Here is a 56,265-nt window from a genome sequence, read left to right on the forward strand (position 1 = left end):
GCCATCCCCCTGTACGAAACCACCCTCACCCAATGCGAACAGATCCTCGGCACCACCCACCCCCACACCCTCACCAGCCGCAACAACCTCGCCTACGCCTACCAAGCGGCGGGAGACCTGAAACGCGCCATCCCCCTGTACGAAACCACCCTCACCCAGCGCGAACAGATCCTCGGCACCACCCACCCCGACACCCTGGCCAGCCGCAACAACCTCGCCGGCGCCTACGAGTCAGCGGGAGACCTGAAACGCGCCATCCCCCTGTACGAAACCACCCTCACCCAGCGCGAACAGATCCTCGGCACCACCCACCCCGACACCCTCACCAGCCGCAACAACCTCGCTCGTGCTCGCCGAGCCGACCAAGTCAGATAGCAGAGAACTACAGCAAGCCCACCGCCCGCAGTTGCCTCGCAGCAGCTGCCTCGCAGCAGCCGTCCTCGACCGATTGCCCATCCCAGGCCCAGCAATGGCTGCCCAGCCGAGTTCGGGAGGAAAAGGTCGTGGACGCGAGTTCCACCACCCCCGGCGCAGACCGGAAGTCTCCTGCGCCTTCGAGCAGGAGCCTTCCGTCGTCTGTGCGGCAGCCGCCGGAGCCTCGGCCGTGTCCATCTTGGGGCGTGACCGGCCCGCATGCCGTCAGCGCAGCGTGCACGCTTGCCCTCCATTGGCCGGATCGCCCTCTTGTGCACGCTTCGTAGCGATGTCACACAGGTATAGGCGGTGTCCGGGCAGAGGGGAGAAGCTGCGTGCCTGCGCCGACAAGGGAGGGAGCCGCGCCCTCCAGCTGGGCGGTCCAGCGTTTCGGACGGCTGGCGGGCCAGCTCACGGCGGCGGTGCCCGTGCAGCTCGTCCGTGCCCACGTGCGGGCGCGCGCCGTGCATATGGAGGCGCGGCTGAAGAAGCGCAGTCCTTACGGCTCCACGCTGGCGGAGGCGGTGCGTGAGAACCTGGCGGAGACCGCACGCGAACTCGGCGAGACCGTACGGGACGTGCGTGGTTATGAGTACGCGGTCATCAACGATCACGCGCTCTTTCCCTTCAAGTACGCCAGCAGGCCGCGACCGCTCAGCGCCGCCCGGCTGCCCTCCAACGCCTCCCCCACCCGCCGCCGGCTGCTGTGGGGGCACGGCCCCAGCCCGCAGGAAGGGCTGTTCGAGCTCGACGACGACCTGACGACCGAGGAGTACGTGCGGTTACACGACAGCTTCGAGGAGCTGGGGGCGTCCACCCGGCTCGTCTGCGTGTTCTTCACGGCGGCTCCGGAGGACGGCATCCACGCCATCTACTGGGGAGACGCCCGTCTGGAGCCGGACCGCACCTTCACCTGGCCCTACAGCGAGCCGCTTCCGGTTCCGCCCGAGACGGTGTGAGCGCCCGCGCAACGGCTGCGGGGCCTCGCGGCGTCATGGCCGCAGCGCGCCAGGGGTAAGGCAGTTACCGGGAGTGCAGTCGCCGGATGGGGGACGCATGGCGCGGGAGTCGGCGGTGGGGCGGGTGGTCGGAGGACGCTACCGGCTGGTGGAGCGGCTGGCGTCCGGCGGGTTCGGGTACGTCTGGAAGGCGCACGACCTGGCGCTGGACGTCGGCGTGGCGGTGAAGGAGATGCGGCTGCCGCCGGGGCTGCCGGGTGCCGAGCACTCGGAGCGCGTCGCCAGGGCCGTGCGCGAGGCGCGGCACGCCGCGACGCTGCGGGACCGGCCGAACATCGTCGCCGTGCACGACGTGGTGACCGAGCGGGGCGTGCCGTTCATGGTGATGCGGCTGGTGACCGGCGAGTCGCTGGCGCAGCGCCTGGCGGCAGGACGGCCGCTGCCGCCGGCGGAGGCGGAGACGGTGGCGCGCGGCCTGCTCACGGCGCTGGAGGCGGCGCACGAGGCGGGTATCGCGCACCGGGACGTGAAGCCGTCCAACGTGCTGATCGACGCCAGCGGCGAGGTGCTGCTGACCGACTTCGGCATCGCGGTGCACGAGACGGACGAGACGCTGACCGCCGAGGGCCTGCTCGTCGGCACGCCGGGTTTCGTCCCGCCGGAGCGGGTGCGCGGCGCGGGCGGTGATCCGAGCGCCGGTGACCTGTTCGCGCTCGGGGCGACGCTGTATCAGGCGACGGAGGGCGTTCCGCCGTTCGGGGCGACGCCGCGCTCCGTCCTGGACGACGAGCCGCCGGCGCCCCGGCGGGCCGGTCATCTCGAACCGCTGATCACGCTGCTGCTGCAGAAGGACCCGGGCAGGCGGCCGACCGCGGCCCAGAGCCTGGCGATGCTGGAGACGCTGACGGTGACGCGGCCGGTGCCCCGGAACGCCGCCGGGACGCAGGCGGTCACGGCGCTGCTGGCGCGGACCCGCACGGGCGCCGGCCGGGCCGGGCGGCTGGCCGCCCGGTGAGGCGTCAGGGCTCTGTCCGCGCTCGGCGCCGGGCTGCGGCGGGTGCGCGGGAGGCATCTGCGGCGGCTGCTGATGCTCGCGGTCCTGGCCTGGTGTCTGCGGGTGTTCGGGCCGGGCCTGTGCGACGCCGCGTACGGGCACGTCAGCGTGTACGACGCGGAGACCGGCGACTGCGTGTGGCAGGACCAGGACGACCCCTACGTCTGGGGTGTCGCTCCCTGTGCCTTCCCGAAGCTGGACGCGCACAACTACAAGGTGCTGCTGCGCGTCGACGGGTCCACGGACCCGGAACGGTGCGCGCGGGCGGGGCTTTCGGCCGAGAACGCGCGGGCCTTTCCGGCGGCGGAGATGGTGCTGTGCCTGGGCGGGAAGTGAGTACCGGACGCCTGCCGGACGCGGCGCCGGGGTCCGCCCGGCGGAAGCGCGGCGATACTGCTACCCGCCTGGTTACTGGGCGGTCGGCCGTGAAGTAGCGTTTCCGGTATGCCACATTCCGCTGAACAGCGCCTCGGCCACCTGATCAAGAAGGTGGAGCACGAACTGACCTCCGCGAAGCACATGGCGCTGCGTCCTCTCCAGGTGAATGTCCCGCAGTACAACGTGCTGCGGGCGCTGTCCCAGGAATCGGGCCTGTCCGGCGCGGCCCTGGCGCGGCGGTGCATGGTCACCCCGCAGACGATGTCCTCGGTGCTCTCCACGCTGGAGGGCCGCGGGCTGGTGGAACGGAAGCCGCACCCGGTGCACGGCCATGTCGTGGAGGTGCATCTGACGCCAGAGGGGCGGTCGCTGCTGACCCGCGCTGACGAGGTGGTGGAGGCCATCGAGGCGCGGCTGGCCGCCGCCTTCTCGCCCGAGGAGACCGAGACCTTGCTGTCCTATCTCGGCCGGGGTCTTGAGGCGTTGGCCAAGCCGGAAGAAGCGGCTGCACGGAATTAACCATTCCGTCAAGAGTGCAGGCCGATTTCCGGCCACTCTCGCTTTGGCGCGAAGACAACCAGGGGACGCCGGGGCCGCCCCCTGGAGCGCCCTCCAGGCCGTGAAGGAAGTTTTACATTCTCTTGGGGTTCGGCGAGCCGCCGCGTGACGCCGCTGTCACCAGCGGCGTTTCAGTTTTCGCTGCTCACCAGTGCGGCTGCGGTGAAGGGAAACACCGGGGAAACACAAGTCCGTCTAGCAATGATCTTCTTCGCACGAACTTCATCGTTTCACCATCGCGTTGTGCGCTTCTTGCATGTATGTTCTTCGCATCGGGCGTGCGGGACCGGTCCTGACCTGACCGGTTCTTGACTCTCTCCTTCTTGGAGGTCGCACAGAAGATGGCGTTCACCACGCAGCCGAAGGAACGCGGAGCGATGGAGAGCTCAGGGGGAACCATCTCGCCCACGGTTTTACGACGCCTCCTCAGCGGTGCCGGTTGCATCCCCGCCCTGCGGCGGAAGTACGCGGGCTGGCTCGAGCCGGACGCCCTCCCGGCCCTGGGGAGCCTGCCCGTGCTGACGCGGTCCGAGTACGCGGCCGCCACCAGCGAGCTGCTCCGCGCGCGCGCCCAGGACACGGGCTCCGTCGTCTACGCCGGCGGGGGCACGACGTCCCAGCCGAGCCTGACCGTGCTGCCCGGCAATCTCTTCGTCGACGAGATCTGCGGCAGCTGGCGGCCCCTCGACGCCACCGATGTCGTCGCCAATCTCTTCCCGGCCGCCGCTCTCTGGCCGACGCACTGCTTCTACAACCGGCTGACCATCCGCTGCGGCGCCACGGCCCTGCCGCTGGGTGACCTGTCCGACGACAAGCTGGACCGCCTGCTGGCGTCCCTGGACGAGTTCGGCGTCACCGCGCTTGTCGCCCCGCCGTCGCGGGTGCGGCGGCTGCTGCGCCGGTTCGCCGCGGGCCGGCCGCCGCTGCGGTCGCTGCGGAAGCTGATCACCGGCGGGCCGTTTCACGACCCCACGCCACGGCACGAGATCCTCAGGCACCTGCCGGACGTCGAGGTCTGGCAGCTGTACGGCTCGTCCGAGGCGTGGATCGTCGGGCACCAGGGGCCCCGCTGCGACGAGGGGGTCTACCACCTGCTGCCGCACCAGCACGCCGAGATCGCCGAGGGGCGCGTGCTGGTCACCACCACGGGGGTGCGGCGCACGCCGCCGCTGATCCGCTACGCCATTGGCGAACGGGGGGAGTTCACCGTGTGCGGGTGCGGCCAGGCCGCACCCGCTCTGCGACTGGAGGCCGAGGCGCCGGACAGCGCCACCGTCAACGGCCGTCCTGTGCTGGAGAACGAACTCGTCCGCCTCGCCCGGGAGACAGGGGACGTGGCCGACGCCGACGTCGTCACGGAACCGGCCTTCATGGGAGGCGAGCGGATGAAGCTCCGCGTCCGGCTCGCGGACGGTGTGCCCAACGACGAGCACACCCTGGAATGGATCAAGTACCACGTACTGAGCAGCCATCTGGCCCTGGACCCGGCCTCGGCTGACCACTCCGACCTGCTCCAGGTGGTCACCGTCGACCACTGCTGACCCGTCCCGTCTCGGATAGTTCCCGGATAACGGCGTCCGGGAAAGCGGAGCGCCCCGCCGATCGTGTGCCGCACGGCCCTGGCGGGGCGCCGTCGTCGTTTCAGGCCGCCACCGCCTCGCTGGCCTCCCCCGCCGCGCGCGCAGCCCGGCGCTGGCGCTGCGCCGGTTCGCCCAGCGCGGCGACGAGTTCGGCCCGCAGCCGGCCGCCGTCACCGGCGTGCCCGTGCGCCGCCGTGTGGCCGTCGGGCCGCACCAGGTAGTAGCCCTGCTCGGCGCAGCCGGTCGCGCGGCGCACCTCGGCGGCGGAGACCGCCGCGAACGACACCTGCGGCCAGGCCGCCGCCACTTCGCGCAGGTCCTCCCGCAGCCGCGCCGAGGCGCCGGTGACGGCGACCAGCGTCCACGCCCTGGGGTCGGCGTCCGGTCCGGCGAAGCCGTGCCGGAGCGCGATCTCCCGGGGGAAGACGGCGCCCGTCCTGGCCCGTCCCGGCAGCCTGCCGAGCACGCGGCACGCGGCGCGGCCGCCGGGCCGCTGGGTGTCGCGCCGCACCGGGTAGGCGATCCGGCGCCCGGCCATGACGGGGGCGTAGAACCGCGAGGCGACGCCGGTGCGCGCGGCGGCGCGGAAGGCGGCGTTGCGCACCAGCACGCCCTTGCGGCTCTTGACCATCCAGGCCCGGGTCTGGATGTCGGTGTCCCGCACGACGCGCTCGGCGACCGCCTTGCGCTCCGGCCCGTAGCTGGCGAGCAGCTCGGCCGGGGCGTCGCCGTGGATGACGGCCGCGAGCTTCCAGGCGAGGTTGTGGGCGTCCTGCATGCCGGTGTTGAGGCCCTGGCCGCCGGCCGGGCTGTGGACGTGCGCGGCGTCTCCGGCGAGGAAGACCCGCCCGAGCTGGAAGTCCTGGGCGTGGCGGGCGTGCACGCGGAAGACGCTCTCCCAGACGGTCTCGGTGAAGCGGATGCCCTTCGGTCCGCGCTGCTCGACGATCCGCTGCATCCGCTCGGCGCTGACCTCCTCGCCCGGGGCGAGGCTGCAGAAGAAGCGGTAGACGCCGTCAGGCAGGGCGACGATCACCAGCGCGCCCGCGGGCGACTGGTAGTAGAGGGCCTGGTCGGGCGGGAGGTCACCCTCGATGCGGGTGTCGACCAGCGCGAACGCGGACTCGTAGGTGAGCCCGCTGAAGCCCGTGCCCATCAGGCGCCGCACCGTGCTGCCCGCGCCGTCCGCGCCGATGACGAAGGGCGCGCGGGTCCGCTCGATGCTGCCGTCGGGGTGCTCCAGCACGGCGGTGACCCCGTCCGTGGCGTCGATCCGGCCGGAGAAGTCGAGGTCGTCCAGGGTCAGCAGCCGGACGCCGCGCTCCACGGTGCCGCCGAGCTTGTCCAGCGCGCCGCGCAGGACGCGTTCCGTCTCGCACTGCGGCGCGCAGAGCGGGACGAGGGGGCGGGGGAAGGGGAACGTGGCCAGATGCTCGCGGTCGGAGAAGTAGCTGAAGGCGTTGATGCCGAGGCTGGCGGCGCGCAGCTCGTCCAGGACGCCGAGGTCCTCGAAGAGGTCGAGGCTGCGCGGCCACACCAGCAGGGCCTTGGGGAAGGGGGAGGGCTCCGGCGCCCGGTCGATGATCCGTACGTTCACGCCGCGCCGCAGCAGTTCGCAGCCGGCCATCATGCCGACGGGGCCTGCCCCGACGATGAGGACGTCGTACGTGCGGTCCGCCTCAGTGCGCATGCCCGCGACTCCCATCTGTGGAGGGTGCTTGACCTTGTTTGACGCTGAAGCATCAGATCTCTTATATTTAGCAGAGATGATAGCAGTGTTCGACGGCTGACAATAAGCACGCAAGGAGCCACGCCTCATGCCACCGATACCGGCGCCCGCGGCTTTAACTCGTGAGGTCCCGAAGCTGGACTACAGCCGCACCGTGGACCGCTGCCTCGTCCACCGCGACGCCCTCGGCGAGGTCTTCCTCACCGACCTGCGGCCGCTCGACGACGACACCTACGCGGCGGCCGCGCAGCTCCCCCGCTCCCACGCCTACTACGGGGAGCACCTGCTCCGCCCCAGCCGCTACGACCCGCTGCTGCTGCTGGAGGCGTGCCGCCAGGCCGCCATCGCCGGCGCACACCGCTTCTGGGGTGTCGCAGAGGAGGAGAAGTTCATCCTCACCCACCTGCGGCTGCGCCTCGCCGACCCGGTCGCCGTCCTGGTGGGCTCCTCCCCGCTCCCCCTCGCCATGCGCGTCACCGCGCTGCGGCGCAAGGTGCGCGACGGCAGGACCACCGGTGTCGACTACGACATCGACCTGTCCGCCCACGGCAGGCCCGTCGGCCGCGCCGAGACCGGCCTGCGCTTCAAGACCCCCACCGACTACCTGGCACTGCGCCTCTCCCACCGCGACGGCCGCGCGCTGCCGTCCTCCGCGGAGCTGCCGCGCACCACGCCCGGCACGCCCGCCGCCCCGCACCTGGTCGGCCGGACCTCACCCGACAACGTCGTCCTGGTCAACGCCCTGGCCGCCGGCGGCCGGGGCAGGGCGCTGCTGCGCACGCCCGTTGACCACCCCAGCATGTTCGACCACCCGCAGGACCACCTGCCCGGCATGGTGATCACCGAGGGCGCCCGGCAGCTGGCGCTCTTCACCGCCCACGAGGCGCGGGGCCTGTCCCCCGCCAAGGCCCTGCCCACCACCCTCGACGTCCGCTTCGAGCGCTTCGGCGAGCTGGAGGAGGACACCCTGCTGACCGCCACGGCCGAGCCGGCGGCCAGCGCGGCCCCGGCGGAGACCGCCGTCTCCTACACCCAGGCGGGGCCGCTGGACCTCGACGAGCCGGCGGCGGACGGCTCACCCGAACGCGTCGCCCTCCGGGTCGAGGCCAGGCAGCGCGATGAGCGCCTGTGCACGTTCGCCTTCACCCTCACCCGCGTATCCGACCAGTAGGCACGCAGGAAAGGCAGCTGACCATGAGCCAGACGAGAACGACGGGCAGCCCGCTGGTCTTCTCCGACGTCGACGAGACGCTCATCAAGGTCAAGAGCATGTTCCGGTTCCTGTCCTTCTACCTCGAGCGCCGGGGGGAACCGCCGGCCACGTACGAGCGGCTCACCGGCGAGCTGCGCCAGGCCGCCCGCAGCGGCGCCCCCCGCGCCGAGATCAACCGCCGGTACTACCGGCTGTACGCGGGTGAGGAGGCGGCGGCGCTCGCCGCCGCGGGCCGCGACTGGTTCGCGGCCGAGAACGAGTCGCCCGGCGGCCTGTTCCACGACGGCGTGCGGCAGGCGCTCGCCGCGCACGCCGCCCGCGGCGAGACCGTGCTCCTCATCTCCGGTTCCTTCTTCGCCTGCCTCGACCCCATCGCGGAAGCCACCGGCGCCGACCGCGCGTTCGGCAGCCGGCCCGTCATCCGCGACGGCCGCCTCACCGGCGAGGTGCTGTTCTCCCTCATCGGCCCCGCCAAGGGCCGCCTCGCCCGCGCCGCCGCCGCCCTGCGCGGCGCGGACCTGGCCGACTGCACCGCATACGGCGACCACATCAGCGATCTCGACCTGCTCAGCGCCGTGGGACACCCGGTCGTCGTCGGCGACGACCCGGAGCTGACCGAGCACGCCCGGCGCGCCGCCTGGCGGCGCATGGAGCTGCCCGGCCCGGCGCGGCACATACAGGAGGCTGCGGCATGAGACCCATCGGCATCCTCGGCACCGGCTCGTACCTCCCGCACCGCGTCGTCAGCAACGACGAGATCGCGGCGGGCGCCGGCGTGACGGACGAGTGGATCGTGCGGAAGACCGGCATCCGCGAACGGCGCCGGGCCGGGGACCACGAGGCCACCTCCGACCTGGCCGCCGTCGCGGCGCGGCGCGCGCTCGACCAGGCGGGCGTGGCACCCGACCAGCTCGCCTACGTCGTCGTCGCCACCTCCACGCCCGACCAGCCGCAGCCGGCCACCGCCAGCTTCGTGCAGCACGCGATCGGCGCCGTCAACGCGGCGGCGTTCGACGTCAACGCCGTGTGCAGCGGCTTCGTCTACGCGCTGTCGGTCACCGAGAGCATGCTGCGGGCCCAGGCCGGCACCGAACGCTACGAACGCTACGGCCTCGTCATCGGCGCCGACATCTACTCCCGCATCCTCGACTACTCCGACCGCCGCACGGCCATCCTGTTCGGCGACGGCGCGGGGGCCGTCGTCCTCGGCGCGACCCGCGCCAGCCAGGGCCTGCTGGCGACCCGCCTGCTCACCCGCGGCGACCAGCACCAGCTCATCGGCGTCGCCGCCGGCGGCAGCCGGATGCCCGCCACCGCCGGAACCATCGAGAACGGCGCCCACTTCTTCCGCATGGACGGCAGGGGCGTGCGCGGCTTCGTGGCGGAGAACCTCCCGGCGCTGGTGCGGGAGCTGCTCGACGACGCCGGCGTGCGGCCTGAGGAGGTCCGCCACTTCGTGCCCCACCAGGCCAACGCCGTGATGCTGGACGAGGTCTGGCCCGAGCTGGGCCTGGTCAACGCCACCCAGCACCTGACCGTGGACCGCTACGGCAACACCGGCTCCGCGTCCGTGGCCGTCACCCTCGACGCGATCCACACCGCCGGCGAGCTGGCCGAGGGCGACATGGTGCTCATGGCCGCCTTCGGCGGCGGCATGGCCATCGGCGCCTCCCTCACCCGGTGGTCCAGGACCCGCCACGCCCGGCCCCCGGGAGCCCTGGCCGGGACGGCGCACGAGGAAGCGCGTCAGGCCGTTCCCGCCTGACGCGCGCCGTGGGGGCGGGGCCGGGCGGCGGGTGCGCGCCGCCCGGCCCCGCCGTGCTCCGCGGTCCGTAAGCTGCGGCCATGCGCTACCGCTTCGTCCTGGCCGACGTGTTCACCGACCAGCCCTTCGGGGGCAACCAGCTCGCCGTCTTCCCGGACGCGCGCGGCCTGCCCGAGTCCGCGATGGCGGCGCTGGCCCGGGAGTTCAACTTCTCCGAGATCACCTTCGTCCTCCCGCCCCAGGACGAGGCCCACACCTGCCGGGTCCGCATCTTCACCCCGGCCGGAGAGCTGCCGTTCGCCGGGCACCCGACGGTCGGGACCGCCGCCGTCCTCGCCGCCGAGGGCACGCCGGGACCCCGGCTGCTGCTGGAGGAGGGCGTCGGGGTCGTGCCGGTGGACGTCAGCGGCGGCTTCGCGCGGCTGACGGTGTCCGCGCCGTTCCAGACCACCGGTGAGCGGCCGCCCGCCGAGGCGCTCGCCGCCGCGCTGTCCGTGGCGCCCGGGGACATCGCCGACACGTGGTACGGCGGCGTGGGGCTGCGGTTCTGCTACGTCCGGCTGACCAGCCGCGCCGCCGTGGACCGCGTCGAGTGGGCGGGGCCGCCGCCCGCCGGGTGGGCCAGCGACGTGTACGTCTTCGCGGGCGACTTCCGCAGCGGCGGCGAGCTGTACGCCCGCTCGTTCGTCCCCGGCGCGGGCATCACCGAGGACCCGGCCACCGGCTCCGCCTGCGCCGGCCTCGTCGCCAGCCTCGCCCACCGCTCGGGGCTCGCCGACGGCGCGTACACGCTCCGCGTCGAGCAGGGCGTGCGGATGGGGCGGCCGAGCCGGATCGCCGCCACCGCCCAGGCCCGCGGCGGCCGCTACACCGGCGCCTCGGTCGGCGGCGACACCGTCATCGTCGGCGAGGGCACCCTCAGCGTCTGACTGTCCCGCAGCGGCCCGGGGCACGCGTAGCATCCGGGCATGGATGGCATCCGGGAAACGAAAGACGACGCGGCGCTGCCCGGCCGCCCGATGGACGAGGTGCGGCAGGGGCGGGTCACGGACCGGGCCGCGTGCGTGCTGGCCCCCAACCCCTCGCCGATGACGCTGGACGGCACCAACACCTGGATCCTGGCCGAGCCCGGCGCCTCGCAGGCCATCGTGGTCGACCCCGGGCCCGAGGACGAGGAGCACCTGCGGCGCGTGCGCGAGGCCGCCGAGCGCGAGGGGCGCCGCGTCGCCGCGATCCTGCTGACCCACGGCCACCCGGACCACTGCGCGGGCGCCGCCCGGCTCGCCGGGCTGACGGGCAGCCCGGTCCGCGCGCTCGACCCCCGGCTGCGGCTGGGCGAGGAGGGCCTGTCGGGCGGCGACGTGGTCGAGGCGGGCGGGCTGCGCATCGACGTCATCCCGACGCCGGGGCACACGGCCGACTCCCTGTCGTTCCTCATCCCCGCCGACGGCGCCGTGCTGACCGGCGACACGGTGCTCGGGCGCGGCACGACGGTCGTCGCCCACCCCGACGGGCGGCTCGGCGACTACCTGGACTCGCTGCGCCGGCTGCGGGCGCTCACCGACGGCGGCGGCGCGCACACCGTGCTGCCGGGGCACGGGCCGGTGCTGCGGGACGCCCAGGGGGCGATCGACTACTACCTGGTGCACCGCGCCAAGCGGCTCGCGCAGGTCGAGACGGCCGTGGAGGCGGGGCACCGGACGGCGGCCGAGGTCGTGGCGCACGTGTACGCGGACGTGGACCGCTCGCTGTGGCCGGCGGCTGAGCTGTCCGTCATGGCGCAGCTGGAGTACCTGCGGGAGCACGGGCTGACGTGACGCCGGTGCTCGCGGCCCTGGCCCGTCCCTCAGCGGGGGACGCGGTGCCCGCGGCGCCTGGCGGCAGCCCGCCCAGGCGGTGTCAGCGGCCGGAGAACCGGCGCGTCACCGCGAGCGGCGGGCGAGCCGCTCGATGTCCAGCAGGATGACGGCGCGGGCCTCCAGGCGCAGCCAGCCACGGGCGGCGAAGTCGGCCAGCGCCTTGTTGACCGTCTCGCGGGAGGCGCCCACGAGCTGGGCAAGCTCCTCCTGGGTGAGGTCGTGCACCACGTGGATGCCCTCTTCCGACTGCACGCCGAAGCGGCGGGAGAGGTCCAGCAGCGCCTTGGCGACGCGGCCGGGCACGTCCGAGAAGACCAGCTCGGACATGCGGTCGTTGGTGGTGCGCAGGCGGCGGGCGACGGCCCGCAGCAGCGCGGCGGCCACCTGGGGGCGGGCGCTCAGCCAGGGCTGGAGGTCGCTGTGGCCCAGGCCCAGCAGGCGGACCTCGGTGACGGCCACGGCCGTGGCGGTGCGCGGACCGGGGTCGAAGAGGGACAGCTCACCGATCAGCTCGCCCGCGCCGAGGACGGCCAGCATGTTCTCGCGGCCGTCGGGGGACGTGCGCTGGAGCTTGACCTTGCCGTCGGTGACGACGTAGAGGCGGTCGCCGGGGTCGCCCTCGTGGAAGAGGGTGTCGCCCCTGGCGAGGGTGACCTCGGACATGGAAGCGCGCAGCTCGGCGGCCTGTTCGTCGTCGAGTGCCGCGAAGAGCGGAGCGCGCCGCAGAACGTCGTCCACGAGTTGTCTCTCCTTGTCGCCCGGTTGTCGGCCGGCCCTCGTCGGGCGTGCGCGTGGCTACGCCCACATGATGCCGGACGCCACAGCGGTGCTATCAGTCACAAGTTTGACGTACCGGGACGAGCGGGCCCAAGGCAGGGGGCCGTTCGTGCCGGTGCCGGGGGAGCTCCGCCGCCGGCGGCGGACGGATGCCGGCGGGGGCGTTTACGCTGGCCCGGTGGCCAACAGGCCCATGCGCACGCGGGGTCGGTGCGAGAACCAGCAGGAAGTGAGGGCCGGACGGGTGAGTGCATCCCAGGATTCCGCCGAGAGCGAACGGGGCGGGAGGCGCGGCGGGAAACGGGACAAGCCGGAATCGCGCCTGTCGGTGGTCAGGCGTGCCCGCAAGATCAACAGGGTGCTCGCCGAGGTGTACTACTACGCGCACCCGGAGCTGGACTTCGAGGACTCCTTCCAGCTCCTCGTCGCGACGGTGCTCTCGGCCCAGACCACGGACCTGAGGGTCAACCAGACGACGCCCCGGCTCTTCGCCGCCTACCCGACGCCGGAGGACATGGCCGCCGCTGACCCGGCGGAGCTGGAGGAGCTGATCCGGCCCACCGGCTTCTTCCGCAGCAAGGCGAAGTCGCTGATCGGGCTGTCGGCGGCGCTGCGGGACCGGTTCGGCGGCCAGGTGCCCGGCCGGCTGGAGGACCTGGTGACGCTGCCAGGCGTGGGCCGCAAGACGGCACACGTCGTCCTGGGCAACGCCTTCGGCAAGCCGGGCATCACGGTGGACACGCACTTCCAGCGGCTGGCGCGCCGCTGGAAGTGGACCGCGTCCAAGGACCCGGACAAGATCGAGGCCGAGGTCGGCGGGCTCTTCCCGAAGTCCGAGTGGACGATGCTGTCGCACCGCGTGATATTCCACGGGCGCCGCATCTGCCACAGCCGTAAACCGGCGTGCGGGGCGTGCCCCGTCGCTCATCTGTGCCCGTCCTTCGGCGAGGGGGAGACCGATCCCGAGAAGGCGAAGAAGCTGCTGAAGTACGAGATGGCCGGACAGCCGGGCCAGCGCCTGAAGCCTCCGCCGGACTATCCGGGCAAGCCCGCGCCCCCGCTGCCGGGGGCCGGCCGGGAAGGCGGCGCGTGACCAGCAGCGCGTCACCGGGCGCCGAGCCGCTGCGGGTGGACCCCAAGGACCTGCCCGAGTGGCTGCTGCCGGTGGCGCGTGCGGCGGCCACCCTGGCGCCCGGGCAGCTCAGCCGCTTCCTGCCGCCGCCCTCCGGCGGGCGGCCCTCGGCCGTCCTGGTGCTGTTCGGGGAGGGCGAGCGGGGCCCCGAGCTGCTGCTGCAGCAGCGCGCCAGCTCGCTGCGGGCCCACGCCGGGCAGCCGTCGTTCCCCGGCGGCGCGGTCGACCCGGAGGACGGCGACCCGGAGGGCGAGGGCCCGCTGCGGACGGCGCTGCGCGAGGCGCGCGAGGAGACGGGCCTCGACCCGGCCGGGGTGCGCATCTTCGCCACGCTGCCGCGGCTGTACATCCCGGTCAGCGGCTTCGTGGTGACGCCGGTGCTGGCCTGGTGGCGCGACCGCTCGCCGGTCGGCCCGGTGGATCCCGCCGAGACGGAGCGGGTGTTCACCGCGCCGGTCGCCGACCTCGCCGACCCGGCGCGGCGCGGCACCGCCGTGCACCCCAGCGGCCACCGGGGCCCGTGCTTCCTCGTCGGCGGGACCCTCGTGTGGGGGTTCACCGCGGGGGTGATCGACCGGATCCTGCACTACGCGGGCTGGGAACGGCCCTGGGACGTTGACAGGGAGATCCCGCTCGACCACCAGGCGTGACAGTCTGGCGGGGATGAATACGCTTGACGTCCTTCTGCTGCTCGCGGCGGTGTGGTTCGCGGTGGTGGGGTACCGGCAGGGGTTCGTGGTCGGCCTGCTGTCCGTCGCGGGTTTCCTCACCGGCGGGCTGTTCGCCGCGTGGGCGGTCCCGGCGGCCTGGGGCGAGCTGAGCGGGGGCGCCCGGCCGGGCACGCTGGGGCTGGTCGCGGCCGCCGTGCTCGTCATCGGCTGCGCCTCCGTCGGGCAGGCGCTGACCACCCTGGCCGGGAACCGGCTGCGGCAGCGCATCACGTGGTCGCCCGCCCGGGCGCTGGACGCCACGGGCGGCGCGCTGGTCAACGTCCTGGCGATGCTGCTGGTCGCCTGGCTGGTCGGCGCGGCACTGGCCACCACGACGCTGCCGACGATCGGCCGCGAGGTGCGCGGCTCGCGGGTGCTGCTGGGCGTGTCGCGGGTGGTGCCGGAGGACGCCGGCACCTGGTTCAGCGGCTTCGGCTCCGTGCTGGCGCAGCACGGCTTCCCGCAGGTGTTCTCGCCGTTCGGGAGCGAGCCGATCACGCCCGTGGAGCCTCCCGATCCCGGGCTGGCGGACTCCCCGGCGGCCGAGCGCGCCCGGGAGTCCGTCGTCCGCGTCGCCGGCACCGCCCCCGACTGCGGCAAGGTGCTCGAGGGCTCCGGCTTCGTCTTCGCCGAGGAACGCGTGATGACCAACGCGCACGTGGTCGGCGGCGTGGCCGAGCCGACGGTGCAGGTCGGCGGTGCCGGCCGGACGTACGACGCGCGGGTCGTGCTCTACGACTGGGAACGCGACGTCGCCGTCCTTCACGTGCCCGGGCTCGACGCGCCCGCCCTGAAGTTCAGCGGCGAGGACGCCGGCACGGGCGACGACGCGATCGTCGTGGGCTTCCCCCGCAGCGGCCCGTACGCCGCCGGGCCGGCGCGCGTGCGCGAGCGGTTCGAGGCCAACGGGCCCGACATCTACCGGCGCGGCACGGTCAGCCGCGACGTGTACTCCCTGCACGCCACCGTCCGCCCGGGCAACTCCGGCGGCCCGCTGCTCACGCCGGACGGCGAGGTCTACGGCGTCGTCTTCGCCAAGTCCCTCGACGACCCCAGCACGGGGTACGCGCTGACCTATGACGAGGTCCGCGGCCTGGCGGCCCGCGGCCGGACCGCCGACGAGCCCGTGGACAGCCAGAACTGCGCGATGTGAGCCGCGGTGTGAGCCGCTTTCGGAAGCGCGGTCTGAACCGCAAGGTGAGCCGCGGTATGGGCCGCGGTATGGGCCGGGTGCGGCGCGCCGCTAGCCGCGCGGGTGCCGCAGCCGGACGCTCACCCAGCGCGCCCGGCGCCCCAGCAGCCTGGGGAAGCCGATGTGAGGATCGCGCGGGTACGGGGGGTACGCATCCTCTCCGGGAGCGACGCCCTGGAGGCGCCGGACGGCGCGCTGCGCCTGCCGGGAGGAAGCGGCCCCATTGCCGCTCCGATCACGTGCCACGTCACGGAAATCGTGCGTCCAGCCCATAACGTCTCCCTGCCCGGGGCACAAGGTCAGTAACCGCCCGGGCCCGAAGTCGCGGGGCCTATGCCGCGGGCATGACCGCACGGGCCGTCACGGCCGCGTTACCGCCGGTCAGGCTCGGGGTCGCGGAGCCATTCGATCAGCTCGGAGCTGAACGCGAGGGGGTCCTCCTCGTGCGGGAAGTGCCCCAGCCCGTCGAAGAGCCGCCAGCGGTAGGGCGCCTCGACGTACTCACCGGATCCGGCGGAGCTGCGCGTGCGGATGACCGGGTCGAGGGAGCCGTGCAGGTGCAGCGTGGGCACCAGCACGGGCCGCTTCATGCGGCGGTTGAACTGCACGCCGTCGGGGCGGGCCAGCGAGCGCACCAGCCAGCGGAACGGCTCTATCGCGCAGTGCGCCGTGGAGGGGATGCACATGGCTTCGCGGTAAACGTCCACGGCCTCCTGCTCCGGCTGCCGCGGCCCCGACCAGGCCCGCAGCATCTCGCCGACGGCCGCGGCCCCGTCGGCGACGAGCCGGCGCTCCGGGAGCCAGGGGCTCTGGAAGCGCCAGACCGCGCCGCTGGCGACCGTCTGCCGGGGGTCGGTCAGCAGGGCCGAGCGCCACACGCGGGGGTGCGGCATCGACGCGACGGCGAGGCGGCGGACCAGCTTGGGCCGCATCACGGCGGCGGTCCACGCCAGGTAGCCGCCGAGGTCGTGGCCGACCAGCGCCGCGTCGGGCTCGCCGAGGGAGCGGATGACGCCGGTGATGTCCAGCGCCAGGTTGGGCGGGTCATAGCCGCGCGGGGTGCGGTCGGAACCGCCGACGCCGCGCAGGTCCATGGCCACGGCCCGGAACCCGGCGTCGGCCAGCGCCGTCAGCTGGTGGCGCCAGGCCCACCAGAACTGCGGGAAGCCGTGGAGCAGAAGCACGAGCGGCCCGTCGCCCACCTCCGCGATGTGGAACCGCGCGCCGTTGGCTGCCACATCCCGGTGGGTCCAGGGCCCGTCCCTGAGGATGACGGAGGCAGTCATAGTGCTGAGTCTGCCTTCTCGTCCGCGGGGGCGTCCGCGAGGGCTCCGGCGGGCACGGTCCGGGGGTGCGGCCGCACGCGCGAGAGCACCGCCGCCGATTCCCGGGCCGAGCCGAGGGAGCGGCGGGGCGGCTCGACGCGCGAGAACCTGCCCTTCGCCAGCAGGATCAGCACCAGCGCCAGCACCAGATACAGCGCGCCGACGAGCGCACAGGCCAGCGCCAGCGGGATGTCCCACCAGTTCCGCAGCCAGAACGCCAGGGCGAAGCTGAAGAGCGGGACGGCGAACACGCCCAGCAGACCCGCGACGATCGCGGCGAAGCTGCCGAACAGGACGCGTTTGACGTCCTGGCGGATCTCGGCCTTGGCGAGGGCGATTTCCTCGTGCACGAGGGCGGACAGTTCGGTCGTGGCCGACGCGACCAGTTCGCCGAGGCTGCGGCCCTCGTCGGCTGCGGTCATCGGAGGACTCCTTACTTCGCGGTTTGTCACGGTGGGCCGCCGGTGTGAGGGACCGGGCAGTGCACGTGACACTAGTGGGACGCTGGCGGGCCGTCAGACGTTGACTCGGCACCATCGCCCTGGGGAGTGATTTCCGCCGATGCTATGCGGGCCCGGCCCCTGGCGCGCGCCGGGGGCCGGGCCCGTGGTTCCTGCCGGGGCCGGTGGCCGCCGCGTCAGTCCTCCGCGGGGGCCGGCGGAAGCTTGCGCTGGATCAGCTCCATGACCCGCGGGTCCGTCAGCGTGGTGACGTCGCCGAGCTGGCGGTTCTCCGCGACGTCGCGCAGCAGGCGGCGCATGATCTTGCCCGACCGTGTCTTCGGCAGCTCGTCGACGGCCAGGATGCGCTTGGGCTTGGCGATCGGGCCCAGCTCCTTCGACACGTGGGCGCGGAGCTCCTCGGCGAGGCTCTCCTCGTCCAGCTCGGCGGACTCACCGCCGCGCAGGATGACGAACGCGCAGATGGCCTGCGTTGTCTGCGGGTCCTTGGCGCCGACGACCGCGGCCTCGGCCACCCTGGGGTGGGAGACGAGCGCGGACTCCACCTCGGTCGTCGAGATGTTGTGGCCGGAGACCAGCATGACGTCGTCGACGCGGCCGAGCAGCCAGATGTCGCCGTCCTCGTCCTTCTTGGCGCCGTCGCCGGCGAAGTACCGGCCGGGGAAGCGCGACCAGTACGTGTCGATGTAGCGCTGGTCGTCGCCCCAGATGGTGCGGAGCATCGACGGCCAGGGCTCGGTGAGCACCAGGTAGCCGCCGGAGCCGTTGGGCACCTCCTCGCCCTGGTCGTTGACGACGGTGGCGCTGATGCCGGGCAGCGGGACCTGGGCGGAGCCGGGCTTCGCCTCGGTGACGCCGGGCAGCGGGCTGATCATGATGCTGCCGGTCTCGGTCTGCCACCAGGTGTCCACCACGGGCGTGCGGTCGCCGCCGATGTGCTTGCGGTACCACACCCAGGCCTCGGGGTTGATGGGCTCGCCCACGGAGCCGATGATGCGCAGGCTCGACAGGTCGAACTTGGCCGGGACGTCGTCGCCCCACTTCATGCAGGTCCGGATCGCGGTGGGCGCGGTGTAGACGATCGTGACCTTGTACTTCTGCACGATCTCCCACCACCGGCCGGTGTGCGGGGTGTTGGGCGTGCCCTCGTAGAGCACCTCGGTGGCGCCGTTGGAGAGCGGGCCGTAGACGATGTACGAGTGCCCGGTGACCCAGCCGACGTCGGCGGTGCACCAGTAGATGTCGGTCTCGGGCTTGAGGTCGAAGACCGCGTGGTGGGTGTAGGAGACCTGGGTCAGGTAGCCGCCCGAGGTGTGCAGGATGCCCTTCGGCTTCCCGGTGGTGCCGGAGGTGTACAGGATGAACAGCGGGTGCTCGGCGTCGAACGCCTGCGGCGTGTGGACCTCGGGCTGCCGCTCCAGCGCCTCGTGCCACCACACGTCGCGGCCCTCGGACCACGGGATGGGCTGGCCGGTGCGGCGCACGACGAGGACGCTGCGGACGCCGGAGGCGCCGGGACGGGTCAGCGCCTCGTCGACGGACGGCTTCAGCGCGTGGGGCTGGCCGCGCCGGTAGCCGCCGTCCGCGGTGATGACGACGCGGGCGTCGGCGTCCTCGATGCGGGTGGCGAGGGCGTCGGCGGAGAAGGCGCCGAAGACGACGGAGTGCGGGGCGCCGATGCGGGCGCAGGCGAGCATGGCGATGACCGTCTCGGGGATCATCGGCATGTAGATCGCGACGCGGTCCCCGGCGTTCACCCCCAGTTCCGTCAGCGCGTGCGCCGCCTGGGAGACCTCGCGCTGGAGCTCGGCGTAGGTGAGGGAGCGGCTGTCCCCGGGCTCGCCTTCGAAGTGGATGGCGACGCGGTCACCGTGTCCCGCCTCGACGTGGCGGTCGACGCAGTTGTACGCGACGTTGAGGCGGCCGTCGGCGAACCACTTGGCGAACGGCGGATTGGACCAGTCGAGCGTCTCGGTGGGCTCCTTCTCCCAGGCGAGCCTGCGCGCCTGCTCGGCCCAGAACCCCAGCCGGTCCGCGGCGGCGGCCGCGTACGCCTCGCTCGTGACATTGGCGTTGGCGGCGACCTCGGCGGGAGGCGCGAACCTCCGCTTCTCCGTCATGAGATTGGCCAGGCTCTCGTTACTCACGGCATCTCCCCTGCGGATGTCAGCTGTGTCCCAGGACACACCCCATCAGCCCGGATGCCCTTTGACAAGGCCCGTCATCGCCGCGCTGCCCTCCCGTTGCGCCGAACGGCCCGGGCGTGCGCCGAACGGCACGCGGGCGGCACGGCCGTCCGCTTTCCCGGAGCGCCAGCGGCGCCCGGAATCCAGCTCAACACGCCCTAAAGCTGAGCCATCCGAGCGAACTTCTCATCAGGTACGAATGTCTAACAATCATATTTACTGACTCTCGGACATTTTGGTCACGTAGGCACCCAGCGACAGCGGGAGGAGCGTGATCGGCGATGACGTGCGCACGCCGCACCAGCGGCGGATACGGCGGACAACCGAGAAGGGGCAGGTGGCGGACCCTCCGAGCGGGCTGCGCGGCGGCCGCGTCGTTCGCGGTCGCGCTCGCGGGCTGCTCAGACGACGGCGCGGAGGACGCCGCGGGCGACGGCGGCCACGGCGCGAGCGCCCCCGCGCGCGAGGCGCCGCAACACCCCCCGCCCCGGCTGATCGGCGACGGCTCGACCGCGTACACCGGCGCCCAGCCGCACCAGCCACAGCCCACGCGCCTGGAGCCCGGCGAGCCGCCCCCGCAGTTCGTCGTCTTCTCCTGGGACGGCGCCGGCGAGGACGGCAGCGGGCTGTTCTCCCGGTTCCGGGAGGCCGCCCGCACCTACGACGCGACGATGACCTTCTTCCTCTCCGGCCTCTACGTGCTCCCCGAAGACCAGCGGGAGCTCTACCGGCCGCCGGAACGCGAGCCCGGCGCCTCCGACATCAGCTACCTCAGCGACGACCACGTCGCCGACACCCTCCGGGAGCTGAGCAGCGCCTGGCTCGAAGGCCACGAGATCGGCACCCACTTCAACGGGCATTTCTGCGGCCCGGACGGCGTCGCGAGCTGGACCCCTGAACAGTGGACCAGCGAGCTGGAGCAGGCCAAGTGGATGGTGGAGCACTGGAAGACCACCACCGGCTTCGAGGACCTGCCGCCGCTGCCGTTCGACTACGAGCAGGAGCTGGCAGGCGGACGGGCCCCCTGCCTGGAGGGCCAGGACAACCTCCTGCAGGCCGCCGCCGACGCCGGATTCCGCTACGACGCCAGCGGCAGCGGCCCCCAGGTATGGCCGGACAAGCGGAACGGCATCTGGGACATCCCGCTCCAGCTGGTGCCCATGCCCGGGGAGTCCTTCGAGACGCTGTCCATGGACTACAACTTCATGGTCAACCAGTCAGGCCCCGAAAGCGGCGATCCCGCGCTGTACCCGTACTGGGAGGACCAGATGCGCGAGGGCCTGCTCGCCGCCTTCGACCGGACCTATCACGGCAACCGCGCTCCCCTGATCATCGGCAACCACTTCAACCAGTGGAACGGCGGCATCTACATGGACGCCGTCGAGGACGTGATCGCCGAGCTGTGCCCGCGCGAGGACGTCCAGTGTGTCTCCTTCAAGCAGCTCGTCGACTGGCTCGACGCCCAGGATCCCGAGGTCCTCGACAAGCTGCGGAGCCTCGGCGTCGGCGAGGCCCCGCAGGAGGGCTGGAGCGACTTCCTGCGCGGCTGAGCACGGGCGGCCGGCCCGCGGCCGGGCTCACACCGGCTGCGGGCTGGCCTCCTCGCGCAGCACGAAGTCCGGGTCCACCTGGGCGGCCAGGTCCGCGCCGGTCCTGGCGTTCCCCCAGCTCTCGGCGTTCTTCAGGTGGAAGTGCACCATCTGCCGGGTGTACCGCTCCCAGTCGCGCCGCTCGTAGGAGGCGTCGGCCGCCTCATGCAGCGTGCCGAGCGCCGCGCGCACCGGCTCCTCCAGCTCGCCGAACGGCCGCTGCTCGCCGCGCTCCAGGGCGCGCACCCAGGCCGAGTGCCCCACCGTTACGAGCAGGTCATCGCCCACGTGCTCCCGCAGGTACGCCACGTCGTCCGGGCCCTGCACCTTGTTGCCGACCACGCGCAGCGCGACGTCGAAGTCACGGGCGTACTCGCGGTACTGCCGGTAGACGGACACACCCTTGCGGGTCGGCTCGGCCACCAGGAACGTCATGTCGAAGCGCGTGAACATGCCCGAGGCGAACGAGTCGCTCCCCGCCGTCATGTCGACGACGACGTACTCGTCCCGCCCGTCCACCAGGTGGTTCAGGCACATCTCCACGGCGCCGGTCTTGGAGTGATAGCACGCGACGCCCAGGTCGTCGTCGGTGAACGGCCCGGTGACCATCAGCCGCGCCTCGCCGTCGCCGAGAGAGATCCGGCGGGCGCAGGCGTCGAAGACGGGGTTGTCCTCGCCGAGCCGCAGCAGCCGCGAACCGCGGCCCGGCGGCGTGGTCTTGATCATCGACTCGGCCGACAGGATCCGGGGGTTCGAGCCCCGCAGGTAGTCCTTGATGAGCGGCAGCTGACCGCCCATCGGGGGCAGCGCGGCGGCCTCCTCCTCGCCGAGGCCGAGCGCCACGCCCAGGTGCTGGTTGATGTCGGCGTCCACGGCCGTGACCGGAACTCCCCGCGCGGCCAGGTGCCGGATGAACAGCGAGGACAGCGTCGTCTTTCCGCTGCCGCCCTTGCCAACGAAAGCGATCTTCATGTTCATTAGCGTAGCGCGCGGCGGCGGCCGTAGGCTGCGGTGCCATGAGCGCTGACGCATCCCCCCGCGCCACGGGCGATCCACTGGCGCCCCTGGCCGCGCTGCCCGGGGTCGAAGCGGCCGTAAACGCGGCGCGCACGGCCGTCGACCGCGCCTACCGGCATCGCGTGATGCGCCGGCGCGCCCCTGAGGTCGCCGCAGAGGCCGCGCTGCGCGGCGCGCGCGCCTCGGCCGCGCTCTCCGGCGCCGACTGGGCGCTGGAGGAGGTGCGCAGACGGAGCGACTTCGGCGGCGACGCCGGGGCGCGCACGGTCGGGGCGGCGCTGCGGCTCACCGGAGAGGCGGGCCCGTCGCTCGAGGTGTGGCGCTCCTCACCGCTCCAGGTGCTGGCGCGGCTCCACCTGCTGGCCGCGGGCGGCGAGGCCGCCACGGCGCCGGACGGCGTCGGTCGGCCCCGGCTCGACGGCGAGGACGTCGGCGAACCGGAGCTCGACGCGCTCGGGCCGCCCCCCAACGCGCGGGAAGTAGCGGCCCGGCTGGACGCCCTCGCCCGGCTCGTCGTCACCAGCTCACGCGCCCCCGCCCTCGTCACCGCCGGCCTGGTCCACGCCGAGCTGGCCACGCTGCGCCCCTTCCGCAGCCACAACGGCCTCGTCGCGCGCGCCGCCGAACGCCTCACCCTGATCAGCGGCGGCCTGGACCCGAAGGCGGTGGCGCCTGCCGAGGTCGGGCACGCGGAGGCCGGTGCCGAGGCCTACCTGGCGGGGCTGGCGGAGTACGCCACTGGCACGCCGGAGGGCATCACCGCCTGGATCGCCCGCTGCGGCCAGGCCGTGGAGCTGGGGGCGCGGGAGTCCGTCGCCGTCTGCGAGGCGCTGCAACGCGGCGTCGCCTGAGCCGGCCTGTGAGCCGGCCTGTTGCCAGAATCCGCGGGGGGCACCCGTGAGGTCCCCCCTGAGGCCATCGTCAACGGGAGCCCGGGCAGGCTGCTGGCTTGTCAGCCGTCACACCGCTCAGGCGCCCCGGAACGCCCGGCGGCGGCTGGCGTACCAGACGAGGCCCGCCGCGCCGGCGGCCGCCGCCACCGCCGCCCCGGCGACCACCGCCGGGCGGGCGCCCAGGGCTCCCAGGGACCCCAGCGAGAACGACGGAAGCCGCTTCCTGAGCCGGACGGGACGCTCAAACGACAGCACCGGCCATCCCCGGGCAGCGGCCTCCTTGCGCAGCGCCCGGTCCGGGTTGACCGCGTGCGGGTGCCCCACCGTCTCCAGCATCGGCACGTCGGTCACCGAGTCGCTGTAGGCGTAGCAGCGCGACAGGTCGTACCCCTCGGACTCGGCCAGCCCGGCGATCGCCTCGGCCTTCGCCGGCCCGTACGCGTAGTACTCGACTTCCCCGGTGTAGCGGCCGTCCTCGACGACCATGCGCGTGGCCACCACCCGGTCGGCGCCGAGCAGCTCCCCGATGGGCTCGACCACCTCGGCGCCGGAGGAGCTGACGATCACCACGTCGCGCCCGGCGAGGTGGTGCCGCTCGATGAGGGAAGCGGCCTCGTCGTAGATGATCGGGTCGATCACCTGGTGGAGGGTCTCGGCCACGATCTCCTTGACCTGCTGGACGTTCCAGCCCTTGCACAGCGCGGAGAGATACTCCCGCATGCGCTCCATCTGGTCGTGGTCCGCGCCGCCGAGCATGTAGACGAACTGGGTGTACGCGGCGCGCAGCACGGCCCGCCGGTTGATGAGTCCGCCCCGGTAGAACGGCCTGCTGAAGGTGAACGTGCTCGACTTGGCGATGATCGTTTTGTCCAGGTCGAAGAAGGCCGCGGCGCGTGGCTGGGGCAGGTTTTCCACGCTCCGAGCATACGGGCCAGCCATTCGGCGTAGGCTGTGGCGCGTGGGTTTGCCTGAGAAGGCTCTCGGGTACACCATGGAAGTCACGGATCGTTCGCGACCGTGCTAACCCGGTCCGACTCCTCCCCCCCGAGTCGAGGCCGAGGAAGACGACCCCCGCTCTCCCCCCCGGCGGGGGTCGTCGCATGTCTGGGGATACTCCGCGGGCCGCTCCCCGCCGTGCGGCCCGCGACAAAACAGACGCCGGTTCTCTCCCGCTTGGTTCCACGACCGATCGGTTCCCCGCCTCTGCGTTTCTGCCCCCTCCCCCTGCCCACCTCACTCAGACGGGTGACGGAGTTATCCACAAGGGCGGGGCTGTCCACAGATTCGGGCCGGGCCCGCCACGGGGCCGTGCGAGCGGGCACGGTGGACACGTCACTGTCCATCACGTCCGGTGATGATCCGGGCGCATTCCGCGAAGGGGGACGTGCGCGTGACGCGGCCCGTACTGATCCTCACGGAGAACGAGGAGACCCTCGACGATCTGCTGCGGCTGTGCGCGGCCGCCGGGGCGAAGGCCGACGTAGCGCACGGCACGCCCGTCAGCACCGAACGGTGGGAGGAGGCGGCGCTCGTCCTGGTGGGCGACGACCGCGCCGCCGCGCGGGGCGGCTCCCCGCCCTGGCCCGGCAGGCGCCCCGGTGTGCTGCTGGTCGGCCGTGACCTGGACGACCACACCATCTGGGAGCGCGGGGTCGCCCTCGGCGCCGAGCAGGTCGTGCACCTGCCGGGCGACGAGGCGTGGCTGGCCGAGCGCGTCGCGGACGCCGTCGGCCCGCCGGAGCGGTCCGGGCTCGTCCTCGGGGTGCTGGGCGGCTCCGGCGGGGCGGGCGCGTCCGCGCTCGCCTGCGCGCTGGCCCTCACCGCCGCCCGGCAGGGCAGGCGCGCCACGCTCGTCGACGGCGACCCGCTGGGCGGCGGCCTGGACGTGCTGCTCGGCGGGGAGCGCGACCCGGGGCCGCGCTGGCCCGCGTTCGCCTCGGCCGAGGGGCAACTGTCGGCAGCGGCGCTCCACGAGTCACTCCCCCGGGCACACGGGCTGAGCCTGCTGAGCTGGGACCGGGAGGGCGGCACCCGCCTGCCCGCCGCGGCGATGCGCGCGGTGCTCACCGCCGCGGGCCGCGGCGGCGGCCTCGTCGTCGTGGACCTGCCCCGGACGGTCGACGAGGCGGCCGCCGAGGCGCTGACACGGCTCGACCTCGGGCTGCTGGTGGTGCCGGGATCGCTGCGGGCGCTGGCCGCCGCGCGCCAGGTCGTGGCCACGGCCGGGGCGCTGGTGCGTGACCTGCGGGTGGTGAGCAGGCCGGGCACCGGCCGCGGGCTGGCGGCCGAGGAGACCGCGGGGCTGCTGGGGCTGCCGCTGGCGGGCGAGCTTCCCGAGACGCCAGGGCTGGCGGAGGCGGCTGACCGGGGCGAGCCGCCCGGCGGGGACCCGAAGGAGCCGCTGGCGCGGTTCAGCGCCAGCCTGCTGCAGCGGGCGCTGCCCGCGGCGGGGAGCCGGGCGTGACCGCCCCGCCGGCCGCGGCGCGCGGGGGCCTGCCCAGTCTGCCGGAGCTGCTGGACGCGGTCCGGCTGCGGCTGGCCGAGGCGGGTGCGGAGCCGACGCCGGGGCGGGTCGCCGAAGCGCTGCGCGAGGAGGGGCTGCCGCTGGGCGACGGCGCGGTCCGCTCGGTGGTGCGGGCGCTGCGCTCGGAGCTGGTGGGTGCCGGTCCCCTCCAGCCGCTGCTCGCCGACCCCGACGTCACGGACGTCCTCGTCAACGGGCCGGAGGACGTCTGGGTCGACCGGGGCAGCGGCCTGGAGCGCGCCCCGGTGCGGTTCGCCGGCGCCGCCGCCGTGCGGGCGCTGGCGCGGCGTCTTGCGGCGGCGGCCGGGCGGCGGCTGGACGACGCCTGCCCGTGGGTGGACGCCCGGCTGCCCGACGGCACACGGCTGCACGCGGTGCTGCCGCCGGTCGCCGTGGGCGCGCCGTGCCTGTCGCTGCGAGTGGTGCGCCACCGGGCGTTCACGCTGGCGGAGCTCACGGCCGCGGGGACGGTACCGCCGGGCGGTGAGCGCCTGCTGCGGGCGGTGCTCGGCGCGCGCCTGTCGTTTCTGGTGACAGGCGGCACGGGCTCAGGCAAGAGCACCCTGCTGGCCGCGCTGCTGGGCCTGGTGCCGGGCAGCGAGCGGATCGTGCTGGTCGAGGACTCGGCTGAGCTGCGGCCCAGCCACCCGCACGTGGTGCGGCTGGAGACCCGCCCGGCCAACCAGGAAGGCGTGGGGCGGGTGGATCTGGCGGATCTGGTGCGGCAGGCCCTGCGGATGCGGCCCGACCGGCTGGTCGTCGGCGAGGTGCGCGGCCCGGAGGCCGCCACCCTGCTGGCCGCCCTGAACACGGGCCACGGCGGCGCGTGCACGCTGCACGCCAACGCGGCGGCCGACGTGCCGGCCCGCTTTGAGGCACTGGGCATCGCGGCAGGGCTGCCGCGGGCGGCCGTGCACAGCCAGCTCGCCGCGGCGCTGTCGGTGGTGCTGCACCTGGTCAGGGACCGGGCATCGGGACAGCGCCGGATCGCCGAGGTGCACGTGCTGCACCGCGAGCGGGGCGAGGCCGGGCTGGTGCGGACCGTGCCCGCTGCCCGGTGGTCGGCCGCGGGCTTCACCGAGGAAGCCGGCTGGGCCCGGCTCGCGGAGCTGTGCGCGCGTGGAGGTGAGCGGCCGTGAGCGGTCAGCTGGCGGACCAGCTCGGGCAGGTCACCGCCGCGCTGTGCGCGGGAGCCGGCGCCTGGCTGCTGGCCGGCGGCGCTCCGGCACGGCACCGGGCCAGGACGCTGGCCGCGGGCGGGGCGCCGGCCCGGGGGGTGCCGCCCCGGCGGCGGCCGCGGCTGCCCCGGGCGCTGTCCTGGGTGCTGTCCTGGGCGCTGGCCCGGCCGGGGTCGCGGGTGGTGCTGTGCTGCCTGGCGGCGGGGGCACTGCTGGGGGTGTGGGGCCGGTCCCCGCTGCCCCCGCTGGCCGCCGCGCTGCTGGCGCCGCTGGCGGCCCGCTGGTGGCGTCGCCGCCGGGAGCGCGAGGCCGCCGCGCGGCGGCGGGAGGCCGTGATCGACCTGTGCCGGTCGCTGGCGTGTGAGGTGCGTGCGGGCAGGCCGCCCGGTCCTTCGCTCGTCACCGTGCTGGTGCCCGAGCGCGCGGCGGAGCTGGGGCGTGACCACCGGGCCGCGCTGCTCGCGGCGGCCCGTTACGGCGGCGACGTTCCAGGGGCGCTGCGCGCGGCGGCGGCGCGGCCCGGGGCCGGCGGGCTGAGCGGGGTCGCGGCCTGCTGGGAGGTGGCGACCGACCAGGGCGCCTCGCTGGCGGCCGGCCTGGAGCGGGTCGCCGAGGCGCTGCGGGCGGAGCACGACCAGCACGAGGAGCTGCGGGCCCAGCTGGCAGGGCCGCGGGTCACCGCGCTGATGCTGGCGGGGCTGCCCGTCGTCGGGCTGCTGCTCGGCTCGGCCATGGGGGCGGCGCCGCTGCGCGAGCTGCTGCACACGCCGCTGGGCCTGGCCTGTCTGGGCGCGGGCGCGCTGCTGGAGGGCGCGGGTCTGGCCTGGACGGCCGCGCTGACGCGCGCGGCGGAGCGGAGCGCGCCGTGACGGCCGCGGGAGCGGTGCTCGCGGGGTCCTTCCTCGTGTGGTGTGCCGGGGTGGCGCGCCGCCGCCTGGTGCCGCAGGGCCATGGGACGCCGCTGGTGCGCCGCCGGGGCAGCACCGGGCGGCCAGCGGCCGAGGATGAGCGGCTGGCGCTGGCCATGGGGCTGCTGGCGGCCTGTCTTGAGGCGGGTGCGGCGCCCGAGCGTGCCGCCGCCGCGGTCGGCGCCTCGCTCGAGGGGCCGGTGGCCGCGGCCCTGCGGCGGGCGGCGGCGGAGCTGCGGCTGGGCGGGGAGCCCGCGGCGGTGTGGCGGGCCGTCGGCCGGCTGCCGGGCGCGGCGGGGCTGGCGCGGCGCCTGGAGCTGTCCCAGACCAGCGGGGCGCCCGTCGCCGAGGTGGTGGCGCGGGAAGCCGCCGAGTGCCGTGCGCGGCGGCTGCGCGCCGCCCAGGCCCGGGCACGCCGGGCCGGCGTGTACGTGACGGCACCGCTGGGCCTGTGTTTCCTCCCCGCCTTTCTTCTGCTGGGCGTGGCGCCGGTGCTGCTGGGCCTCGCCCGGGAGCTGCTGTGATCCCGGGCGAGGCGCTGACCCGCACGACGCGCACGAACGCGCACGAACGCGCACGAAAGAGCACGTCACGACTGGAGGTTGGCTGTGAGTCCGTTCCTGTTCTTCCGCTCGTTCCTCGTCCGCCGCTGGCCGCCGGGCGGGCCGGCCCGCTGGCGGGACGCGGGCATGAGCACCGCCGAGTACGCCATCGGCACGCTGGCGGCCGCCGCGTTCGCGGCCGTGCTGTACCAGGTCGTCACCTCCGGGACGGTCACCGGCCTGCTGGAGGACCTGGTGGAGAGGGCGCTCAGTGAGGGGCCGTGAGGAGCGCCGCCGCGCGGCAGGCGACCGGGGGCAGGTCACGGCGGAGGCAGCGGTGGTCATTCCGGCGCTGGTCCTGCTCGTCGGGATGCTGATGTGGGGCCTGGGGGCGGTGGCAGCGCAGGCGCGGTGCGGCGATGCGGCCCGCGCCGGGGCCCGGGCCGCCGCCCGGGGTGAGGACACGGCCGCCGCCACCCGGATCGCCGAGGCAGCGGCGCCCCGGGGCGCGACGGTCGAGGTGACGCGCGAGGGGCCGTTCTTCCGCGTCACGGTGGCTGCCCGGGCTCCGGGTCCCGGGCCGCTGGCGGTCCGGGTCGGCGGTGAGGCGGTGGCGTATGCCGAGGACGCCTGACCGGGCCGGGGACCGGGGCTCGGCCACGGTGTGGGCCGTGCTGTGCGTGTCCGTGCTGGGTGTGGTGTTCCTGGCCCTGCTGGCCGTGGGCCAGGCCGCCGCGGCCCGGCAGCGGGCCGACCGGTCCGCCGACATGGCCGCGCTGGCCGCGGCGCGGCTAGCGCTCGACGGCCAGGAGGCCGCGTGCGGCATGGCGGAGCGGGTGGCGCGGGCCCAGGGGGCGCGGCTGGTGCGCTGCCACGTGGCCGGGGAGATCGCCGATCTGACGGCGGAATGCCGCGCGGGTCCCTACGCCGCCCGGTCCCGGGCGCGGGCCGGCCCGGCGGACGCGGCCGCTTTGGCGGCGTCCTCAGCCGCTGCCGCCGGGGGCGCCGCTCAGCAGCTGCGCCAGGAGCCGGACGGCGCCGCCCTTGTGGAGGGGTTCGTTGCCATTGCCGCACTTGGGCGACTGGATGCAGGAGGGGCAGCCGTGCGCGCAGGCGCAGGCGGTGATGGCCTCCCTGGTGGCGGCCAGCCAGGGGCGGGCAGTGTGAAAGGCCCGCTCGGCGAAGCCCGCGCCGCCCGGGTGGCCGTCATGGACGAACACGGTCGGCAGCAGGGTGTCGGGGTGAAGCGCCGTGGACACGCCGCCGATGTCCCAGCGGTCACACGTGGCGAACAGCGGCAGCATGCCGATGGCGGCGTGCTCGGCGGCGTGGAGGGCACCGGGCAGCACCTCGGGCCCCAGCCCGGCGGCCGCGACCTGGTCCTCGGTCACGGTCCACCAGACCGCCCGGGTCCGCAGCGTGCGTGGCGGCAGGTCCAGCCGGGTCTCGCCGAGCACCTCGCCGGTGATCAGTTTGCGGCGCAGGTAGGAGACGACCTGGTGGGTGACCTCCACGGAACCGAAGCACAGCCGGGCGTCGCCCCAGGGGATCTCCGCCTCGGTCTCGAGGACGGTCAGTTCGGTGGTGTCCCGGGCCGAGGTGGTCCAGGGCGGGCTGTCCTCCTCCACCAGCGCCACCGATTCCGACAGGTCCAGCTCCCTGACCACATAAGCGCGCCCCTGGTGGAGGTGGACGGCGCCCTCGTGGACGGTGGTGTGGGCGGCCGCGGCGTCCACGGTGCCCAGCAGCCGCCCGGTGCCGGCCTCCACGACCCGCACCGGCTCACCGCCCTGGCCCCGGATGTCCACGAGGTCGGCCGGGCGCTCCTTGCGGGTCCAGTACCAGGAGGCGCCCCGGCGGCGCAGCAGGCCGCGGGCCTGGAGCCGGGGCAGAAGCTCGGCGGCGGCCGGGTCGAACAGCGGCGCCGTCTCCTCACCGGTGACGTCCCCGGTGTCAGTACCGGTGTCAGTGTCAGTGCCGGTGTCAGTGCCGGTCAGGGGAAGTTCCGCGGCGGCAGCGCACAGGTGCGGCGCCAGGACGTACGGGTTACCCGGGTCGAGGACGGTGCTCTCGACCGGCTGGTCGAACAGCGCCTCGGGGTGGTGGACGAGATAGGTGTCCAGCGGATCGTCGCGGGCGACGAGCACCGCCAGCGCGCCCTGGTGCCGGCGCCCCGCCCGGCCCGCCTGCTGCCACAGCGAGGCTCGGGTGCCCGGATAGCCCGCCAGCAGCACGGCGTCCAGCCCGGCGATGTCCACGCCAAGCTCGAGCGCGGTGGTGGCCGCCAGGCCGAGCAGCTCCCCGTCGTGGAGCGCACGCTCCAGTGCCCGGCGTTCCTCGGGCAGATAGCCGCCGCGGTAGGCGGCGATCCGCCGCGCCAGGCCGGGGGCATCGGCGGCGAGGCGTTCCTGGGCGATCAGCGCGACCAGCTCGGCGGCGCGCCGGGAGCGGACGAAGGCGAGGGTCCTGACCTCCGCCGCGGCGAGATCGGTCAGGAGTTCGGCGGTCTCGGCGGTCGCGGTGCGGCGGACGGGGGCGCCGCGCTCACCGCGCTCCTCGGTCAGCGGGGGCTCCCACAGGGCGAAGACCAGTTCGCCGCGCGGGGAGTCGTCCTCGGTGACCTCGGCGACGGGCAGGCCGGTGAGCCGAGCAGCCGAGGCGCCGGGGTCCGCCGTGGTCGCGGAGGCCAGCAGAAACGCCGGGTGGCTGCCGTAGTGGGCGCACACGCGCCGCAGCCGCCGCAGCACCTGCGCAACGTGCGAGCCGAAGACGCCGCGGTAGACGTGGCACTCGTCGATGACGACGTACCGCAGCGCCCGCAGGAACGCGGCCCACCTGCGGTGGCCGGGGAGCAGACCGCGGTGGAGCATGTCCGGGTTGGTGAGCAGCCAGTTGGCGTGCTGGCGGGCCCAGGCCCGCTCCTCGGGGGCGGTGTCGCCGTCGAAGACGGCGGGGCGGATGGCGGAGCCCAGCGGCGCCGCCAGGCGCTTGACGGCTCTGAGCTGGTCGGCGGCCAGCGCCTTGGTGGGAGCGAGGTACAGGGCGGTCGCGCCCCGCCGGGCGCTGTTCCCCCAGCCATCGCCCCGGCCGCTGGCGCCGTCGAGCAGGGCGCTGAGAACGGGCACCTGGTAGGCCAGCGACTTGCCGGAGGCGGTGCCGGTGGCGACGACGACCGACTCGCCCCGCAGCGCGTGGGCGGCGACACGCGCCTGGTGGCGCCATGGGCGGTCGATGCCGCTGGCCCGGACCGCCTCGGTCACCTCCGGCCGGATGCCGTCCGGCCAGGAGGCATGGCGCCCCGGCCGGGCGGGCACGTGCTCCGTGTGGGTGAGACGGCCTGCCCGCTCCAAACGCTCGCTCAGACGTTCGAGAACCACCCCGGGGGTGGGGCTCCGGCGGATCTGGGCGGGCACGGTGGCGCGCGCGGCTTGCTCTGCGGACATCACATCGAGTCTCGCACCCGTGCCGAAGTCACTGGTCCGACGGACAATGGCTGTAAGACGTCGTCCTGGGCAGGCGGTAAGTGATTGAATGCCTTGGCGGTTGCCGATCCGTCCCCTGCTGTGCGGGGATACCCAGGGGGCGACCGCCCGTTAGCAAGGTGCTGGAGGATCCGTGGACCTGTCCCTGTCGACCCGGACCGTTGGCGACCGCACGGTCGTCGAGGTAGGCGGCGAGATTGACGTATACACCGCGCCGAAGCTGCGCGAGCAGCTCGTCGAGCTGGTCAACGAAGGCAACCACCACCTGGTGGTGGACATGGAGCGCGTGGATTTCCTGGACTCGACCGGCCTGGGGGTGCTCGTAGGGGGCCTCAAGCGCGTGCGCGCGCAGGAGGGCTCGCTGCGACTGGTCTGCAACCAGGAGCGCATTCTCAAGATCTTCCGGATCACGGGCCTGACCAAGGTGTTCCCGATCCACGAGTCGGTCGAGGACGCGGTCTCCGCCACCGATTGATCCGTGCCGGCCGGCCACGCGCCGGCCGGCCGAGAAGGCAAGAGATCTTCACCGCTACCGACCCGGGCGCCGGCGGCACAGCCCGCCGCCGGCCCGGAGGCGGAGTCCTGGCACGACTGAGGGGGATGGCATGGCCACCGTCGAACTGCGTTTCAGCGCGTCGCCCGAGCATGTGCGCACCGCGCGGCTGGTCGCCGCGGCGGTGGCCCGGCGCGCAGGCGTTGAGGAGTCGGTGCTCGACGAACTGAGGCTTGCCGTGGGCGAGGCGTGCAGCCGGGCGGTCGGACTGCACGAGGCCCACGGGCTGGACTCCCCCGTGCGCGTCTCACTGACCGAGGGTGAGAAGTCCTTCACCATCGAGGTCGGGGACGACGCACCCGGAGCCGTGCCCGCGCCCCGTGAGCGGTCGGCTGCCGAGGCGGCCGAAGACACCGACGAACTCGGCCTGGCCGTCATCAGCGGCCTCGTGGACGACGTCGAGGTCGTCTCCGACACGCGCGGCGGAAAGATCCGCATGAGCTGGCCCACGGCCACCGCGCGGCCTGAATAACCCCCTCCGCTCCACATTCCCTGCCGCGACCGGCACCACGATCCCGGCCGCGAGCAGGGCATTTTTTTCTCACCCATCTTTCACTCACCAGATCGATGAGTGACCGGCCGCCATCATGGCCGTTCCTGCTCTCTGTGGTGTTTCCTTCCGCCTTCTGCATCCGGGCACGCCTGGTGAGCGCCGGAGCGTCGAGGAGGAGGTATAGCGGCTCCCTTTCTGGCTCCTTTTCTGGATCATTCGCATCTCGTGCTGGCGGCCCCACACGCCGGCGACGTGGAGCTCACCGGCGGCGATCGCGGGCTGACCGTGGTGATCGCGCTGGTCGCCCTCGCAGCGCTCACCCTCGCAGTGACGCTGGCCAGAAAGGATCTCTCGGCCGACACCGGCACCGACGGCTGGGGGCAGCGCATCGGGACGTTCCCTGTTCTCCGTGCTGGGCGCGGCTTTTCCGCGGCGACAGGCTGCCTCGGAATGCGGCTGGCGGTGCGCAGTAATGGCAGCATGGCAGTAATGGCAGCAATGGCGCGTGGCCGCAGCACGCCAGGCTCTTGATTCACACGGCACCGGCCAGATCATTCCGGTGCGCCACCAGGCCATGCCCTGATCGCGATATCCATGCGCAGCGGCGGCATCTTCACGAAGCCAGCCGACGTCGGCGCCGACCTCGTCGGAAAGGCCGAACAGGGGATCCCCGAGGACGACCCGCGCAACGCGGCGCCCCTCACCGACAACGTGGCACCGATAACGTGGGGGACAACGTCGGCGACTGCGCCGGCATGGCCGCCGGTCTGTTCGCGTCCTGCGCCGTCACGCTGGTGGCGGCCCTGATCCTCGGCACGGTCGCCTCGGCGACCACGGCCTGGCGTTCCCGCTGTGAGTCCCCGCGAGCGGAGCGCTCGCGGCCATGGCGGGCATCGACCGGTCTCCCCCGGCGCGGCGACCGCAGCATGACCGCCTTCAACTGCGGCTTCTTCCTGTCGGCCGGCCTCTCCCTGGCGCTCGTGGCGCTCGCGGCGTTCGCGTACCTGCCGGACAGCTTCGCCGGCCTCGACGGCACCGCGGACCCAGAGATCGCTGCCCACGACGCTGCCCACGACGCCGGCCCTGGCTGTTCGCCCTCGCGCCGGTCGCCACCGGCATCATGCTGCCCGGCCTGATCCAGCAGCTCCCCGGCTACTTCACCGAGCCGAGCCGCGGGCCGGTCCGCGGCATCGGCGCCACGCCACGGCCCGGCCCGGCCCACGGTGGTGCTTCCCGGCTTCCCGCTGGGCCTGGAGTCCGCCGTCGACCCGGCCCTGGCCTCCAAGCGCCGCGGCTCGCCGCCGGGGACTTCGCCGAACGAACCGCCTGCCACCGGCGGCACCGCAACCGGACCGCGGCGGCTCCCGCGCACCGCCGCGTCCGCCGCCCGGCGCGTTCCGGCGAAGGGGTGGATGCCATCGGGGTCGCGGGCGCGGAGCGCCCGGTCCGGCGGGGTCTGCCGGTACGGTCACCTGGGCCCTGACCCCCTTCGCAGGAGAGCCGGAGAGCCCATGGTCACTCCCACGACGACCGAGACCACACTGCCGCTGCGCACGTCGACCGACATCCAGGGAGACATCCTCGCCGGATTCCGCAAGGACCACGTCCGGCTGCTGTTCCTCCGCTTCGCCTACCGGGGCCCGGCACGCGACTGGCTGCGGCAGCTGACCCCGCGCATCGCCACCACGGCCGACGTCGCGGCGTTCAACTACGACTTCAGCACCGCCCGCCGCCGCCTGCGCGCCGAGCCGACAGGGCTGCACGCCGTCTGGCGCGGCATCAGCTTCACCTACGCCGGGCTGGAGCTGCTGATCGGCGGCGCCCCGCTGCTGGACCTCCCGGCGGGCAGCAACCGCGAGGCGTTCGCCCAGGGACCGGCGGCGCGCGGCGACCTGCTCGGCGACACGGGCGACAGCGCCCCGGAGAACTGGCTGTTCGGCGCCCCGCACAACGAACCCGTCCACGCGGTGCTGACGGTCGCCGCCGACGACGCGGAGGAGCTGGAGGCGGCGCTCGCCGAGGAACGGCAGGAGCTGGCCTGCTCCCGGGTGTCCGTCGTCTTCGAGCAGTCGGCGGCGACGCTGCCGGACAGCGGCCGCGGCAGGGAACACTTCGGCTTCAAGGACGCCGTCAGCCAGCCGGGCGTCGAGGGCTTCGACCCGGAGGACCCCGAGCGCCCCGGCTACGTCCAGGGCAAGCCGGGAACGCGGCTGATCCCGGCCGGGGAGTTCCTGGTCGGCCGGGAGCTGGAGAACCGGCTCCCGGGCTGGCTGCCCGGCTGGATGAACGACGGCTCGTTCCACGTGGTGCGGCGGCTCGGGCAGGACGTGGAGAGTTTCTGGGCACAGGCCGATGCGCTGCTGGAGCACCTCAAGGACCAGGGTGTCGCGCCCGCGGACGCCGACTCCTCGTGGCTGGCCGCACGCCTGGTCGGCCGCTGGCCCTCGGGCGTCCCGGTCGCGGCCTCGCCGGGCGCCGATCCCTACCCGGGCCAGACCGTCGACGACAACGACATCAGCTACGCGGACGACCTCGACGGCCGGGTGACGCCGCTGTTCTGCCACACCCGGAAGACGAACCCGCGCGACGGCCTGAAGTCGCGGCCCAACGACGACGTGGCGCTCCCCGAGGACGGCATCGTCGACGCGCGGCGGATCATGCGGCGCGGGGTGCCGTACGGCGCGCCCTACGCCCCGGCCAGCGGCCGTCCGGGCACCGCGTCCGACGACGAGCGCGGCCTGCTGTTCATCTCGTACCAGGCCGACCTGGTGGCGCAGTTCGAGTTCGTGCAGCGGAGCTGGGCCGGGGACGAGAACTTCCCGCTGCGCGTTCCCGCCGTGGGCAAGGACCCGGTGATCGGGGGCGACACCACGGTGTCGTTCCCCGCGGAGAAGCTGGGACCGGACGCCACGGTTCCGCTTGAGATGAAGCGGTTCGTGCGCACCGAGGGCGCGGTGTACGCCTTCACGCCCTCGATCTCGACGCTTGAGGCCCTCGCGCTGGGCACGATCCCGCCGGGCGGCGGCGACCTGCCGGCGGACCGCGTGATCAGCGCGCCCGCCGCTTTCCGCCGCGGCGAGGTGGTCAGCTCGGGCCGGGCCCGGCTGCGGTTCGAGGACACCGGCGAGCTGGTGGTGCGGGACGAGAACGAGCAGCTGCGGTGGTCCTCGCCGACCGCCGGGATGTCGGCCATCGGGGCGGAGTTCCGCGAGACGGGCGAGATCGTGGTGACGGACTTCACCGGGGCGGTGGTCTGGCAGACGCCCACCGCGGGCAATCCGGGCGCGACCGTCGTCGTCGGCGCCAGCGGTGACGTCTCCATCCGCTCCGCCGACGGCCGGCTGCTGTGGAACACGGGCACGGCGCACTGACCCGCGGCACGGCTGGCGCGCGCCCGGTACCGCCGCGGTGCCGGGCGCGCGCCAGCCGGTCAGTCAGCCGCGGCCCCGGTCGGGGCGCCAGACGACGATGGCCTGCGAGGCGCGGACGTCCTGGTACGGCACCAGGTCACGCCGATAGGAGGCGTGGACCTGCGCCTCGCGCTGGCGCATCGTCACGGCCGCGGTCTCCAGGGCCTGCTGGAGTTCGGCCACCTGCGCGCGCAGCGCGGAGACCTGGTTCTCCAGCTCGATGATCCGCTTGATCCCGGCCAGGTTGATCCCCTCGTCCTGCGAGAGCCGCTGCACCTGCCGGAGCAGCTGGATGTCCCTGGCCGAGTACCGCCGGCCCCGGCCCGGCGTACGGTCGGGGGAGACGAGGCCGAGCCGGTCGTACTGGCGGAGCGTCTGCGGGTGCATCCCCGAGAGCTGCGCCGCGACCGAGATGACGTACACCGGAGTTTCGTCGGTCAGCTCGTAGGGGTTGGTCTGTCCGTTCCGGCCGTCCATCTCGTTACTCTCCCTTCGCGGCCTCGAACAGCGCTGCCCGGGGGTCCTCTGCCCCGGCCGCCTTCCGGTACTCCTCCAGGGCCTTGCGCGCCTCGTCGCTCAGCTCGCGCGGCACGGTCACCTCGATGGTGACCAGCAGGTCGCCGCGGGTGCCGTCCTTGCGGACCGCTCCCTTGCCGCGCGCCCGCATGGTCCGGCCGCTGGGCGTGCCCGGGGGCAGCTTCAGCGTCACGGGCGGGCCGCCGAGCGTCGGCACCCTGATCTCACCACCGAGCGCCGCCTCGGGGAAGGTCACCGGCACCGTGACGGTCAGGTTGTCGCCTCGGCGGCCGAAGACCGGGTGCTTGTCCACGTGGACCGTCACGTAGAGGTCGCCGCTCGGTCCGCCGCGCTCGCCGGGCGCGCCTTTGCCGCGCAGCCGGATGCGCTGCCCGTCCTCGACACCCGCCGGCACCCGCACCTGCATCGTGCGGGAGCTGGTGGCGCGGCCGCTGCCGCGGCAGACGGGGCAGGGGTCCTGGGCGATCAGCCCGCGGCCCCGGCAGTCGACGCAGGGATCGGTGAGCGAGAAGCCGCCCCCGCCGCCCCGGCTGACCTGTCCGGTCCCGACGCAGGTCGGGCACACGCGGGGTGTGCCGTTCTTGTCGCCGGTGCCCGAACAGGTCTTGCAGGCCGCGCTGGACGACATCCGCAGCGGGACGGTGGCGCCGGAGACGGCCTCGGTGAAGCTGAGCGTCACCTCCGACTCGATGTCCTGGCCACGCCTGGGCTGCGTCCGCGCGCCCGGACCGCCGCGGTTGAACAGCCCGCCGAAGACATCACCGAGACCGCCGCCGAACCCCCCGGCGGCACCCCCGGGGCCAGGCCCCTGGGTGCCGCCGAAGAGGTCACCGAGGTCGAAGCTGAACTGACCGCCGGAGCCGGGCCCCGTCCGGAAGCCGCCGCCGCCGAACAGGGCGCGCGCCTCGTCGTACTCCTTGCGCCGCTTGGGGTCGCCGAGCACGTCGTACGCCTCGGAGACGTCCTTGAAGCGCTCCTCGGCACGAGCGTCGCCCTTGTTGGCGTCCGGGTGGTTCTCCCGGGCGAGCTTGCGGTAGGCCTTCTTGATCTCCGCCTCGGTGGCGTCCTTCGGGACGCCGAGAACCTTGTAGTAGTCCTTCTCGATGAAGTCCTTGGTACTCATCCCCGGCGTCCCTCCTTCCGGTCAGCCACCACGTCAGCCCTCGTCCGGGCCACCGCTCTCCTTTTCGGGCTCGCTGTCGTCGGATCCCTCGGCGCCGCTGTCGGCCGCCGCGGACTTGCCCGGCTGCGTGCCGGGCTGCGGCTCCGCGACACCGACGCGCGCCGGACGGATCGTCCGGTCGCCGATTCGGTACCCCGGCTGAAGGATCTGCACGCACGTCGTCTCGGTGACGTCCGGCGAGTAGCTGTGCATCAGTGCCTCGTGCACCGTCGGGTCGAAGGGCTCGCCCTCCTTGCCGAACTGCATCAGCCCCATCTTCGCCACCACGGTCTCCAGCGACTCGGCGACCTGCTTGAAGCCGCCGACCAGCTCGCCGTGGTCCCGGGCCCTGCCGATGTCGTCGAGCACGGGCAGCAGCTCGGTCAGGATATTGGCCACGGCCATCTCCCGGACCGCGACGCGGTCGCGCTCGACGCGGCGGCGGTAGTTCTGGAACTCCGCCTGAAGCCGCTGGAGATCCTGCGTGCGCTCGTTCAGCGCCGAGCGGAGCTGGTCCAGCTGCGCCGTCAGCGCCGCTTCCTTCTGGGAGTCGCCGGCGGGCTGCTCCTGGCCGACGCTCTGGTCAGCCGCGGAGCCGTCCCCGGCGGCAGCGGCGCCCTCTGGGCCGGAGCCCGGGACCCCCGCCTCGGCGGCGTCAGGGGTCTCGGGCTCAGCGGTCGCGTCGGGGGTCGCCGCTTCGGCGTCGGGGACCTCAGGCTCCTTGTCGAAGCCCTGCGGGTCCTGAGTCACGCCGCACCACCCTTCGGCTTGTCGTCGTCCACGATCTCGGCGTCGACGACGTCGTCATCGCCGCCCGCCGAGCTGCCCGACCCCTCGGAGGCCGAGCCGGAGGCACCGCCCGCGCCGCCCTGCGCGTCCGCGTACATGGCCTGGCCGAGCTTCTGGCTGGTCGCCGCGACCTTCTCGGACGCCTCGCGGATGGCCGCGGTGTCCTCGCCCTTCAGCTTCTCCTTCAGGTCCGCGACGGCGGACTCGACCTCCGACTTGACCTCGGCCGGGACTTTCTCGGCGTTCTCCTTGAGGAAGTTCTCCGTGGTGTAGACGAGCTGCTCGGCCTGGTTGCGGGTCTCGGCGGCCTCGCGGCGGCGGCGGTCCTCCTCCGCGTACTGCTCGGCGTCGCGCATCATGCGCTCGATGTCTTCCTTCGGCAGCGCCGAGCCGCCGGTGACCGTCATGCGCTGCTCCTTGCCGGTACCGAGGTCCTTGGCGGAGACGTGCATGATGCCGTTGGCGTCGATGTCGAAGGTGACCTCGATCTGCGGCACGCCGCGCGGCGCGGGCGGCAGGCCGGTCAGCTCGAACATCCCGAGCTTCTTGTTGTACGCCGCGATCTCACGCTCACCCTGGTAGACCTGGATCTGCACGGACGGCTGGTTGTCCTCGGCCGTCGTGAAGATCTCCGAGCGCTTGGTCGGGATCGTCGTGTTGCGCTCGATGAGCTTGGTCATGATGCCGCCCTTGGTCTCGATACCGAGGGACAGCGGGGTGACGTCCAGCAGCAGGACGTCCTTGACCTCGCCCTTGAGCACACCGGCCTGGAGGCTGGCGCCGATCGCGACGACCTCGTCCGGGTTGACGCCCTTGTTGGGCTCCTTGCCGCCGGTCAGGCTCTTGACCAGGTCGATCACGGCGGGCATACGGGTCGAACCGCCGACGAGCACCACGTGGTCGATGTCGGACACCTGGATGCCCGCGTCCTTGATCACGTTGTGGAACGGCGTCTTGCAGCGCTCGATCAGGTCGGCCGTGAGCTGCTGGAACTGCGCCCGGGTGAGCTTCTCGTCCATGTGCAGCGGGCCCTCGGAGGAGGCCGTGATGTACGGCAGGTTGATCGTCGTCTCGGTGGACGAGGACAGCTCGATCTTCGCCTTCTCCGCGGCCTCGCGCAGGCGCTGGAGCGCCATCTTGTCCTTGGAGAGGTCCACGCCGTGCGCGGACTGGAACTGCTTCACCAGGTGGTCGACGATCCGCTGGTCCCAGTCGTCACCACCGAGGTGGTTGTCACCGTTGGTCGCCTTCACCTCGACGACGCCGTCGCCGATGTCGAGCAGCGAGACGTCGAACGTACCGCCACCGAGGTCGAAGACCAGGATGGTCTGGTCTTCCTTCTCCAGGCCGTAGGCCAGGGCGGCGGCCGTCGGCTCGTTCACGATGCGCAGCACGTTCAGGCCGGCGATCTCACCGGCCTCCTTCGTGGCCTGGCGCTCGTGGTCGTTGAAGTAGGCCGGGACGGTGATCACCGCGTCGGTGACCTTCTCACCCAGGTACGCCTCGGCGTCCCGCTTCAGCTTCTGGAGAATGAAGGCGCTGATCTGCTGCGGGTTGAAGTCCTTGTCGTCGATCTGGATCTTCCAGTCGGTGCCCATGTGGCGCTTGACCGACTGGATCGTCCGCTCGACGTTGGTCACGGCCTGGCGCTTGGCGACCTCGCCGACCAGCACCTCGCCGTTCTTTGCGAAGGCCACAACGGACGGCGTAGTCCTGGCGCCCTCGGCGTTGGTGATGACGGTGGGCTCACCGCCTTCGAGAACACTGACGACGGAGTTCGTCGTGCCCAGGTCGATGCCGACCGCACGTGCCATGTCGGTTTCCTCCCGCTGAGGTGGCTTGAGTGAGACAGACTCAAGAGTGCCGCACGCACGCGGATGCCGTCAAATGATCTGAGCCCACCACGCTCAACTCTTATCGCCCGGTTCCGCTCAGGCTTCCTGACCGGCGCCGCCACTGGAAGCCGCGCCGGGCCCAGCCGAGGGGACTTTGGCACCTTCGCCGGGCCCGTCCGCCCCCTCGGGCTCGACAGCCAGTGCGAGCAAGGCTACGTCGTCGTCGATATCCGCCGCGAAGTCCGAAACGTCGCGCCATACGAATTTCACCAGGTTCACCAGGTTCACCTGGTTCACCTGGTTCACCTGGTTCACCGGGTTCACCCGCCGCTCCCCGTGGCCCCGGGCCGCCAGCCGCTCGGCGAGCGGATAGAAGCGCCCCTTGGCGTCACGCGCCTCCGTCACGCCGTCCGTGTAGCACAGCAGCACGTCCCCTGGGAGCAGCTCCACGACCAGCGGCTCCGGGCCGGCCCCAGCCGCGCCACCGGCCACGGACGCCAGCCCCAGCGGCGGCCCGGCCGCGGCCGCCAGCTGACTCACCTGCCCGTCGCGCAGCAGCAGCGCGGGCGGGTGCCCCCGGCTCACCAGCCGCACCACCGCCCCGGGCCCCTCGGCGGCCGCCGAGAACTCCAGCAGCAGCGCCGTCGCGAACAGCTCGGCGCTCGGGTCTCCGCCCGCGTCCACGGCCAGCCTGCGGTCCATCCGCTCCGCCACCCGGTCCAGCGTCGCGTCGTCCAGCACCCCCTCGCGGAACGCCCCGAGCAGCGCCGCCACCGTCCCCACCGCCGGCAGCCCGTGTCCCTTCACATCGCCGACCAGCGCCCGTGGCCCGTGCGGACCGTCCCGCAGGTCGTAGAAGTCGCCGCCGACCAGGGCCGATCGCACCGCCGGCCGGTACAGGCCCGCGCAGCGCACCCGCCACACCCGCTCCGGCAGCGGCGGCAGCACCGCCCGCTGCGCCGCCTCCGACGCGGAGCGGAAGATGACGACGTCCTGCAGCGCCCGCGTGCGGCCCCACGACAGCAGGATGCTGAAGAGCCCCAGCACGGTGACGACCACCAGGTCGCCCTGGCCGATGTACGGCGCCCTGGTGAGCGGCAGGGCGAGCAGCCCCACCACCCCGGCCGTCACCAGCGCCGTCAGCCGCACTCCGTACACGAGTCCGGCGAACGGCGGCACCACCGACAGCAGCTTGTCCACCTGCGCCCCTCCGGTCGTGACCGGTTGCAGCGCGAGGACGACGAGCAGCAGCAGCACCGGCAGCGAGCGGATCCAGCTGGGCAGCCGCACGCCGCCGCCCGCGCCCATCGGGTCCTCGCGCTCCAGGTCGCCGCCCCCGGTCAGCCGCCGCCTCATCCGCCGCTCACCGCCGCTCACCCGCCGCTCACCGCGGCCGCGGCCGCAGCCGCGCCGTGGCGTCGCGGATCTCGGGCAGCGCCTCGTACAGCCCGTCCCCGGGGCAGTGCGTGTAGAAGATGTCGCGGTGCCCGGAGATCACGTCCACCGCGGTGGCGGTGCCCTCGGGGTAGCGGCTGGCGTCGTTGGTCGAGACGAGCCTGACCTGGCCGTGCGGGTCGGCGCCGGGCCGCAGCTTCCACGCCGCGACCCGGGCGATGGACGCCAGCAGCTCCTGCGGGAGCTCGCCGTCCGAGAAGTCGCCGAGCGCCGCGATGCCCACACTGTCGTGGTTGAAGCCGGTGGTGTGGGCCCCCAGCACGGAGCGGTCCACGCCGCCCGCCCTGCCCTCGTAGATCCTGCCGCACTTGTCGACCACGAAGTTGTAGCCGAGATCGTCCCAGCCCAGCCGCTGCACGTGGTCGGCGTACATCGCGCGCAGCATGTCCGGGACGTCGGCGCAGTCGTAGTCGTCGGGGTGCCCGGTGTGGTGGATGAACACCGCCCGCGCCGCGCCGGTGTACGTCGCCGGCTCGCTGCGCAGGTCCTCATCCGCGCCCCAGTCCGCGCGGCTGATGACGGGCGGCTTCGGCCCGGTCAGCTGCCGCTCCGGCGCGGTCTCGACCCGCGCGGCCTGCCCGCCCATGCCCAGCCCGCCGCCCAGGCGCGGCGCGTCCCAGGTCACCAGCAGCGCCAGCGGAAGCAGGACGGCGGGCACGAGCCGCCAGCGCGGGAGCGGCGCCCGCCGGTACCCGTGCGTACGCCGGGCGGCGGGCAGCAGCCACCGTGCCGCCCTCGCGGCGGCCGGGCGGCCGTGCCACCAGGCGCGGGCGCGCCGCGCCGCGGCGGCCGGCCACCGGGACAAGGACCACATATCCACCAATCTGGGCGGACCGCGCTCCGGCCGCACCTCGGCTGGAGCATTAGGTGCACGGCACGGTCAGGACAGGATCTTGATCGCGCTCGACCAGTTGAGCCCGAGCCGATCCTGCGCCGCCATGTGCAGCAGCTGGAACGCCTCCAGCTCGCGGGCGCGCCGCAGCGGGCCGACGTCCAGCGGCCGCAGCCCGCCGGAGGCGGCCAGTTCGGCGACGGTCATCTTGGCGTCGGCGGCGTCGCCGGCGATCAGGACGTCCAGCGCCTGTCCGGCCACCTGGCCGGTGAGCAGGGTGCTGGCGAACGTCGTGTTGAACGCCTTCACCACCGGTGCGCCGGGCGCGGCCTCGGCGGCGATGCGCTCGGCCGCCGAGGTGCCGGGCGGCACAGTGAGGGTGTCGAGGGTGGCGAGGTCGACCGGGTTGGAGACGTCCACGAGGACCGAGCCGGCCAGCGCGGTCCCGTAGTCGGCGACGACGTCGACGACCGCCGGGTACGGCAGGGCGAGCACCACCACGTCGGCGTCCTCCACGCCGATGGCGTCCGAGGCGTGCACGGCGGCGCCGGAGGTGGCGTGGGCGCGGAGCTGGTCCGCCAGGTCTTCGGCCTTGCGGTGGTCGGTACCGATCAGCCGCACCGTGTGCCCGCCCGCGAGCGCGCGGGTCGCGATGCCGCGTGCCATGGCGCCGGTCCCGATGAGGGTGACGATCATCTCTCCATGCGAGCACGGCCGCCGGGCGCCCGCATCTCCGGCGGCCGCCAGGGCGCGGGGGCCGTCAGCGGCGCAGCAGCTCGGCGAGGACGGCGGCGTGGCTGTGCGCCGGGTCCTTGGCGGCGGTCAGCAGGGTCAGCCGTCCGCTGTCGGCGCGCTGGCGGAGCGCGTCGAGCGCGGCGGCGGGCCCGGGGGCGGACAGCTCGGCGAGGTAGCGCTCGCGGAACTCGCCGAAGTCACCGTCCGGGCCGTGGAACCACCGCCGCAGCTCCGGAGAGGGGGTGACCTCCTTCGGCCAGTCGTCCACGTGCGCCTCGTCCTTCCGCAGCCCGCGCGGCCAGAGGCGGTCGATGAGGACGCGGGTGCCGTCGTCTTGGGACGGCGGGTCGTAGGCGCGCCGCAGCCGCACGTCACGCTGGTGCTTGCTCATGCCTTGTTCTCCTTGCCTGCGGCGTCATGGCCGAGCACCGCGACGGCGTTCGTGTCCGTGCGGACGTCGCCATCGTGGCGCTGGCCGGCCCAGAGCGCGGTGCCCGCAGAGACCGCGAGCAGCACGCCGAAGATCAGCAACAGCCACCACAGCACTCTCTGGCCACGCGTCATAGCGGCAACGTTATGGGGCGTATGCGGTGACCTCGGCCGATGCAGCCAGATTCATCCGTCATGTCCGCACGTTCGGAGGCAGGCACTTCCGAGAAGAAGTTACCCACTAGTAGGATCTCGCTGGGCTATGGTGCTAGCCCTTCTTTGCACGCCCGTTCACGCAGGCCCGAGGAGCCGACATGCAACTCGCCGCGATCGTCGTCTCGCTGGTGCTCACCGCGGTCGCCGTTGCGCTGTTCAGCCGCGCGGTCGTCCACTTTGTGCGCTTCTTCCGCCTCGGCCAGCCCGTCCCCGCCGGGACGCGGACGAACGATCCCGCCGCGCGCACCCGCACGCTGGTACGGGAGTTCCTCGGCCACACCCGCATGAACCGCTGGGGCATCATCGGCTTCGCCCACTGGTTCGTGGCCATCGGCTTCCTCACCCTCGTCCTCACGATCGTCCAGGCGTACGGCCAGCTCTTCCAGGCCGACTGGACCCTGCCGCTGCTCGGCGGCTTCGTGCCGTACGAGATGTACGTCGAGTTCTTCGCCCTGATGACGACGCTGGGCATCCTCACGCTCATCACCATCCGCCTGCTGAACCTGCCCTCGCGTGCCGGGCGCAAGTCCCGCTTCACGGGCTCCACGGCCTGGCAGGCGTACTTCGTGGAGTACGTCATCCTCACCATCGGCGTGTGCATCCTGCTGCTGCGGGGGCTGGAGGGCGCCCTGCACCACGTGGACGGCTACGAGGCGTCGTACTTCCTGAGCTATCCCCTCGTCGCGGCGTTCGACGGGCTGTCGGCGGGGACGCTCCAGAACCTCGTCTACCTGGTCGCGATGATCAAGCTCGGGACCTCCATGACCTGGGCCATCACCGTCGCGCTCCACACCGACATGGGCATCGCCTGGCACCGCTTCCTGGCGTTCCCCAACATCTGGTTCAAGCGGAACGCCGACGGCGAGCCCGCCCTCGGCGCGCTCCAGCCGATGACGTCCGGCGGCAAGCCCATCGACTTTGAGGACCCGGACGAGGACGACCAGTTCGGCGTCTCCCAGATCGAGCACTTCTCCTGGAAGGGCCTGCTCGACTTCTCCACGTGCACCGAGTGCGGCCGCTGCCAGTCGCAGTGCCCGGCGTGGAACACCGGGAAGCCGCTGTCGCCGAAGCTGCTGGTGATGTCGCTGCGCGACCACGCCCACGCCACCGCCCCCTACCTGCTGGCGTCCCAGTCCGTGTCCGCCGACGCGGGCGGCGAGGCGCCCGCGCGGCCGCCGCTGGTCGGCACCGCCGAGGAACAGGGCGTGATCGACCCCGACGTGCTCTGGTCGTGCACCACCTGCGGCGCATGCGTGGAGCAGTGCCCCGTCGACATCGAGCACGTCGACCACATCGTCGACATGCGGCGCTACCAGGTCATGATCGAGTCGTCGTTCCCCTCCGAGGCCGGGACGATGCTCAAGAACCTCGAGCGCAAGGGCAACCCCTGGGGCCTGGCGAAGAAGAAGCGCCTGGAGTGGGTCAAGGAGGTCCCGTTCGACGTGCCCGTCGTCGGCCAGGACATCGAGGACCTGTCGGAGACCGACTACCTGTACTGGGTCGGCTGCGCCGGAGCCCTGGAGGACCGCGCCAAGAAGACCACCAAGGCGTTCGCCGAGCTGCTGCACGTCGCGGGCGTCCGCTTCGCGATCATGGGCGGCGAGGAGACCTGCACCGGCGACTCGGCCCGCCGCCTGGGCAACGAGTTCCTCTTCCAGCAGCTGGGCCAGCAGAACGTCGAGACGCTCAACGCCGCCGAGGCCAAGAAGATCGTCACGACCTGCCCGCACTGCTTCAACACGCTGGCCAACGAGTACCCGCAGCTCGGCGGCCACTACGAGGTCATCCACCACACCCAGCTGCTCCAGCACCTGGTGGACACCGGCAAGCTCGTGCCCGTCACCCCCGTCGACGGCCTCATCACCTACCACGACCCCTGCTACCTCGGCCGCCACAACAAGGTCTACACGCCGCCGCGCGAGATCATCGGCCGCGTGCCCGGCCTGCGCAACGAGGAGATGCACCGCCACAAGGAGCGCGGCTTCTGCTGCGGCGCCGGCGGCGCGCGGATGTGGATGGAGGAGCGGATCGGCAAGCGCATCAACGACGAGCGCGTGGACGAGGCCCTGTCGCTGGACCCCGACATCGTCTCGACGGCGTGCCCGTTCTGCCTCGTGATGCTGACCGACTCCGTCAACGCCAAGAAGAACGACGGCGCGGCCCGCGAGGACGTGCGCGTCGTGGATGTGGCGCAACTGCTGCTCGACTCCGTCAGGGAGAAGGACGAGCAGGACGAGCAGACGGTACGTTCATAGGGTGGCCGGTTTCAGAAGGAACGACGACGCACACGGGCCGTACCCACCGCCCTCGCCGCAGCCCCAGCCCCAGCAGCCGTACTACGGCGGCGGCTACACCCCGCCCTATCCGCAGCAGTCCGGCAGCGGGCCGCAGGGCGGCTACGGCTACGGTGACGGTGGGTACGCAGGTGACGGCTACGGTGACCACTACGGCGACGGGTACGCCGACGACGGGTACGCCGACGACGGGTACGCCGAGCCGCAGCCCCCGCCGCAGCCGAAGCTGCACTGGAAGGAGCTGCTGACCGGCATCATCTTCCGCCCGAGCCCCACCTTCTGGACCATGCGCGATTACCCCATGTGGGGGACCGCGCTGATCGTCTCATTCCTGTACGGCCTGCTCGCGGTCTTCGGGCTTGACGACGTCCGCCAGTCGATTCTCGACACCACCACCTCGGCCCTCATCCCGTACCTGCTGGTCACGGGCGTGGCCATGGTCCTCGGCTCGCTGCTGCTCGGCACCGTCACGCACAACCTCGCACGGCAGTTCGGCGGCAACGGTCTGTGGGCCCCCACCGCCGGGCTCGCCATGCTGATCATGGCGCTCACCGACGTGCCGCGCCTGGCGCTTGCTCTGTTCATGGGCGGCGGCGCGCCCCTGGTGCAGATCCTGGGCTGGGCCACGTGGCTCGGCGCGGGCGCGCTGCTCACGATGATGGTCAGCCGCTCCCACGAGATCGCCTGGCCGAAGGCGCTGGCCGCCTCGGCCATCCAGCTCGTGGCGATCCTCGCGCTGGTCAAGCTCGGCACGATATAGGCCGCCAGGCGCACCGCTCCGGCACGCCTCCCTCCCGCGCCCCGTCACAACGAGCGACCGGCTCCGGGGCGCGGGAGGCGTCGGGATAGCCTCATGGCGTGCTTCTGTCAGACAAGGACATCCGGGCGCAGATCGACGCCGGGCGGGTCAGGATCGAGCCATTCGATCCCGCCATGGTGCAGCCCTCCAGCATCGACGTGCGGCTCGACCGCTACTTCCGGGTGTTCGAGAACCACCGCTATCCCCACATCGACCCCTCCATCGAGCAGCCGGACCTCACCCGGATGATCGAGGCCCGGGACGACGAGCCGTTCATCCTCCACCCCGGGGAGTTCGTGCTCGCCTCGACGTACGAGGTCATCACGCTGCCCGACGACCTGGCGTCCCGGCTGGAGGGCAAGAGCTCCCTCGGCCGGCTCGGCCTGCTCACCCACTCGACGGCGGGCTTCATCGATCCGGGCTTCTCCGGCCACGTCACGCTGGAGCTGTCCAACGTGGCGACGCTGCCGATCAAGCTCTGGCCGGGGATGAAAATCGGCCAGCTCTGCATGTTCCGGCTGAGCTCGCCGGCCGAGAACCCCTACGGATCGGCCCGCGTCGGCTCCCGTTACCAGAACCAGCGCGGGCCGACCCCGTCACGCTCCTACCTCAACTTTCACCGCACCCCGGTCTGAGCCACGAGCACGACGTTCCGCAGCCGGGCACACCGCGGGCACCGCACCAGCCGCCCCGGGCCGATCCGGTCGGTTCCCAGCTGCCGCAACGGAAAGCGCGCGGTCCCGAACACGTGCCCCGCGGCACACCGGACCACCGCACCGCTCCTGCCGTTCCCCAACGACGTCTCCCCTTCCTGCCCTTCGGGCTCTCGTGACGGACGACCGCCACATTAGGGGACGAAGCCGGCGCCACTTGTCCTGGCGCTCCGGGGATGCGGTACGCTGTCTCCAGCGCAACGCGGGCGTAGTTTAATGGCAGAACATGAGCTTCCCAAGCTCAGAGCGCGGGTTCGATTCCCGTCGCCCGCTCCATCACGAAGGCCCAGGTCAGGGGCATGATCCCCGGCCTGGGCCTGGTGTTTGTCCGGACCGCTGTGCCGCCCCGCGAGCCCGTTGCGTGCCCGATCGTCGGCGCGCCGTCCTTCGCCGCAGCCTCCCGCTCGGCACGCACACGGGCGTCGGGCCCGGCGGCGACCTGGCGCTGACGCTCCCGCGTCGAGTGCTGATAGATCAACGCGGCCTTCTCCGAGGACTGCCCCGCCCGGACCATCGTGTCCTTCAGCGTGGCACCGCTCTGCGTCGAAAGCGTGTGCCCCCTGTGCCGCAGGTCGTACCGGAAGTCATCCGGCAGCCCGACCTTGGCCCGGGCCTTGCGCCACTTCCTCCCGAAGGTGGACCGCCGGAACGGCTTGCCCTTCTCCCCCACAAACAGCAACCCGTCCGGCTCCTTCTCCGCGTACCACTCCAGATGCCGCCGTAAGTCCTTCGCCATAAAAAGCCGGCACACCGGGAGCGGCACGAGATGGGCATGCGGCTTCCTGACAGGCCAGGCTGAGTACCCGCCCCATGGCACAGGCCGCTTCGTGCCCGCACGTCCGGCACCCCTCCACGTGGTCGTCGAGCGCCGCCTGGAGCTGCATCACGTCCGCCGGGCGCGGATGTTCCGACACCTCGTGCCGAAGGTCCGCGGGGCGCGCCTCCCACTCCTGGCCCCCGCCAACAGGCCGGAGCAGTGCGAACGGGCCGCCCCGGCCCATGTACACGCCCAGGCGGTCGGTGGCCCGGTCTCGCACCAAGGAGCCGTAGAGCAAGGGCTGCCAGTCGCTCACCGGGACACCTCCGCGCCGTGAACCGGGCTGGTGCCCGCATCGACCCCGTACGAGGCCAAGCACAACGCCCGCCAGCTCTCCCGCCGCAACGCCCGCGCGCGCCGCTCCTCAGCAGAGAGCACGTACGGACGCACCAACTCATCACCGCCGCGCGGCAACACCAACGTCGGTGGGTCCACGGGGTTAACGGCTGTCGGGGAGCAGACCGCACGATGGCGCCCATCGGGAGCCGGAAAAAGACATTTCAGCCACGGCTCCGTCAGCCAGACGATAAAGTCCCACACGTCAGCGCTCCTCTACAGCGTTGGCCAAGCCCTCGGACCCGCCCGGTCGCGAAGTCCCTTCGCTGCGTGATGATCGCGTCGCTCATCAGGACGTTGGAACCTCGTCCCAACCCCACTTCGGGACGTCCCGCGTCGGGTAGAACGTCCCTAGTGCCGTCCCACGATGTGGAGAGAGACTGTGACGCCGAACGAGAGGCTACGAGCTGTCATGACGGCCGGAGGTTGGACGTACGCCCCCTCGCGGCGAAGGTCGATGTCGATCCGAAGTCCGTCGAACGGTGGGTCAACCTGGGCCGGATCCCGCGCCGGACCACGGCCATGCGGGCAGCTGAGACGTTAGGAGAAGACGTGCACGCCCTGTGGCCAGCGCTCCGCCAGTCCCGCCCCGCCCGCGCCATAAGCCCCGAACTTGTCGCGCTCTACGACCAGCGCGCCGACATCCCGGCGTCGGCGTTCGTGGACCTGATGACCCAAGCGAGCGAACGGATCGACGTGTTGGTGTACGCCGCCGTCTTCCTGCACGAGGCCTATCCTCGGCTGAACGACCTCCTGAAGGAGCGGGCCGCCGAAGGCTGCACCATCCGAATCGCCCTGGGCGACGCCGACAGCCCGAACGTCCGGCAGCGCGGCCAGGAGAAGCGTTTCGGGCACGGCATCGAGTCGCGTTGCCAGATTGCTCTCATGCACTACCGCCCACTCGTGGGAGTCGCCGGCATCGAGATCCGGACGCACGGCACGACCCTCTACAACTCCATCTACCGCGCGGACGACCAGATGTTCGTCAACGCGCACGTCTGGGGCGTCAACGCCTACGGCGCCCCCGTCTGGCACCTCCGCCGCAGCGGCGATGGCGGAGGGATGTTCGACACCTACGCTGGAAGCTTCGACGCGGTATGGGAGACAGCAAGCCCCGTACAGGAAGGCTGACGGTGACACGGACCGAGTACTACGACGACCCGAACGCGCCAAAGCCCCACAGCATGGTCGTCGCCGCCTCCGCCGTCGTCACCAACGAGGCCGGTCACATCCTGCTCCAACGGCGAAGCGACAGCGGCTTGTGGGCCCTCCCCGGTGGCGGCATGGAACTCACCGAATCCCTGCCCGACGCTGCCGTCCGCGAGGTCAAGGAGGAAACCGGACTCGACATCGAGATCACGGGCTTGGTGGGCACCTACACCGACCCACGGCACATCATCGCGTACAGCGACGGAGAAGTGCGCCGCCAGTTCAACATCTGCTTCACCGCCCGCATCACCGGCGGCGAACTCGCCATCTCCGACGAGTCCACCGCACTCCGCTTCGTCCCCCCGGACCAGCTTGGCGGCCTCCCCATGCACCACACCCAGCGTCTCAGGCTGGACCACTTCGTCCAGCACCGCGACCAGCCATACCTTGGATAATCATTTCATCTGACTACCTTTCATTGGATAATCGCTTCATGTCGGGACCAAAGCGACACCACTACGTATCGCAACAGCAGTTGCGATTGCACCCAGGGGCAGATCAAGTGCGTTGAACTGCCTGGCGAAAGGTACTATCGCCAGCCGGTCCGCAAGGCGGCGTCAATATACCACTTCAATCGGATCGAAGTAGGCGACGAATCCAGCGTCGCGTTAGAAGAGGCCTTGCGGCGCTTGAATCAAAGACCGCTCCATCACTCAAAGAATTGGCCAGTCCACGTCAGCGAAGGTGGCCAATTCCAAACGAGGTTCGCCTCAATGTCACCTTTCTCATTGCTGCCCATCACGTCCGCGTTCAAGCCAGGCGGAATGCCTTGAATGAAACAATGGCCATCTTTCAGCGCTATATCGACGGAAGCAGCGACGAAGTTGATCTCAATATCCCCCTCATCCACGCCGATATAATCCTGCCCCAACTCCCGAGTATCGCCGCAGAGATGTGCGAGCGATCATGGACTTCGGTCGATTTTAAGCGTCGCACGCTGGCAGTTTCAGATACGCCAGTAACGCCACTTAAGGATGATACGTGCGATGAGCGAACGGCTGCTGGACTCCGATCTCCTTGCGGAATTCTGGCACCTCTCGCACGCCGTACGGCCCTTGTCATCGATCCGTCCGAGGAAGAGCCTCGCGAGGACCGATGGTATCGGGCAAATACGCGGATTTCTAAGGCAGCGGTGATGGCGGCGGGAGTCCGGCACCTGCGATGGAGGCCAACGCGGTTCGGGACAGCAAGGCCCGTACCGAAAGGCTGACGGTGACACGAACACCGAGCACTACGACTACCCCAACGCGCCCAGGCCCAACAGCATGGCAGTCGCCGCCTCCGCCCTCGTCCCCAACAAGAACGGTCACATCTGCTGCAACCGCGACGCGACAGCGGCATGCGGGCCCTGCCAGGCGGAGGCATGGAGCTGACCTCATCACTGCCGGACGCGGCCGTCTGCGAAGTCGAGGATGAAACCGGGCTCGACATCGCGATCACAGGCTTGGCAGGCACCTGCACCGGCCCGCGCCGCCTCATGACCTACAGCGAAGAGAAGTACGCCGCCGGTTCAACATCTGCTTCACCGCCCGCATCACCGGCGGGAAACATGATCTTTGACGTCCACCGAACTTTGCTGTAGCCCTCCGGGGAAGCTGGCCGACTTTACCATGCACCACACCCAGCGCCTCAGACTGGAGCACTACCTCCAGCACCGCGAGCAGCATACCTCGGCTGACATACGCATAACTTACGCATAATCGCTGAGCGGACTGGGGATCCTTGGGATACTCACTCCATGAAGGCTAGCGGGAGGGGCAAGCATGACGGAGTTCATTCGGCTTTACTTCGGGCAGGCCGCAGCTGAACGAGAGGTCGCCTCAGATCCCGAACGTTTTCGTGAAACCTATTTCGACAGGTGGAATCTGGCAACACAAGTCTTAGAGCACGAGAAGTTCCTGATTCTCGGGCCAAAAGGATCCGGAAAAAGCGCCGCCGCACATTACGTGGCACTCTCCTGGAAAAAGAAATTCGGCAAAGAATCAGTCTTTTTCAAATCAGTAGACTTCGATGAACTAAATCGCACGCAAAGCCCTCTCTCATCTCTCGACAAGAACCTTGTATCTAGCGAGGTCACCTACCTGACCGATTCCGCCTGGAGACTCTTTATTGGCATCCGACTGCTGGAATCTCTCATCGAAGACAACGCATGCAACTTGGCCCGCGAGTCACAGGTCCTGAAGTTCATGGCCCAACTTCGCGAAGCGGGTCTCGCCTCAGATGATTACCCGCAGGTGCTGAGACGAGTACGAGAGAGGAAAGGAGGGATTCGCATCCCTTACCTCTCAGGCGAAGTAACCTCCAGGGAATCCGACGTGGTAAGCCGAGAGCAACTCGGTGAGGCAGTCGTCAACCTTATCCAGAAGGCAGATACACCCAATCGGCACCTGCTCGCAATTGACGGGCTCGATAAGGCAATCGGCGATAACGACAGCTATTGGCGCACAATGGCATCTTTGATCCGAGTGGGAGACGGGATCTGCCAGAGGCTGCTTGCAACGAGAAACAACAGCGCCTACGTGATGATCATGTGCCGAAGCGACGTCTTTCGGAGGATCAACTTCTCCGACGGGCCCAAGATTGCCGCCGATAGCGGAATTTATATGGACTGGGGTTCAGAACAGCAGGACGACCGCAGTGTTCTCCTTTGGGACTACCTCGCCGCAAAGGGAAAAATTGACAAAGATAGGCTACTGCAATTCTTACCTCGGTATGTCAAAGTGGGCTCTAGAAGAAGGATACCCACGACTAAGTACATTCTCGACTTCACTCGCTACACACCGCGAGATATAAGTCTGCTGTTCAAGTCCATCCAGCAGCATGCCAGCCCGTACCGCGAGCTGACCGGCCAGCAGGTCCGAAGCGCTGCCGACAGTTTCGCCCGCCAGCATTTGCTGAACGAGATCAAGTCAGAAGCAGCAGGACTTCTCCCTTCGACCGTCATTCAAAAGATTGAGAACATCCTGTCCGAACTTCCATCGCACAAATTTACAAGAGAACAGCTGGCCTCCGCGCTAAGCGAAGCAGAATTAGCGAACGAAGTATCCGTACAGCAGTTCTGGCGAATACCTCTTTCTGCAAGGGGCAATCGGGAACTACAGTCCAAGCAGCCAATATGTCCAGTTCTATCATCGTCGAGATACGGCCGGATACAACCGGCGCGGGCCGTGGATCCTCCATACGGGACTCACGTATGCGATGAATATTCCGTTCACGTCGTAGGCTGGATAGCGAGCACCTGCGATGCCCGTCGCAAGCACCATGGGCGACGAACCACGGTCATTAACTTTCTCCTGCTCTAGCAGAACAGCGCTTCGCGCGTTCATAGCGGTCACCCGGCTCTGCACCGGAGCCATTCGGGACCACGCTCGTCGCCACCCAGCCGGTCTGGCCGACGTCGGCCTCCGCGTGCCAGGGCGCCCCGCGTGCGCCGACGCGATCGGCGGACCGACTGGGCCGGACGCCGGAGGAACGAACGCTCGTGTTCCCCCTGCCACAGCGGCGGCGCGCTCAGAACCTGTTCTCTTGAGCGCTCGGCCTGGTAAGCCCCGCACCGGTCAGCCCACCATGCCGCTGCGCTGACGCCGGCAGACGGGCGCGCGGCCGTCGGGGAGCGGCGAGGGATAGTCTCAGTGCATTCAACGAACTGTCAGGAGTCGCCTTGCAATCCGGTATATCCAGGCGCCGTTTCGGGGCCACGCTGCTCGGTTCCGCCTCCCTCGTCGCCGCGCCCGTGCTGGCACCGAGCGCGCGCGCCGACTCGGTCTCCACGATGGCCGCCCCGAAGGTGTCGGCGTCGGGTGCCTATCTCTGGGACGTCACCGCGGGCAAACGGCTGATGGTCAAGAACGGCCCCACCCGGCGGCAGATGGCCAGCACGACGAAGATCATGACGGCCATCGTCGTCCTCAGCCAGAAGAACCTCGACCTCGACCGGCTGCTCACCATGAAGCAGGCCTACCGCAACTACGTCGCTGAGCAGGGCGCCAGCACCGCCGACCTGCGCAAGGGCGACAAGCTGACGGTCCGCCAGGTGCTGCACGCGATGATGCTGCCCTCGGGGTGCGACGCCGCGATGGCGCTGGCCGACCATTTCGGCAGCGGGAGCTCGATCCGGGCCCGCACCACCTCGTTCATCGGCATGATGAACCGCAAGGCCGAGGAGCTGGGGTTCACCAACACCCACTACGACTCGTTCGACGGCATCTCCCGCAACGGCGACAACTACACGACGCCGCGCGAAGCCGCGCTGCTGGCCAGTGAGGCGCTGAACTACAAGCCGCTGCGCGTGATCATGAAGCGGACCAGCACGGTGCAGAAGGCCACCAACGGCCGCACCTACACCTGGTACAACACCAACCAGCTGCTGGGCTCCTACGACGGCGCGATCGGCATCAAGACGGGCACGGGCACCGCCGCCGGGCCGTGCCTGGTCTTCGCCGCCCGGCGGGACGGCCGGACGGTCACGGGTGTCGTGCTGAACAGCGCCAGCGGCTCCGAGCGGTACACCGACGCGGCCACGATGCTGGACTACGCGTTCGGCACGCGCACGGCGCAGACGATGCGGCTGCGGTCGCTGCCGCCCGGCGCGCAGAACGACTAGCCCGCTGGGTCCGGCCGGCGGGAGGGCGGGGGCGCGCGGCGCTCCCGCCCCGTTGCCGGCGCGGCCCGCTCAGCTCATCCAGATGTTGGCGTAGCCGCTGCTCTGGTAACCCTCGGTCGCGAGGATCATGTAGTAGTTGAGGTTGCCCAGGTACATCCCGGCGCGGGCCCAGGCGTCGAAGTGGGCGCCCGTGTCGATGCTGCCGCTGGGCCGTCTGCCCTGGTTGACGCTCCAGAACTGCGGGAAGGTCCTCGTGCCTTCGACGGACGGCGCGTTGTACCGCATCGTCTGGTAGATGTCGTACGTGGCGCCGTTGCTGGTGATGGTGCCGCGCCACTCGCCGGTCTGGCCGGTAGGTGCCGTAGTTGTCGACGATGTAGTACTCGACGAGCGGGTTGGACGACCACCCGTACAGGCACAGGTAACTGTTGCCGCTGGGGCTGTAGTTACCCGACCAGTTCACGGTTCTTCGGCTGCCGTAGCTCCAGCCCTTGCCACAGACGAAGTTGCCGGTGTTGGTCCACTGGGTGGTGTAGTTGCCGCCGGCGCCGAGCGTCATGGACACCTGGCCGCCGCCGTCGGTCCAGAACGAGTAGAAGTAGCCATCGTGCATGCCGGTCTGGTTCTGGGTGATGGTCTGCTGGGCGTGCGCCGTGCCGGGCACGACCAGCGCCGAGGCGCCGAGCGCGAGGGCGCCGGCGCCGCCGAGAAGGCTGCGGCGACTCAGGGCAGGGGCTGGGATGGCGTGCTGCTGGGACATGAGTCCTCCTGGTTCGGGCTGACCGGGGAGCCGGGCAGGACACGGCACGGCCCGCCGGCCTGCTGGTGAGTGAGGGATCGGATCGTGCGGCGGCGGCGTCCCTTGCCGCGCGGCACGGAGTGAGCCGGTCGTCGTGCGCCCGACGACCGGTGTGACCAGGCGTTTTGCATTTACCTGGACATGCCAATCATGTTCGGGTCGACCCGTTACCTTGTCAACGGTTTCCGCAACGATTCCGGAAGGAAACATTCCTCCAAGCAACTCGCCGGTACGCCATGGTTGTTGCTGGTCACGTGCGCGTGGCGGAGCGCACCCGGCGGCCGGGCACGGGGGCTACCGGAACCGTGGGGCACCCCGGTACGGGCCGGCGCGCTGAAAAGTCTCGGAACCGTGCCGGGCGCCGCGCTCAGTCCGCCGTCGCGGCGCGGGCGAACCGGTCGGCGCACGTGCGGAGCCAGGCCCGCAGTTCGGGCGGGCCGACGACCCGGAAACCGGCGTCGAGGGCTGTCAGCGCCATGGCGGGCAGCTGGAGGGAATCGGCGGTCATGCGGACCCGGCAGCGGCCGGCGCCGGTCTCCTCGACCGTGCACCACTGCCCGATCCGCTCGCGCACGGCCCCGGCCGGGGCCTCGACCAGCACCTCCACCCGGTAGGCGCGGGGCGCGTTCTCCAGCCGGTCACGGACGAACGCGGCGGCGTCGGCGGCCGGCAGCTGCCGGGGGCGGAAGCGCACGCCGGTGGGACGGGGCGCGGCGAGGCGGTCGGTCCGGAACACGCGCCAGTCCTGCCGGTCCAGGTCGTACGCCACCAGGTACCAGCGGCGGCCGAGACGTACCAGCCGGTGCGGCTCGGTGTGCCGTTCG

51 protein-coding genes, 1 tRNA gene and 6 pseudogenes (1 of these 58 only partly in view) are annotated in these 56,265 nt (G+C 72.0%); 37 read left to right on the forward strand and 21 right to left on the reverse strand.

Annotated elements, in window-relative coordinates; translation table 11 throughout:
• The 6 genes from JK356_RS14195 to JK356_RS14220 all read left to right on the forward strand — a co-directional run.
• Positions 1-375 (forward strand): tetratricopeptide repeat protein (locus JK356_RS14195; protein ID WP_201868196.1); only part of this gene is annotated, 375 nt, incomplete at its 5' end.
• Between the two features lie 374 nt (positions 376-749).
• A complete protein-coding gene (locus tag JK356_RS14200) occupies positions 750-1,373 on the forward strand; it encodes a hypothetical protein (RefSeq protein ID WP_201868197.1) in 624 nt (207 codons plus the stop codon).
• Positions 1,374-1,470: 97 nt separating this feature from the next.
• The gene (locus tag JK356_RS14205) at positions 1,471-2,388 is read left to right on the forward strand and encodes a serine/threonine-protein kinase (RefSeq protein ID WP_201868198.1); all 918 of its coding nucleotides are present in this window, start codon (positions 1,471-1,473) and stop codon (positions 2,386-2,388) included.
• A gap of 42 nt (positions 2,389-2,430) precedes the next feature.
• Entirely contained in the window at positions 2,431-2,763 is a 333-nt protein-coding gene (locus JK356_RS14210; RefSeq protein WP_201868199.1) for a hypothetical protein, read from the forward strand.
• A gap of 108 nt (positions 2,764-2,871) precedes the next feature.
• On the forward strand, positions 2,872-3,324 hold the full coding sequence (locus JK356_RS14215) for a MarR family winged helix-turn-helix transcriptional regulator (RefSeq protein WP_201868200.1): 453 nt from the start codon (positions 2,872-2,874) through the stop codon (positions 3,322-3,324).
• Positions 3,325-3,740: 416 nt separating this feature from the next.
• Positions 3,741-4,904, forward strand: a complete 1,164-nt coding sequence (locus JK356_RS14220) for an AMP-binding protein (RefSeq protein WP_201868201.1) — start codon at positions 3,741-3,743, stop codon at positions 4,902-4,904.
• 100 nt (positions 4,905-5,004) lie between these two features.
• Here the strand turns inward: JK356_RS14220 and JK356_RS14225 are convergent, their stop codons facing one another.
• Entirely contained in the window at positions 5,005-6,633 is a 1,629-nt protein-coding gene (locus JK356_RS14225) for an FAD-dependent monooxygenase (RefSeq protein ID WP_201868203.1), read from the reverse strand.
• Between the two features lie 127 nt (positions 6,634-6,760).
• On the opposite strand from JK356_RS14225, the gene JK356_RS14230 reads away from it, so the two are divergent.
• The 5 genes from JK356_RS14230 (at position 6,761) to JK356_RS14250 (ending at position 11,467) form a co-directional block, all read left to right on the forward strand.
• A complete protein-coding gene (locus JK356_RS14230; RefSeq protein ID WP_201868205.1) occupies positions 6,761-7,843 on the forward strand; it encodes a ScbA/BarX family gamma-butyrolactone biosynthesis protein in 1,083 nt (360 codons plus the stop codon).
• Between the two features lie 23 nt (positions 7,844-7,866).
• Positions 7,867-8,580, forward strand: coding sequence for an HAD-IB family hydrolase (locus JK356_RS14235; RefSeq protein ID WP_201868207.1), 714 nt, complete (start codon positions 7,867-7,869; stop codon positions 8,578-8,580).
• Positions 8,577-9,650, forward strand: a complete 1,074-nt coding sequence (locus JK356_RS14240) for a 3-oxoacyl-ACP synthase III family protein (protein WP_201868208.1) — start codon at positions 8,577-8,579, stop codon at positions 9,648-9,650. The genes JK356_RS14235 and JK356_RS14240 overlap by 4 nt, the downstream gene beginning before the upstream one ends.
• A gap of 80 nt (positions 9,651-9,730) precedes the next feature.
• The gene (locus tag JK356_RS14245) at positions 9,731-10,579 is read left to right on the forward strand and encodes a PhzF family phenazine biosynthesis protein (RefSeq protein ID WP_201868209.1); all 849 of its coding nucleotides are present in this window, start codon (positions 9,731-9,733) and stop codon (positions 10,577-10,579) included.
• Positions 10,580-10,618: 39 nt separating this feature from the next.
• Positions 10,619-11,467, forward strand: a complete 849-nt coding sequence (locus tag JK356_RS14250; protein ID WP_201868210.1) for an MBL fold metallo-hydrolase — start codon at positions 10,619-10,621, stop codon at positions 11,465-11,467.
• Positions 11,468-11,572: 105 nt separating this feature from the next.
• Here JK356_RS14250 and JK356_RS14255 read toward each other — a convergent pair whose 3' ends face one another.
• Complete coding sequence (locus JK356_RS14255; protein WP_201868211.1) at positions 11,573-12,247, reverse strand: Crp/Fnr family transcriptional regulator; 675 nt, start codon at positions 12,245-12,247, stop codon at positions 11,573-11,575.
• A 283-nt stretch (positions 12,248-12,530) separates the two neighbouring features.
• Here JK356_RS14255 and nth point away from each other — a divergent pair, with 283 nt between their 5' ends.
• From nth to JK356_RS14270, 3 genes are read left to right on the forward strand one after another with little or no spacing between them, the layout of a single operon-like run.
• Positions 12,531-13,379: an endonuclease III gene (gene nth, locus JK356_RS14260; protein ID WP_374100654.1), complete on the forward strand. Its 849-nt coding sequence runs from the start codon at positions 12,531-12,533 to the stop codon at positions 13,377-13,379.
• Positions 13,376-14,068: a CoA pyrophosphatase gene (locus tag JK356_RS14265; protein WP_307815577.1), complete on the forward strand. Its 693-nt coding sequence runs from the start codon at positions 13,376-13,378 to the stop codon at positions 14,066-14,068. Before nth ends, JK356_RS14265 begins: the two co-directional genes overlap by 4 nt.
• Before the next feature lie 13 nt (positions 14,069-14,081).
• Entirely contained in the window at positions 14,082-15,281 is a 1,200-nt protein-coding gene (locus JK356_RS14270; protein WP_201868212.1) for a MarP family serine protease, read from the forward strand.
• A 410-nt stretch (positions 15,282-15,691) separates the two neighbouring features.
• Here JK356_RS14270 and JK356_RS14275 read toward each other — a convergent pair whose 3' ends face one another.
• The 3 genes from JK356_RS14275 to acs form a co-directional block, all read right to left on the reverse strand.
• Positions 15,692-16,606 carry an alpha/beta fold hydrolase gene (locus tag JK356_RS14275; RefSeq protein WP_201868214.1) on the reverse strand — a complete coding sequence of 305 codons (915 nt, stop codon included), beginning with the start codon at positions 16,604-16,606 and terminating at the stop codon, positions 15,692-15,694.
• Entirely contained in the window at positions 16,603-17,067 is a 465-nt protein-coding gene (locus JK356_RS14280; RefSeq protein ID WP_201868216.1) for a phage holin family protein, read from the reverse strand. Before JK356_RS14280 ends, JK356_RS14275 begins: the two co-directional genes overlap by 4 nt.
• Positions 17,068-17,282: 215 nt before the next feature.
• Positions 17,283-19,253 (reverse strand): acetate--CoA ligase, encoded by a 1,971-nt coding sequence (acs, locus tag JK356_RS14285; RefSeq protein ID WP_201868217.1) that lies wholly within the window; start codon positions 19,251-19,253, stop codon positions 17,283-17,285.
• A gap of 320 nt (positions 19,254-19,573) precedes the next feature.
• On the opposite strand from acs, the gene JK356_RS14290 reads away from it, so the two are divergent.
• Complete coding sequence (locus JK356_RS14290; protein WP_236671319.1) at positions 19,574-20,842, forward strand: hypothetical protein; 1,269 nt, start codon at positions 19,574-19,576, stop codon at positions 20,840-20,842.
• Between the two features lie 27 nt (positions 20,843-20,869).
• Here JK356_RS14290 and JK356_RS14295 read toward each other — a convergent pair whose 3' ends face one another.
• Complete coding sequence (locus JK356_RS14295) at positions 20,870-21,853, reverse strand: ATP-binding protein (protein WP_201868219.1); 984 nt, start codon at positions 21,851-21,853, stop codon at positions 20,870-20,872.
• 44 nt (positions 21,854-21,897) lie between these two features.
• On the opposite strand from JK356_RS14295, the gene JK356_RS14300 reads away from it, so the two are divergent.
• Positions 21,898-22,749, forward strand: a complete 852-nt coding sequence (locus JK356_RS14300; RefSeq protein WP_201868221.1) for a Fic family protein — start codon at positions 21,898-21,900, stop codon at positions 22,747-22,749.
• 117 nt (positions 22,750-22,866) lie between these two features.
• Here JK356_RS14300 and JK356_RS14305 read toward each other — a convergent pair whose 3' ends face one another.
• Complete coding sequence (locus JK356_RS14305; RefSeq protein WP_201868223.1) at positions 22,867-23,730, reverse strand: HAD family phosphatase; 864 nt, start codon at positions 23,728-23,730, stop codon at positions 22,867-22,869.
• A 451-nt stretch (positions 23,731-24,181) separates the two neighbouring features.
• Between JK356_RS14305 and ssd the strand changes: the two genes are divergently transcribed.
• The 7 genes and pseudogenes from ssd to JK356_RS14340 form a co-directional block, all read left to right on the forward strand.
• Complete coding sequence (ssd, locus tag JK356_RS14310) at positions 24,182-25,255, forward strand: septum site-determining protein Ssd (RefSeq protein WP_307815578.1); 1,074 nt, start codon at positions 24,182-24,184, stop codon at positions 25,253-25,255.
• The gene (locus JK356_RS14315) at positions 25,252-26,454 is read left to right on the forward strand and encodes a TadA family conjugal transfer-associated ATPase (protein WP_307815579.1); all 1,203 of its coding nucleotides are present in this window, start codon (positions 25,252-25,254) and stop codon (positions 26,452-26,454) included. The genes ssd and JK356_RS14315 overlap by 4 nt, the downstream gene beginning before the upstream one ends.
• Positions 26,451-27,362, forward strand: a complete 912-nt coding sequence (locus tag JK356_RS14320) for a type II secretion system F family protein (protein ID WP_307815580.1) — start codon at positions 26,451-26,453, stop codon at positions 27,360-27,362. Before JK356_RS14315 ends, JK356_RS14320 begins: the two co-directional genes overlap by 4 nt.
• Complete coding sequence (locus JK356_RS14325; RefSeq protein WP_307815581.1) at positions 27,359-27,925, forward strand: type II secretion system F family protein; 567 nt, start codon at positions 27,359-27,361, stop codon at positions 27,923-27,925. The genes JK356_RS14320 and JK356_RS14325 overlap by 4 nt, the downstream gene beginning before the upstream one ends.
• Before the next feature lie 96 nt (positions 27,926-28,021).
• Positions 28,022-28,228, forward strand: a complete 207-nt coding sequence (locus JK356_RS14330) for a DUF4244 domain-containing protein (RefSeq protein ID WP_236671340.1) — start codon at positions 28,022-28,024, stop codon at positions 28,226-28,228.
• Complete coding sequence (locus tag JK356_RS14335; protein WP_201868227.1) at positions 28,215-28,577, forward strand: TadE family type IV pilus minor pilin; 363 nt, start codon at positions 28,215-28,217, stop codon at positions 28,575-28,577. Before JK356_RS14330 ends, JK356_RS14335 begins: the two co-directional genes overlap by 14 nt.
• A pseudogene (locus JK356_RS14340) lies at positions 28,561-28,839 on the forward strand (Rv3654c family TadE-like protein); the annotation flags it as partial. The gene JK356_RS14335 and the pseudogene JK356_RS14340, both read left to right, overlap by 17 nt.
• Before the next feature lie 87 nt (positions 28,840-28,926).
• On the opposite strand, the gene JK356_RS14345 reads toward JK356_RS14340, so the two are convergent.
• Positions 28,927-31,386, reverse strand: a complete 2,460-nt coding sequence (locus JK356_RS14345; protein WP_201868228.1) for a DEAD/DEAH box helicase — start codon at positions 31,384-31,386, stop codon at positions 28,927-28,929.
• Positions 31,387-31,558: 172 nt separating this feature from the next.
• Here JK356_RS14345 and JK356_RS14350 point away from each other — a divergent pair, with 172 nt between their 5' ends.
• The 4 genes and pseudogenes from JK356_RS14350 to JK356_RS14365 all read left to right on the forward strand — a co-directional run bounded on the left by JK356_RS14350 (position 31,559) and on the right by JK356_RS14365 (position 35,842).
• Complete coding sequence (locus JK356_RS14350; RefSeq protein ID WP_201868229.1) at positions 31,559-31,900, forward strand: STAS domain-containing protein; 342 nt, start codon at positions 31,559-31,561, stop codon at positions 31,898-31,900.
• Between the two features lie 130 nt (positions 31,901-32,030).
• Complete coding sequence (locus tag JK356_RS14355; RefSeq protein WP_201868230.1) at positions 32,031-32,450, forward strand: ATP-binding protein; 420 nt, start codon at positions 32,031-32,033, stop codon at positions 32,448-32,450.
• A 246-nt stretch (positions 32,451-32,696) separates the two neighbouring features.
• Positions 32,697-33,748, forward strand: a pseudogene (locus JK356_RS14360) (sodium/proton-translocating pyrophosphatase); the annotation flags it as partial.
• A 234-nt stretch (positions 33,749-33,982) separates the two neighbouring features.
• Positions 33,983-35,842, forward strand: coding sequence for a Dyp-type peroxidase (locus tag JK356_RS14365; RefSeq protein WP_201868471.1), 1,860 nt, complete (start codon positions 33,983-33,985; stop codon positions 35,840-35,842).
• Between the two features lie 63 nt (positions 35,843-35,905).
• Here the strand turns inward: JK356_RS14365 and JK356_RS14370 are convergent, their stop codons facing one another.
• The 9 genes from JK356_RS14370 to JK356_RS14410 form a co-directional block, all read right to left on the reverse strand.
• Positions 35,906-36,358 (reverse strand): heat shock protein transcriptional repressor HspR, encoded by a 453-nt coding sequence (locus JK356_RS14370; RefSeq protein ID WP_201868231.1) that lies wholly within the window; start codon positions 36,356-36,358, stop codon positions 35,906-35,908.
• Between the two features lie 4 nt (positions 36,359-36,362).
• The gene (gene dnaJ / locus JK356_RS14375; protein ID WP_201868232.1) at positions 36,363-37,541 is read right to left on the reverse strand and encodes a molecular chaperone DnaJ; all 1,179 of its coding nucleotides are present in this window, start codon (positions 37,539-37,541) and stop codon (positions 36,363-36,365) included.
• A 33-nt stretch (positions 37,542-37,574) separates the two neighbouring features.
• The gene (gene grpE / locus JK356_RS14380) at positions 37,575-38,330 is read right to left on the reverse strand and encodes a nucleotide exchange factor GrpE (protein WP_201868233.1); all 756 of its coding nucleotides are present in this window, start codon (positions 38,328-38,330) and stop codon (positions 37,575-37,577) included.
• The gene (gene dnaK / locus JK356_RS14385) at positions 38,327-40,183 is read right to left on the reverse strand and encodes a molecular chaperone DnaK (RefSeq protein ID WP_201868235.1); all 1,857 of its coding nucleotides are present in this window, start codon (positions 40,181-40,183) and stop codon (positions 38,327-38,329) included. The genes grpE and dnaK overlap by 4 nt, the downstream gene beginning before the upstream one ends.
• A 117-nt stretch (positions 40,184-40,300) precedes the next feature.
• A complete protein-coding gene (locus JK356_RS14390) occupies positions 40,301-41,560 on the reverse strand; it encodes a PP2C family protein-serine/threonine phosphatase (RefSeq protein ID WP_236671320.1) in 1,260 nt (419 codons plus the stop codon).
• 28 nt (positions 41,561-41,588) lie between these two features.
• Positions 41,589-42,317 carry a peptidoglycan recognition protein gene (locus JK356_RS14395; RefSeq protein ID WP_374100657.1) on the reverse strand — a complete coding sequence of 243 codons (729 nt, stop codon included), beginning with the start codon at positions 42,315-42,317 and terminating at the stop codon, positions 41,589-41,591.
• Positions 42,318-42,539: 222 nt separating this feature from the next.
• Complete coding sequence (locus JK356_RS14400) at positions 42,540-43,187, reverse strand: NADPH-dependent F420 reductase (RefSeq protein ID WP_201868237.1); 648 nt, start codon at positions 43,185-43,187, stop codon at positions 42,540-42,542.
• A gap of 64 nt (positions 43,188-43,251) precedes the next feature.
• Positions 43,252-43,617 (reverse strand): DUF488 domain-containing protein, encoded by a 366-nt coding sequence (locus JK356_RS14405; protein ID WP_201868239.1) that lies wholly within the window; start codon positions 43,615-43,617, stop codon positions 43,252-43,254.
• Positions 43,614-43,790: a hypothetical protein gene (locus JK356_RS14410; RefSeq protein ID WP_201868240.1), complete on the reverse strand. Its 177-nt coding sequence runs from the start codon at positions 43,788-43,790 to the stop codon at positions 43,614-43,616. The genes JK356_RS14405 and JK356_RS14410 overlap by 4 nt, the downstream gene beginning before the upstream one ends.
• A 179-nt stretch (positions 43,791-43,969) precedes the next feature.
• Here JK356_RS14410 and JK356_RS14415 point away from each other — a divergent pair, with 179 nt between their 5' ends.
• The 3 genes from JK356_RS14415 to dcd all read left to right on the forward strand — a co-directional run bounded on the left by JK356_RS14415 (position 43,970) and on the right by dcd (position 47,599).
• Positions 43,970-46,126, forward strand: coding sequence for a (Fe-S)-binding protein (locus JK356_RS14415; protein ID WP_201868242.1), 2,157 nt, complete (start codon positions 43,970-43,972; stop codon positions 46,124-46,126).
• Position 46,127: 1 nt separating this feature from the next.
• Positions 46,128-46,925 carry a YIP1 family protein gene (locus tag JK356_RS21895; RefSeq protein ID WP_307815582.1) on the forward strand — a complete coding sequence of 266 codons (798 nt, stop codon included), beginning with the start codon at positions 46,128-46,130 and terminating at the stop codon, positions 46,923-46,925.
• 98 nt (positions 46,926-47,023) lie between these two features.
• On the forward strand, positions 47,024-47,599 hold the full coding sequence (gene dcd, locus JK356_RS14425; RefSeq protein WP_201868246.1) for a dCTP deaminase: 576 nt from the start codon (positions 47,024-47,026) through the stop codon (positions 47,597-47,599).
• Here the strand turns inward: dcd and JK356_RS21900 are convergent.
• Positions 47,581-47,760, reverse strand: coding sequence for a hypothetical protein (locus JK356_RS21900; RefSeq protein WP_236671321.1), 180 nt, complete (start codon positions 47,758-47,760; stop codon positions 47,581-47,583). The genes dcd and JK356_RS21900 overlap by 19 nt on opposite strands.
• A gap of 119 nt (positions 47,761-47,879) precedes the next feature.
• Here JK356_RS21900 and JK356_RS14430 point away from each other — a divergent pair.
• Positions 47,880-47,953: transfer RNA gene (locus JK356_RS14430), tRNA-Gly, on the forward strand.
• A 109-nt stretch (positions 47,954-48,062) separates the two neighbouring features.
• Here JK356_RS14430 and JK356_RS14435 read toward each other — a convergent pair.
• Positions 48,063-48,416: pseudogene (locus JK356_RS14435) on the reverse strand (site-specific integrase); the annotation flags it as partial.
• Between the two features lie 826 nt (positions 48,417-49,242).
• Between JK356_RS14435 and JK356_RS14440 the strand changes: the two are divergent.
• The 6 genes and pseudogenes from JK356_RS14440 (at position 49,243) to JK356_RS14465 (ending at position 54,642) form a co-directional block, all read left to right on the forward strand.
• A pseudogene (locus tag JK356_RS14440) lies at positions 49,243-49,961 on the forward strand (helix-turn-helix domain-containing protein).
• 2 nt (positions 49,962-49,963) lie between these two features.
• Positions 49,964-50,434 carry an NUDIX hydrolase gene (locus tag JK356_RS14445; RefSeq protein WP_201868248.1) on the forward strand — a complete coding sequence of 157 codons (471 nt, stop codon included), beginning with the start codon at positions 49,964-49,966 and terminating at the stop codon, positions 50,432-50,434.
• Between the two features lie 266 nt (positions 50,435-50,700).
• Positions 50,701-51,249, forward strand: coding sequence for a hypothetical protein (locus JK356_RS22555; protein WP_374100655.1), 549 nt, complete (start codon positions 50,701-50,703; stop codon positions 51,247-51,249).
• Between the two features lie 55 nt (positions 51,250-51,304).
• Positions 51,305-51,739 (forward strand): annotated as a pseudogene (locus tag JK356_RS14455) (NUDIX hydrolase).
• Positions 51,740-51,802: 63 nt separating this feature from the next.
• Complete coding sequence (locus JK356_RS14460; RefSeq protein ID WP_201868249.1) at positions 51,803-53,341, forward strand: P-loop ATPase, Sll1717 family; 1,539 nt, start codon at positions 51,803-51,805, stop codon at positions 53,339-53,341.
• A 359-nt stretch (positions 53,342-53,700) separates the two neighbouring features.
• Entirely contained in the window at positions 53,701-54,642 is a 942-nt protein-coding gene (locus tag JK356_RS14465; protein WP_236671324.1) for a D-alanyl-D-alanine carboxypeptidase family protein, read from the forward strand.
• Between the two features lie 69 nt (positions 54,643-54,711).
• Here the strand turns inward: JK356_RS14465 and JK356_RS14470 are convergent.
• Together JK356_RS14470 and JK356_RS14475 are read right to left on the reverse strand one after the other, a co-directional pair.
• Positions 54,712-55,402: pseudogene (locus tag JK356_RS14470) on the reverse strand (glycoside hydrolase family 11 protein).
• Positions 55,403-55,808: 406 nt separating this feature from the next.
• Positions 55,809-56,265, reverse strand: the 3' end of a protein-coding gene (locus tag JK356_RS14475) for a YafY family protein (protein WP_201868250.1). Its footprint extends 506 nt past the window's final position; 457 of the gene's 963 nt are visible here — the last part of the coding sequence; its start codon lies off the right edge, out of view; it ends in the stop codon at positions 55,809-55,811.

Origin of the sequence: Streptomyces sp. 7-21, from assembly GCF_016741785.1 — a bacterium.
Lineage (GTDB): Bacteria > Actinomycetota > Actinomycetes > Streptomycetales > Streptomycetaceae > Streptomyces.

Excerpts from the sequence above, each read along its gene's own strand:
- JK356_RS14235 (WP_201868207.1), top strand. The coding sequence starts at position 7,867 with ATGAGCCAGACGAGAACGACGGGCAGCCCGCTGGTCTTCTCCGACGTC.
- JK356_RS14365 (WP_201868471.1), top strand. The coding sequence starts at position 33,983 with ATGGTCACTCCCACGACGACCGAGACCACACTGCCGCTGCGCACGTCG.
- JK356_RS14275 (WP_201868214.1), bottom strand. The coding sequence starts at position 16,606 with ATGACTGCCTCCGTCATCCTCAGGGACGGGCCCTGGACCCACCGGGAT.
- JK356_RS14230 (WP_201868205.1), top strand. The coding sequence starts at position 6,761 with ATGCCACCGATACCGGCGCCCGCGGCTTTAACTCGTGAGGTCCCGAAG.
- JK356_RS14270 (WP_201868212.1), top strand. The coding sequence starts at position 14,082 with ATGAATACGCTTGACGTCCTTCTGCTGCTCGCGGCGGTGTGGTTCGCG.
- JK356_RS14205 (WP_201868198.1), top strand. The coding sequence starts at position 1,471 with ATGGCGCGGGAGTCGGCGGTGGGGCGGGTGGTCGGAGGACGCTACCGG.
- JK356_RS14225 (WP_201868203.1), bottom strand. The coding sequence starts at position 6,633 with ATGCGCACTGAGGCGGACCGCACGTACGACGTCCTCATCGTCGGGGCA.
- JK356_RS14240 (WP_201868208.1), top strand. The coding sequence starts at position 8,577 with ATGAGACCCATCGGCATCCTCGGCACCGGCTCGTACCTCCCGCACCGC.
- JK356_RS14290 (WP_236671319.1), top strand. The coding sequence starts at position 19,574 with ATGACGTGCGCACGCCGCACCAGCGGCGGATACGGCGGACAACCGAGA.
- dnaK (WP_201868235.1), bottom strand. The coding sequence starts at position 40,183 with ATGGCACGTGCGGTCGGCATCGACCTGGGCACGACGAACTCCGTCGTC.
- JK356_RS14400 (WP_201868237.1), bottom strand. The coding sequence starts at position 43,187 with ATGATCGTCACCCTCATCGGGACCGGCGCCATGGCACGCGGCATCGCG.
- JK356_RS14250 (WP_201868210.1), top strand. The coding sequence starts at position 10,619 with ATGGATGGCATCCGGGAAACGAAAGACGACGCGGCGCTGCCCGGCCGC.
- JK356_RS14220 (WP_201868201.1), top strand. The coding sequence starts at position 3,741 with ATGGAGAGCTCAGGGGGAACCATCTCGCCCACGGTTTTACGACGCCTC.
- JK356_RS14390 (WP_236671320.1), bottom strand. The coding sequence starts at position 41,560 with ATGAGGCGGCGGCTGACCGGGGGCGGCGACCTGGAGCGCGAGGACCCG.
- JK356_RS14415 (WP_201868242.1), top strand. The coding sequence starts at position 43,970 with ATGCAACTCGCCGCGATCGTCGTCTCGCTGGTGCTCACCGCGGTCGCC.
- JK356_RS14345 (WP_201868228.1), bottom strand. The coding sequence starts at position 31,386 with ATGTCCGCAGAGCAAGCCGCGCGCGCCACCGTGCCCGCCCAGATCCGC.
- JK356_RS14300 (WP_201868221.1), top strand. The coding sequence starts at position 21,898 with ATGAGCGCTGACGCATCCCCCCGCGCCACGGGCGATCCACTGGCGCCC.
- JK356_RS14355 (WP_201868230.1), top strand. The coding sequence starts at position 32,031 with ATGGCCACCGTCGAACTGCGTTTCAGCGCGTCGCCCGAGCATGTGCGC.
- JK356_RS14245 (WP_201868209.1), top strand. The coding sequence starts at position 9,731 with ATGCGCTACCGCTTCGTCCTGGCCGACGTGTTCACCGACCAGCCCTTC.
- JK356_RS14460 (WP_201868249.1), top strand. The coding sequence starts at position 51,803 with ATGACGGAGTTCATTCGGCTTTACTTCGGGCAGGCCGCAGCTGAACGA.
- JK356_RS14305 (WP_201868223.1), bottom strand. The coding sequence starts at position 23,730 with ATGGCTGGCCCGTATGCTCGGAGCGTGGAAAACCTGCCCCAGCCACGC.
- JK356_RS14295 (WP_201868219.1), bottom strand. The coding sequence starts at position 21,853 with ATGAAGATCGCTTTCGTTGGCAAGGGCGGCAGCGGAAAGACGACGCTG.
- JK356_RS14280 (WP_201868216.1), bottom strand. The coding sequence starts at position 17,067 with ATGACCGCAGCCGACGAGGGCCGCAGCCTCGGCGAACTGGTCGCGTCG.
- JK356_RS14370 (WP_201868231.1), bottom strand. The coding sequence starts at position 36,358 with ATGGACGGCCGGAACGGACAGACCAACCCCTACGAGCTGACCGACGAA.
- JK356_RS14410 (WP_201868240.1), bottom strand. The coding sequence starts at position 43,790 with ATGACGCGTGGCCAGAGAGTGCTGTGGTGGCTGTTGCTGATCTTCGGC.
- JK356_RS14405 (WP_201868239.1), bottom strand. The coding sequence starts at position 43,617 with ATGAGCAAGCACCAGCGTGACGTGCGGCTGCGGCGCGCCTACGACCCG.
- JK356_RS14215 (WP_201868200.1), top strand. The coding sequence starts at position 2,872 with ATGCCACATTCCGCTGAACAGCGCCTCGGCCACCTGATCAAGAAGGTG.
- dnaJ (WP_201868232.1), bottom strand. The coding sequence starts at position 37,541 with ATGAGTACCAAGGACTTCATCGAGAAGGACTACTACAAGGTTCTCGGC.